Annotated in this window: 66 protein-coding genes and 5 pseudogenes (2 of these 71 only partly in view); 52 read left to right on the top strand and 19 right to left on the bottom strand. The window is 70.7% G+C overall.

All coding sequences use genetic code 11. The features are described 5' to 3' along the window. Together MTP03_RS18450 and MTP03_RS18445 are read right to left on the bottom strand one after the other, a co-directional pair. Positions 1–659, bottom strand: partial view of a ferredoxin--NADP reductase gene (locus MTP03_RS18450; protein ID WP_248489450.1) — the 5' portion only. It extends 364 nt beyond the left edge of the window; only the first 659 of its 1,023 coding nucleotides appear in the window; it begins with the start codon at positions 657–659; the stop codon falls past the left edge of the window. A gap of 128 nt (positions 660–787) precedes the next feature. Further along, on the bottom strand, positions 788–2,023 hold the full coding sequence (locus MTP03_RS18445) for an AarF/ABC1/UbiB kinase family protein (protein WP_248489449.1): 1,236 nt from the start codon (positions 2,021–2,023) through the stop codon (positions 788–790). Positions 2,024–2,078: 55 nt separating this feature from the next. Here MTP03_RS18445 and MTP03_RS18440 point away from each other — a divergent pair, with 55 nt between their 5' ends. Then, positions 2,079–3,566, top strand: a complete 1,488-nt coding sequence (locus tag MTP03_RS18440) for an NAD(P)/FAD-dependent oxidoreductase (RefSeq protein ID WP_248489448.1) — start codon at positions 2,079–2,081, stop codon at positions 3,564–3,566. Here MTP03_RS18440 and MTP03_RS18435 read toward each other — a convergent pair. Next, positions 3,551–4,180 (bottom strand): alpha/beta fold hydrolase, encoded by a 630-nt coding sequence (locus MTP03_RS18435; protein ID WP_248489447.1) that lies wholly within the window; start codon positions 4,178–4,180, stop codon positions 3,551–3,553. The genes MTP03_RS18440 and MTP03_RS18435 overlap by 16 nt on opposite strands. A gap of 33 nt (positions 4,181–4,213) precedes the next feature. Between MTP03_RS18435 and MTP03_RS18430 the strand changes: the two are divergent. Together MTP03_RS18430 and MTP03_RS23165 are read left to right on the top strand one after the other, a co-directional pair. Then, positions 4,214–5,310 (top strand): annotated as a pseudogene (locus MTP03_RS18430) (CaiB/BaiF CoA transferase family protein). Positions 5,311–5,397: 87 nt separating this feature from the next. Next, entirely contained in the window at positions 5,398–6,597 is a 1,200-nt protein-coding gene (locus tag MTP03_RS23165; protein WP_305852769.1) for a serine/threonine protein kinase, read from the top strand. Between the two features lie 1,010 nt (positions 6,598–7,607). Here MTP03_RS23165 and MTP03_RS18420 read toward each other — a convergent pair. Then, the gene (locus MTP03_RS18420) at positions 7,608–8,090 is read right to left on the bottom strand and encodes a hotdog fold domain-containing protein (protein ID WP_248489446.1); all 483 of its coding nucleotides are present in this window, start codon (positions 8,088–8,090) and stop codon (positions 7,608–7,610) included. Positions 8,091–8,180: 90 nt separating this feature from the next. Further along, positions 8,181–8,996 carry a S9 family peptidase gene (locus MTP03_RS18415; RefSeq protein WP_248489445.1) on the bottom strand — a complete coding sequence of 272 codons (816 nt, stop codon included), beginning with the start codon at positions 8,994–8,996 and terminating at the stop codon, positions 8,181–8,183. 503 nt (positions 8,997–9,499) lie between these two features. On the opposite strand from MTP03_RS18415, the gene rpsJ reads away from it, so the two are divergent. Genes rpsJ through rpsQ form a run of 11 tightly spaced genes read left to right on the top strand, consistent with a single transcriptional unit; the run spans position 9,500 to position 14,750 of the window. Then, a complete protein-coding gene (gene rpsJ, locus MTP03_RS18410; RefSeq protein WP_003938093.1) occupies positions 9,500–9,805 on the top strand; it encodes a 30S ribosomal protein S10 in 306 nt (101 codons plus the stop codon). A gap of 19 nt (positions 9,806–9,824) precedes the next feature. Then, positions 9,825–10,490 (top strand): 50S ribosomal protein L3, encoded by a 666-nt coding sequence (gene rplC, locus MTP03_RS18405; protein WP_248489444.1) that lies wholly within the window; start codon positions 9,825–9,827, stop codon positions 10,488–10,490. Then, positions 10,487–11,152 carry a 50S ribosomal protein L4 gene (gene rplD, locus MTP03_RS18400; RefSeq protein ID WP_248489443.1) on the top strand — a complete coding sequence of 222 codons (666 nt, stop codon included), beginning with the start codon at positions 10,487–10,489 and terminating at the stop codon, positions 11,150–11,152. Before rplC ends, rplD begins: the two co-directional genes overlap by 4 nt. Beyond that, positions 11,152–11,463, top strand: a complete 312-nt coding sequence (gene rplW, locus MTP03_RS18395) for a 50S ribosomal protein L23 (protein WP_068522672.1) — start codon at positions 11,152–11,154, stop codon at positions 11,461–11,463. The genes rplD and rplW overlap by 1 nt, the downstream gene beginning before the upstream one ends. After that, positions 11,464–12,300 (top strand): 50S ribosomal protein L2, encoded by an 837-nt coding sequence (gene rplB / locus MTP03_RS18390; protein ID WP_248489442.1) that lies wholly within the window; start codon positions 11,464–11,466, stop codon positions 12,298–12,300. It begins immediately after the preceding gene. Between the two features lie 14 nt (positions 12,301–12,314). Further along, positions 12,315–12,596 carry a 30S ribosomal protein S19 gene (gene rpsS / locus MTP03_RS18385; protein ID WP_019202328.1) on the top strand — a complete coding sequence of 94 codons (282 nt, stop codon included), beginning with the start codon at positions 12,315–12,317 and terminating at the stop codon, positions 12,594–12,596. Then, positions 12,596–13,006: a 50S ribosomal protein L22 gene (gene rplV, locus MTP03_RS18380; RefSeq protein ID WP_248489441.1), complete on the top strand. Its 411-nt coding sequence runs from the start codon at positions 12,596–12,598 to the stop codon at positions 13,004–13,006. The genes rpsS and rplV overlap by 1 nt, the downstream gene beginning before the upstream one ends. A 2-nt stretch (positions 13,007–13,008) precedes the next feature. Beyond that, positions 13,009–13,818, top strand: a complete 810-nt coding sequence (rpsC, locus tag MTP03_RS18375) for a 30S ribosomal protein S3 (RefSeq protein ID WP_248489440.1) — start codon at positions 13,009–13,011, stop codon at positions 13,816–13,818. A 4-nt stretch (positions 13,819–13,822) separates the two neighbouring features. Beyond that, the gene (rplP, locus tag MTP03_RS18370) at positions 13,823–14,239 is read left to right on the top strand and encodes a 50S ribosomal protein L16 (protein WP_248489439.1); all 417 of its coding nucleotides are present in this window, start codon (positions 13,823–13,825) and stop codon (positions 14,237–14,239) included. Further along, positions 14,239–14,469, top strand: a complete 231-nt coding sequence (rpmC, locus tag MTP03_RS18365) for a 50S ribosomal protein L29 (protein WP_013128010.1) — start codon at positions 14,239–14,241, stop codon at positions 14,467–14,469. Before rplP ends, rpmC begins: the two co-directional genes overlap by 1 nt. Next, on the top strand, positions 14,466–14,750 hold the full coding sequence (gene rpsQ, locus MTP03_RS18360; RefSeq protein WP_248489438.1) for a 30S ribosomal protein S17: 285 nt from the start codon (positions 14,466–14,468) through the stop codon (positions 14,748–14,750). The genes rpmC and rpsQ overlap by 4 nt, the downstream gene beginning before the upstream one ends. Positions 14,751–14,824: 74 nt before the next feature. On the opposite strand, the gene MTP03_RS18355 is transcribed toward rpsQ, so the two are convergent. Together MTP03_RS18355 and MTP03_RS18350 are read right to left on the bottom strand one after the other, a co-directional pair. Further along, the gene (locus MTP03_RS18355) at positions 14,825–15,343 is read right to left on the bottom strand and encodes a hypothetical protein (RefSeq protein WP_248489437.1); all 519 of its coding nucleotides are present in this window, start codon (positions 15,341–15,343) and stop codon (positions 14,825–14,827) included. Positions 15,344–15,464: 121 nt separating this feature from the next. Then, positions 15,465–16,013 carry a hypothetical protein gene (locus MTP03_RS18350; RefSeq protein WP_248489436.1) on the bottom strand — a complete coding sequence of 183 codons (549 nt, stop codon included), beginning with the start codon at positions 16,011–16,013 and terminating at the stop codon, positions 15,465–15,467. Positions 16,014–16,307: 294 nt separating this feature from the next. Here MTP03_RS18350 and MTP03_RS18345 point away from each other — a divergent pair, with 294 nt between their 5' ends. After that, positions 16,308–17,834: a DEAD/DEAH box helicase gene (locus tag MTP03_RS18345; protein ID WP_371820801.1), complete on the top strand. Its 1,527-nt coding sequence runs from the start codon at positions 16,308–16,310 to the stop codon at positions 17,832–17,834. Between the two features lie 135 nt (positions 17,835–17,969). Here MTP03_RS18345 and MTP03_RS18340 read toward each other — a convergent pair whose 3' ends face one another. The 5 genes from MTP03_RS18340 to MTP03_RS18320 all read right to left on the bottom strand — a co-directional run bounded on the left by MTP03_RS18340 (position 17,970) and on the right by MTP03_RS18320 (position 22,909). Next, entirely contained in the window at positions 17,970–19,208 is a 1,239-nt protein-coding gene (locus MTP03_RS18340) for an ATP-binding protein (protein WP_248489435.1), read from the bottom strand. Next, positions 19,106–20,344 carry a hypothetical protein gene (locus MTP03_RS18335; protein WP_248489434.1) on the bottom strand — a complete coding sequence of 413 codons (1,239 nt, stop codon included), beginning with the start codon at positions 20,342–20,344 and terminating at the stop codon, positions 19,106–19,108. The genes MTP03_RS18340 and MTP03_RS18335 overlap by 103 nt, the downstream gene beginning before the upstream one ends. Before the next feature lie 378 nt (positions 20,345–20,722). Next, positions 20,723–21,217: an ATP-binding protein gene (locus MTP03_RS18330; protein WP_248489433.1), complete on the bottom strand. Its 495-nt coding sequence runs from the start codon at positions 21,215–21,217 to the stop codon at positions 20,723–20,725. After that, the gene (locus MTP03_RS18325) at positions 21,214–21,885 is read right to left on the bottom strand and encodes a hypothetical protein (RefSeq protein WP_248489432.1); all 672 of its coding nucleotides are present in this window, start codon (positions 21,883–21,885) and stop codon (positions 21,214–21,216) included. The genes MTP03_RS18330 and MTP03_RS18325 overlap by 4 nt, the downstream gene beginning before the upstream one ends. Further along, on the bottom strand, positions 21,878–22,909 hold the full coding sequence (locus tag MTP03_RS18320; protein ID WP_248489431.1) for an endonuclease domain-containing protein: 1,032 nt from the start codon (positions 22,907–22,909) through the stop codon (positions 21,878–21,880). Before MTP03_RS18320 ends, MTP03_RS18325 begins: the two co-directional genes overlap by 8 nt. Positions 22,910–23,041: 132 nt before the next feature. Between MTP03_RS18320 and MTP03_RS18315 the strand changes: the two genes are divergently transcribed. From MTP03_RS18315 to MTP03_RS18285, 7 genes are all read left to right on the top strand, one after another. Next, positions 23,042–23,254, top strand: a complete 213-nt coding sequence (locus MTP03_RS18315; RefSeq protein ID WP_248489430.1) for a type II toxin-antitoxin system VapB family antitoxin — start codon at positions 23,042–23,044, stop codon at positions 23,252–23,254. Positions 23,255–24,201: 947 nt separating this feature from the next. Next, positions 24,202–24,366: a hypothetical protein gene (locus tag MTP03_RS18310; RefSeq protein WP_248489429.1), complete on the top strand. Its 165-nt coding sequence runs from the start codon at positions 24,202–24,204 to the stop codon at positions 24,364–24,366. Between the two features lie 193 nt (positions 24,367–24,559). After that, positions 24,560–24,928 carry a 50S ribosomal protein L14 gene (gene rplN, locus MTP03_RS18305; RefSeq protein ID WP_013128004.1) on the top strand — a complete coding sequence of 123 codons (369 nt, stop codon included), beginning with the start codon at positions 24,560–24,562 and terminating at the stop codon, positions 24,926–24,928. A 1-nt stretch (position 24,929) separates the two neighbouring features. Beyond that, positions 24,930–25,235 (top strand): 50S ribosomal protein L24, encoded by a 306-nt coding sequence (gene rplX, locus MTP03_RS18300; RefSeq protein WP_126196450.1) that lies wholly within the window; start codon positions 24,930–24,932, stop codon positions 25,233–25,235. Between the two features lie 2 nt (positions 25,236–25,237). Further along, a complete protein-coding gene (rplE, locus tag MTP03_RS18295; RefSeq protein WP_248489428.1) occupies positions 25,238–25,801 on the top strand; it encodes a 50S ribosomal protein L5 in 564 nt (187 codons plus the stop codon). Between the two features lie 3 nt (positions 25,802–25,804). Further along, the gene (locus MTP03_RS18290; protein WP_068522657.1) at positions 25,805–25,990 is read left to right on the top strand and encodes a type Z 30S ribosomal protein S14; all 186 of its coding nucleotides are present in this window, start codon (positions 25,805–25,807) and stop codon (positions 25,988–25,990) included. Positions 25,991–26,423: 433 nt separating this feature from the next. Beyond that, positions 26,424–27,518: a phosphatase PAP2 family protein gene (locus MTP03_RS18285; RefSeq protein ID WP_248489427.1), complete on the top strand. Its 1,095-nt coding sequence runs from the start codon at positions 26,424–26,426 to the stop codon at positions 27,516–27,518. Positions 27,519–27,880: 362 nt separating this feature from the next. On the opposite strand, the gene MTP03_RS18280 is transcribed toward MTP03_RS18285, so the two are convergent. After that, positions 27,881–28,102: a hypothetical protein gene (locus MTP03_RS18280; RefSeq protein ID WP_248489426.1), complete on the bottom strand. Its 222-nt coding sequence runs from the start codon at positions 28,100–28,102 to the stop codon at positions 27,881–27,883. A 439-nt stretch (positions 28,103–28,541) separates the two neighbouring features. On the opposite strand from MTP03_RS18280, the gene MTP03_RS18275 reads away from it, so the two are divergent. After that, complete coding sequence (locus MTP03_RS18275) at positions 28,542–29,708, top strand: cellulase family glycosylhydrolase (RefSeq protein WP_371820991.1); 1,167 nt, start codon at positions 28,542–28,544, stop codon at positions 29,706–29,708. Here the strand turns inward: MTP03_RS18275 and MTP03_RS18270 are convergent. Next, complete coding sequence (locus MTP03_RS18270) at positions 29,705–30,913, bottom strand: hypothetical protein (protein ID WP_248489424.1); 1,209 nt, start codon at positions 30,911–30,913, stop codon at positions 29,705–29,707. The genes MTP03_RS18275 and MTP03_RS18270 overlap by 4 nt on opposite strands. A gap of 104 nt (positions 30,914–31,017) precedes the next feature. Here MTP03_RS18270 and MTP03_RS18265 point away from each other — a divergent pair, with 104 nt between their 5' ends. Then, positions 31,018–31,533, top strand: a complete 516-nt coding sequence (locus MTP03_RS18265) for an OsmC family protein (protein ID WP_248489423.1) — start codon at positions 31,018–31,020, stop codon at positions 31,531–31,533. A gap of 21 nt (positions 31,534–31,554) precedes the next feature. On the opposite strand, the pseudogene MTP03_RS18260 reads toward MTP03_RS18265, so the two are convergent. After that, a pseudogene (locus tag MTP03_RS18260) lies at positions 31,555–31,911 on the bottom strand (hypothetical protein); the annotation flags it as partial. Between the two features lie 368 nt (positions 31,912–32,279). Between MTP03_RS18260 and rpsH the strand changes: the two are divergent. From rpsH to MTP03_RS18205, 11 genes and pseudogenes are all read left to right on the top strand, one after another. Further along, positions 32,280–32,678 carry a 30S ribosomal protein S8 gene (gene rpsH, locus MTP03_RS18255; RefSeq protein WP_126196458.1) on the top strand — a complete coding sequence of 133 codons (399 nt, stop codon included), beginning with the start codon at positions 32,280–32,282 and terminating at the stop codon, positions 32,676–32,678. 15 nt (positions 32,679–32,693) lie between these two features. Next, complete coding sequence (gene rplF / locus MTP03_RS18250; protein WP_248489422.1) at positions 32,694–33,233, top strand: 50S ribosomal protein L6; 540 nt, start codon at positions 32,694–32,696, stop codon at positions 33,231–33,233. 3 nt (positions 33,234–33,236) lie between these two features. After that, positions 33,237–33,638, top strand: coding sequence for a 50S ribosomal protein L18 (gene rplR, locus MTP03_RS18245; RefSeq protein ID WP_248489421.1), 402 nt, complete (start codon positions 33,237–33,239; stop codon positions 33,636–33,638). Positions 33,639–33,681: 43 nt separating this feature from the next. Then, a complete protein-coding gene (gene rpsE / locus MTP03_RS18240) occupies positions 33,682–34,338 on the top strand; it encodes a 30S ribosomal protein S5 (RefSeq protein WP_248489420.1) in 657 nt (218 codons plus the stop codon). Between the two features lie 3 nt (positions 34,339–34,341). Further along, a complete protein-coding gene (rpmD, locus tag MTP03_RS18235) occupies positions 34,342–34,521 on the top strand; it encodes a 50S ribosomal protein L30 (protein ID WP_126196462.1) in 180 nt (59 codons plus the stop codon). Between the two features lie 3 nt (positions 34,522–34,524). Further along, entirely contained in the window at positions 34,525–34,983 is a 459-nt protein-coding gene (gene rplO, locus MTP03_RS18230; protein ID WP_248489419.1) for a 50S ribosomal protein L15, read from the top strand. Positions 34,984–35,297: 314 nt separating this feature from the next. Further along, the gene (secY, locus tag MTP03_RS18225; protein WP_248489418.1) at positions 35,298–36,608 is read left to right on the top strand and encodes a preprotein translocase subunit SecY; all 1,311 of its coding nucleotides are present in this window, start codon (positions 35,298–35,300) and stop codon (positions 36,606–36,608) included. Beyond that, positions 36,605–37,150, top strand: a complete 546-nt coding sequence (locus MTP03_RS18220; protein WP_248489417.1) for an adenylate kinase — start codon at positions 36,605–36,607, stop codon at positions 37,148–37,150. The genes secY and MTP03_RS18220 overlap by 4 nt, the downstream gene beginning before the upstream one ends. A 56-nt stretch (positions 37,151–37,206) precedes the next feature. After that, entirely contained in the window at positions 37,207–37,941 is a 735-nt protein-coding gene (gene map, locus MTP03_RS18215; RefSeq protein WP_248492286.1) for a type I methionyl aminopeptidase, read from the top strand. Between the two features lie 59 nt (positions 37,942–38,000). Continuing rightward, positions 38,001–38,774, top strand: a complete 774-nt coding sequence (locus MTP03_RS18210) for a MerR family transcriptional regulator (RefSeq protein ID WP_248489416.1) — start codon at positions 38,001–38,003, stop codon at positions 38,772–38,774. A gap of 37 nt (positions 38,775–38,811) precedes the next feature. Beyond that, a pseudogene (locus MTP03_RS18205) lies at positions 38,812–39,508 on the top strand (hypothetical protein). Positions 39,509–39,639: 131 nt separating this feature from the next. Here the strand turns inward: MTP03_RS18205 and MTP03_RS18200 are convergent. Beyond that, positions 39,640–40,939, bottom strand: a pseudogene (locus MTP03_RS18200) (bifunctional o-acetylhomoserine/o-acetylserine sulfhydrylase). 73 nt (positions 40,940–41,012) lie between these two features. Between MTP03_RS18200 and MTP03_RS18195 the strand changes: the two are divergent. Next, positions 41,013–41,555, top strand: a complete 543-nt coding sequence (locus MTP03_RS18195) for an NUDIX domain-containing protein (protein WP_248489415.1) — start codon at positions 41,013–41,015, stop codon at positions 41,553–41,555. Between the two features lie 90 nt (positions 41,556–41,645). After that, positions 41,646–41,867 (top strand): translation initiation factor IF-1, encoded by a 222-nt coding sequence (infA, locus tag MTP03_RS18190; RefSeq protein ID WP_005140011.1) that lies wholly within the window; start codon positions 41,646–41,648, stop codon positions 41,865–41,867. A gap of 69 nt (positions 41,868–41,936) precedes the next feature. On the opposite strand, the gene MTP03_RS18185 is transcribed toward infA, so the two are convergent. After that, positions 41,937–42,674, bottom strand: coding sequence for a S1 family peptidase (locus tag MTP03_RS18185; RefSeq protein WP_248489414.1), 738 nt, complete (start codon positions 42,672–42,674; stop codon positions 41,937–41,939). Positions 42,675–42,902: 228 nt separating this feature from the next. Here MTP03_RS18185 and rpmJ point away from each other — a divergent pair, with 228 nt between their 5' ends. The 6 genes from rpmJ to rplQ all read left to right on the top strand — a co-directional run bounded on the left by rpmJ (position 42,903) and on the right by rplQ (position 46,486). Then, positions 42,903–43,016 (top strand): 50S ribosomal protein L36, encoded by a 114-nt coding sequence (gene rpmJ, locus MTP03_RS18180; RefSeq protein ID WP_013127970.1) that lies wholly within the window; start codon positions 42,903–42,905, stop codon positions 43,014–43,016. A gap of 184 nt (positions 43,017–43,200) precedes the next feature. Continuing rightward, positions 43,201–43,572, top strand: coding sequence for a 30S ribosomal protein S13 (gene rpsM, locus MTP03_RS18175; RefSeq protein ID WP_248489413.1), 372 nt, complete (start codon positions 43,201–43,203; stop codon positions 43,570–43,572). Then, on the top strand, positions 43,572–43,985 hold the full coding sequence (gene rpsK, locus MTP03_RS18170) for a 30S ribosomal protein S11 (RefSeq protein ID WP_068573267.1): 414 nt from the start codon (positions 43,572–43,574) through the stop codon (positions 43,983–43,985). Before rpsM ends, rpsK begins: the two co-directional genes overlap by 1 nt. 21 nt (positions 43,986–44,006) lie before the next feature. Next, a complete protein-coding gene (gene rpsD / locus MTP03_RS18165; protein ID WP_248489412.1) occupies positions 44,007–44,612 on the top strand; it encodes a 30S ribosomal protein S4 in 606 nt (201 codons plus the stop codon). 80 nt (positions 44,613–44,692) lie between these two features. Beyond that, positions 44,693–45,748 carry a DNA-directed RNA polymerase subunit alpha gene (locus tag MTP03_RS18160; protein WP_248489411.1) on the top strand — a complete coding sequence of 352 codons (1,056 nt, stop codon included), beginning with the start codon at positions 44,693–44,695 and terminating at the stop codon, positions 45,746–45,748. A gap of 30 nt (positions 45,749–45,778) precedes the next feature. Further along, positions 45,779–46,486 carry a 50S ribosomal protein L17 gene (gene rplQ / locus MTP03_RS18155; protein ID WP_248489410.1) on the top strand — a complete coding sequence of 236 codons (708 nt, stop codon included), beginning with the start codon at positions 45,779–45,781 and terminating at the stop codon, positions 46,484–46,486. Positions 46,487–46,625: 139 nt separating this feature from the next. Here the strand turns inward: rplQ and MTP03_RS18150 are convergent, their stop codons facing one another. Then, positions 46,626–47,087: an SRPBCC domain-containing protein gene (locus MTP03_RS18150; protein ID WP_248489409.1), complete on the bottom strand. Its 462-nt coding sequence runs from the start codon at positions 47,085–47,087 to the stop codon at positions 46,626–46,628. Positions 47,088–47,106: 19 nt separating this feature from the next. Further along, on the bottom strand, positions 47,107–48,294 hold the full coding sequence (locus MTP03_RS18145) for an FAD-dependent monooxygenase (RefSeq protein ID WP_248489408.1): 1,188 nt from the start codon (positions 48,292–48,294) through the stop codon (positions 47,107–47,109). An 87-nt stretch (positions 48,295–48,381) separates the two neighbouring features. Between MTP03_RS18145 and MTP03_RS18140 the strand changes: the two genes are divergently transcribed. From MTP03_RS18140 to MTP03_RS18100, 9 genes and pseudogenes are all read left to right on the top strand, one after another. Then, positions 48,382–48,897 (top strand): winged helix-turn-helix domain-containing protein, encoded by a 516-nt coding sequence (locus MTP03_RS18140; protein ID WP_248489407.1) that lies wholly within the window; start codon positions 48,382–48,384, stop codon positions 48,895–48,897. Then, on the top strand, positions 48,858–49,148 hold the full coding sequence (locus MTP03_RS18135; protein ID WP_248489406.1) for a hypothetical protein: 291 nt from the start codon (positions 48,858–48,860) through the stop codon (positions 49,146–49,148). The genes MTP03_RS18140 and MTP03_RS18135 overlap by 40 nt, the downstream gene beginning before the upstream one ends. A gap of 130 nt (positions 49,149–49,278) precedes the next feature. Continuing rightward, positions 49,279–50,105, top strand: a pseudogene (gene truA / locus MTP03_RS18130) (tRNA pseudouridine(38-40) synthase TruA). Positions 50,106–50,173: 68 nt separating this feature from the next. Then, positions 50,174–50,818 (top strand): DedA family protein, encoded by a 645-nt coding sequence (locus MTP03_RS18125; RefSeq protein WP_248489405.1) that lies wholly within the window; start codon positions 50,174–50,176, stop codon positions 50,816–50,818. A gap of 10 nt (positions 50,819–50,828) precedes the next feature. Further along, the gene (locus tag MTP03_RS18120; RefSeq protein WP_248489404.1) at positions 50,829–52,034 is read left to right on the top strand and encodes a type VII secretion-associated protein; all 1,206 of its coding nucleotides are present in this window, start codon (positions 50,829–50,831) and stop codon (positions 52,032–52,034) included. A 26-nt stretch (positions 52,035–52,060) separates the two neighbouring features. Next, positions 52,061–52,354 (top strand): hypothetical protein, encoded by a 294-nt coding sequence (locus tag MTP03_RS18115; RefSeq protein WP_248489403.1) that lies wholly within the window; start codon positions 52,061–52,063, stop codon positions 52,352–52,354. Positions 52,355–52,359: 5 nt separating this feature from the next. Next, entirely contained in the window at positions 52,360–52,662 is a 303-nt protein-coding gene (locus tag MTP03_RS18110) for a YbaB/EbfC family nucleoid-associated protein (RefSeq protein ID WP_248489402.1), read from the top strand. 98 nt (positions 52,663–52,760) lie between these two features. Next, on the top strand, positions 52,761–53,060 hold the full coding sequence (locus MTP03_RS18105) for a hypothetical protein (RefSeq protein WP_248489401.1): 300 nt from the start codon (positions 52,761–52,763) through the stop codon (positions 53,058–53,060). Positions 53,061–53,064: 4 nt separating this feature from the next. Next, on the top strand, positions 53,065–53,972 hold the 5' portion of the coding sequence (locus MTP03_RS18100; protein WP_248489400.1) for a hypothetical protein. It continues 472 nt past the right edge of the window; only the first 908 of its 1,380 coding nucleotides appear in the window; the start codon lies at positions 53,065–53,067; the stop codon falls past the right edge of the window.

The raw sequence follows: 53,972 nt of genomic DNA, 5'->3' as shown, positions 1-53,972 counted from the left end.
GTGCCGATCACCTTCGCGGCCTCCTTGCACGCGGCCATGAACTCGTCGCGGCCGCACAGGTACGTCGGGCGTGAGTGGTACGGGGTGAGCAGGGCGGCCAGCATGTCGGCGTCGGGGATGCCGCGCTCGGACTCCATCCACCAGATCACCGTGAGCCGCTCGTGTTCCACCTCGAGCCGCGCGATCCGTTCCCGGAAGATCGTGGCGGCCGGGTCCGCGTTCGCGTACAGCAGCGTGATCGGCTGCGTGCCGGTCCGCAGCGCGGCCGCGAGGATCGACATGACCGGGGTGATGCCGCTCCCGGCGGCCAGCAGGAGCAGGGGGACGTCCAGGCTCTCCGGTACGAAGACGCCCGACGGGGGCAGGACCTCCAGCTCGGAGCCCGCGGTGATGTTGTCGCACAGCCAGTTCGAGGCGTATCCGTCGACGGTGCGCTTGACGGTCACGCCGGGCTTGGTGCCGTCGAAGGGCGAGGTGTACAGCGAGTACGACCGCGCGACGGACCCCGTCCGCTCCGACGGGACACGCACGGTGACGAACTGGCCCGGCCGGTAGTCCCATTCCGCGTCGAACACGAACGACTTCGCCAGGTCCGTCTCGTCGATCACCTCGGTGACGGTGACGATCTGGCTGCGGCTCGAATGGGGGGTGAGGCTCATGCCTCCAGGTTATCGGGGCGCGAACCGAGCCAAGCGGCGTGCTCGCGGCCGAGCGCGGTGGAGGGACTCCCCGTAGATCCACTCGCGGCAGATCGCGTGCCAGTCGGCGGACGCCTCGAGTCGGCCGATCATGCCGAACGTGAGCAGCTCCGCGCGGCGGGAGAAGGTGTGCGCCGCGGGCATGCGGAGCGGGGGATCGGCGGGCGGCGGCGACGTGGCGACGGCCACGGCGCGCTTGACCTCGGCCGTCGTGATCGTGGCGGCGCCGGGCCGCAGGTGCCAGGGGCGGACAACCGGAAGTAGCGCAGCAGCGCGTCGGCGTCGGGGCCGGGCCCGCGCACCGCCCCGGCGGAGCGCAGGAGCGTGGCCAGATCGTCGCCGCGGCCGTCCACCGCCGCCCGGAAGCAGGCGCGCTCGAACTCCGCCGATACCGGCCCGAGTGTCTTGTACAGGCCGTAGTCGAGGAACGCGATCCGCCCGTCGTCGCAGACCAGCACGTTGCCGGGGTGCGGATCGCCGCAGAACTCGCCGTCCCCGAACACGCCGCCCACGAAGAAGCGGTGCAGGATCTCGCCGGCCCGGTCCCGCACGTCCCGGCCCGCGGTCTCGAGCGCGGCGAACCGCGCACCGTCGACGTACTCGGTGACGAGCACCCGCCTGCCGGACAGGTCCGGCAGCGCCGCGGGCACCCGGATGAACGGGTGGCCGGCGTACCGTCGGGCCACCCGGGCCTGCGCCGCGCACTCGCCGGGGTAATCGAGTTCGGTCATGATCGTCCGGCTGATCTCGGCGAGGACCTCGTCGGAACGGATCGCGGTGGTGCGGCGGCCGCGCCACACGGTGAGCAGCAGGGCGAGATTCTTCAGGTCGGCGCGGATCGCCCGCTCGATGCCGGGGTACTGGACCTTGATCGCCACGTCCCGGCCGTCGGCGGTGGTGCCGCGGTGGACCTGGCCGATCGAGGCGGCGGCCATCGGCTCCGGGTCGATCGCGGCGAACGCCCCGGCCGGGCAGTCCGCCTCGATCACCGGCAGCAGCTCGGTGAACTCGGCCGCGGGCGCGCGGTCGGTGAGCGCGGTCAGCTTGTCCTGGAAGGCGGGCTGGGCGTGCTCGGGCACGAGTCCCAGGTCGACGGTGGCCAGCGCCTGTCCGACTTTCATCGCCGCGCCCCGCATGGATCCCAGGGCCGCGACCAGACGGTCCGCCGCCCGCAACGCCGCGCGTTCCTCGGCGGCCCGGCGCTGCTCGGCGGACCCGGGCCGCACGGTCGCCCGGGCGACCGTGCCGTCGACCGCGTTCCGCGCGACGGCCCGGCCGAGCCTCGCGCCGCGCCGTAACCGGGTGGCCGGCTCGTCCTCGTTCATGTGCTCAGCGTAACCGCATCCGACACCGGCGTAGAATTTCAGATACCATCGGTATATGTCTCATGACGTGATCATCGTGGGCGCCGGCTTCGGAGGCATGGGCGCCGCGATCGAACTGCTGGGCCGCGGCCGCTCCGACATCGTGATCCTGGAGCGCGAGGACGACCTGGGCGGCACCTGGCACGTGAACCGCTACCCGGGCCTGGCCGTCGACATCGCGTCGGTCACCTACTCGTACTCGTTCGAGCCGAACCCGAACTGGTCGCGCCTGTACGCGCCCGGTCCGGAGCTCAAGAAGTACGCGAGCCACGTGGCCGACAAGTACGGGCTGCGCGGGCTCATGCGCTTCGGGGTGGACGTGACCGGAGCGCGGTGGGACGCGGCCGCCGCCGAGTGGGAGGTCACGGTGGTCCGCGACGGCGGCCTCGAGCAGAAGCTGCGCACCCGCTTCCTGATCACGGCGACCGGGTTCCTCAGCCAGCCCAAGCTGCCCGATGTCGAGGGCATCGACGATTTCGCCGGCACCGTCATCCATTCCGCGAAGTGGGACGACGACGCCGACCTCACCGGTGAGCGCATCGGCGTGATCGGCACCGGCGCCACCGGCGTGCAACTGATCCCCGAGCTGGCGAAGATCGCGGGGCACCTCACGGTGTTCCAGCGCACCCCGATCTGGGTGGTGCCCAAGGTCGACTTCGCGGTGCCCGGCCCCGTCCGGTCCCTGTTCGCGCGGCTCCCGATCACGCAACGCGCTGCGCGCCTGGCCAATTCGACGGCGCTCGAAGTCCTCAACACCGTCGGCGTGCTCAACTTCAAATACGGCCACCGGTTCAACGACGTCGCGGCACTGCTCGCGAAGGCGCACATGTTCGCGCAGGTCCGCGACCCGCGGACGCGGGCCGCGCTGACCCCGTCGTACTCGTTCGGCTGCAAGCGGCCCACCTTCTCCAACACCTACTTCCCGGCGTTCTCGAAGCCGAACGTGACGTTGGAGGCCGCGTCGATCCGGCGCGTGCTGCCGCACGGCATCGAGATGGCCGACGGCACCGTCCACGAGCTCGACGCGCTGGTGCTGGCCACCGGATTCTCGCTGTGGGAGAAGAACTTCCCCGCGATCGACGTGACCGGCCGGGACGGCCGCAATCTCGGCGAGTTCTGGCGCTCGACGCGATTCCAGGCGTACGAGGGCATGGCGATCCCCAAGTTCCCCAACTTCTTCGCGCTGCACAGCCCGTACAGCTACACGGGCCTGAGCTACTTCTGGACCATCGAGGCGCAGATGACGCACCTGCGCCGGGTCTTCGACGAGCTCGACCGCACCGGGTCGCGCACCGTCGAGGTGACGGAGCAGGCGAACGCGCGGTTCCTCGACACCATGAGCGCGCGCCTGGGCCGGTCCGTGTTCCAACTCGGCTCGTGCGAGGGCAGCCGCAGCTACTACTTCGACCCGCACGGCGAGGCGACGCTGCTGCGGCCCAGCTCCGTCATCGGCGCCCGGCGCGACGCCCGCACCTTCCCGATCGAGGACTACGCGTTCGGCTGATCGAGCAGGGCGATCACCGCGTCGGCCGCCTTGGCCGGGGCGCCGGACTTCGACGGGGCCAGATCGTGCGCGGCGGCGACCTCGACGACCGTGGTAGGTCCCGCGATGAGCGCAGCGGCGTCCGCCAGCTCCTCCGGGGTGGCGAACGGGTCGCGCCTGCCGTGCACCAGCACCGTCGGGATCGTGATGTCCGGCAGGTGCGCCGTGCGCGCCTTCTCCGGCCGGCCGGGCGGGTGCAGCGGATAGGAGAGCAGGAGAAGCCCGTCGGGACCCTGCGCGTCCGGGCCGGGGCCCTCCGCGACGGCCATCGACGCCATCCGCCCGCCGTAGCTGTGCCCGCCCCACAGAACTGGCCCGTCGTTCGAGAGTTCCAGCGCGTGGGCGGTTTCCGCGAAGGCGGCCCGGTCGGCGGCCTGGCCCGACGGTGACGGTGGTCCCTTCGGGCGGTTCCGCCGGAACGGCAGGTCGATGCGGACAGTGCGCACGCCGCGCTGCGCGAGCTCCTCGCCGAGCAGCCGCAGCATCGCCTGGTCGCGGTTGCCGCCGGCGCCGTGCGCCAGGATCAGAGTCGCGCGAACGGCATCGTCGGGATCGTGAATCGAGAGCCAGGTCACCCGTCCAGCCTACGGGCAAGTTAACGTGCATTCATGACTGATTCGAAGCAGGGTCCGCTCGTCGGACTGAAGGTGGTCGAGTTCGCCGGTCTCGGCCCCGCCCCGCACGCCGCGATGCTCCTCGCCGACCAGGGCGCCGACGTCGTCTCGGTGCAGCGGCCGGGTGTCGGCGTCGCCGGGCTCACGGGTAGGCCGCAGGGCGTCAAGCGCGGCCGCACGATCGTCGAGGCGGATCTGAAGGACCCGGACGACATCGCGACGATCCTCGACCTGATCGACCGCGCCGATGTCATCGTCGAGGGCTTCCGTCCGGGCGTCATGGAACGCCTGGGCCTCGGCCCCGACGTGGTGCTCGAGCGCAACCCGCGCATCGTCTTCGCCCGGATGACCGGCTGGGGCCAGGACGGACCGTTCGCGCAGCGTGCCGGCCATGACATGAACTACATCTCCCTCACCGGCCTGCTGCACGCGATCGGCCGCACGGGGAGCGGCCGGTGCCGCCGCTGAACCTGGTGGGTGACTTCGCCGGCGGCTCGATGTTCCTCGTGTTCGGCGTGCTCGCCGCACTGTACGAGCGCAACGTCTCGGGCAAGGGACAGGTCATCGACGTCGCCATGGTCGACGGTGCTTCCCTCATCGGGCAGATGCAGTGGGACTTCCGCGGTCAGGGCATCTGGAGCGACGAACGCGGCGTGAACACGCTCGACGGTGGCGCGCCGTTCTACGACACCTACGAGACCTCGGACGGCAAGTACGTCTCCGTCGGCGCGATCGAGCCACAGTTCTTCGCCGAGTTGCTCGACAAGCTGGGCCTGAAGCAGGAGGACCTGCCCTACCAGCTCGATCAGGCCCGCTGGCCCGAGCTGCGCGCCGCGCTGGAGGCCGCGCTGAAGACGAAGACCCGCGACGAGTGGGCCGAGATCTTCTTCGACTCCGACGCCTGCGTCGCACCGATCCTCACCTTCGAGGAGGCGTCGAAGCACCCGCACATGGCGGCCCGGCGGAACCTGCAGGAGGTCGGGGGAGCGATGGCCCCGATGCCCGCGCCGCGCTTCTCCCGCACGCCCGCCGCGACGCCGGTGGCGCCGTCGGCGGAGACCGCCGATCCCGCCACGCTCTGGCGCGACTGACGCAGCTGTCCGGTATCGACCGGTCGGCCGCGGCAGGAGGCGCTGAAGATCCTGCCGCCGGACCTGTCGGCCGACGAGTCGTACCGGGTGCGGTTCAACCGCGAGGCGGACCTCGCCGCCACGCTGTTCCACCCGAACATCGTCGGCGTGCACGACCGGGGCGAGTCGGGCGGCAAGCTCTGGCTGTCGATGGACTACGTCGCCGGCACAGACCTCGACGCCCTGGTCCGCGACCGCTACCCGCGCGGCCTGCCGGTGGCCGACGTGGTCTCGGCGATCACGCAGGTCGCCGGGGCCCTCGATCACGCGCACGGCAAGGGGCTGATCCACCGCGACGTCAAGCCCGCGAACATCCTGCTGGCCGAGTCGGGGGCGGACGCCGGCGGGCGGGTGCTGCTCGCCGACTTCGGTATCGCGCGCCGGATGGACGACGACGCCGGGCTCACCGCCACCAACATGGCGGTGGGCACGGTGACCTACGCCGCGCCGGAGCAGCTGGCGGACGAGGCCGTGGACGGGCGCGCCGACCAGTACGCCCTCGCCGCCACCGCGCTCACCCTGCTCACCGGGCGGAACCCGTTCACCGGCACCACCCCGGGCGCGGTGATCAGCCGGAAGATGCGGGGCGACGTACCGCGCGCCGCTGAGACCGATCCGCGCCTCGCGCCGCTCGACCGGGCCCTGTCCGCAGGGATGGCCGCGGACCCCGCCCGACGGTTCCGTACCTGCGCCGACTTCGCACGCGCGCTCGAGGACGCGGCGCGCACGCTCGGCGCGTCGGGTCCCGTCTCCCGCCCGACGGTGCCGCCCCCGGTCCCGCAGGTCTCCCGGCAGGCGCCGGGACGGACCCCGCCGCCAACCGTGCCGCCGCAGTACGGGCAGACCTCGCTCCGTCCCGCCGCGGCACCTCTGCCCGCCTACGGTTCGCATCCGTCGATGCCGGTGATCGCGCCGTACGCCGGCGTGACGAAGCGGCCTTGGCAGGTGACCGCGGCGGGGGTGCTGTGTTTCATGTTCGCCCCGTTAGCAATTCTCGGGACGCTCGGCGGTACGGACGGGCACATCGACGGTGGCGACATCTCGTTGATGATGGGCTTCATCGCCAGTGCGGTCGGGGCCGTGGCGGCTGGTGTTCTGCTGATGACGAAACGTTCGCGGTCCGCGCTCGTCGTCGCGTCGGTAGCTGCCGCGCTGATGACCGCGAGTTGCGTCGGCGTCGTGGTCACTGTTCCGGTCCTGCTGCTGCTCTGGGCACCGCAGAAGTCGAGGCTCTGGTTCGGTCGGTAGCGGCCGGGCCGCACTCGGATTCCGTCCGCCGCGGACAGCGAGCCCGGAGTGGACAGGATCCGAGTGTCGGCGAGAAGGCGAGGTGGCGACCCCGCCGGTGCGCCCGCTGCCGGTCCGCCCGCTGCCGGTCCGCCGGTGCGGGGCGCTACCCGGACGACCGCTACCCGACGACGAGGGTGGTGCCGGTGGCGCGCAGGACGGCGCTGACGTCGTAGAACAGGGAGCCGGTGCGACGCAGCGGACCGTCGAAGGTGGCGGCGCGCGAGGCGATGCCGAGCGCGGCGTTGTCGGAGGTGCGGATCAGGGCCGCCGCTGTCGCCGACCTGGACCGGGATCGTGGTGGCGATGTAGCCGCCCTCCACGTTCACCACGGACCCGCAGCGCCAGCCGGACGAGACGCCCTGGCTGCACACCTGGTCGCCGGGCCGGGCGGTGCCGACGCCGCTGGGGCGCACACGACCGCCGGGCGCGGCCTTCGCGACCTGCGGATCCAGGGAGAACACGCCCCAGTCCGGCGCGTCGGGCACGACGAACATGTCGGCCTTCGTCAGCGCCGGCGCAGACGATCCGGTGTTCACGCCGACGATACGACCGTCTGCCACGACCTGCTGGCCCTGCGCGCCACAGTGGCCGGCGTACAGGCCCACGCGGGAACCGTCGGGCTTCTGCCCGATGAACCCGACGGTGCAGCCGCGCCCGTCGGCGGTGTTGCCGACCATCTTCGACACCGTGAGCACGGAGCTGCCGGGCACGATCGTCGCAACCGGGGCGGCCTGCGCGACCGCCGGGACGAGTGCGGCGACACCGCCGATGACGGCAGCGGTCGCCGCGGTCGTTCGGGCGGCGGCGGCCACGGTCGTGCGGTGCGTGCTCGCAGTGGTGCGGCGCATGGTCCTCCTCGGGTCGGCACAAGACTGTGCGACGGTAGCGTGTCACACACCACACCGCCTGTAAACAGAGTGACTAATGATGCGCAGGAGGATCAAGGCGACGCAAGTTGTGGAGATTATCTACTTCGCGGGCTTGGGTGTGACCCACGTCGTGATCGCCGCATGCACGACCTCGGTCCCCTTCTTGTCGCGGACGGCGATGTCGACGACCACGTCGCGCCCGGTCGTGATCGCGGCCCAGTCGATCTCCTCGGCCAGTGTGGCCGTCGCGACGAGCGAGGACTCCGCCTTGGCCAGGTAGTCGACCTTCATCGACTTCGGGAGCCAGCGGTGCGTGCCCGGCGTGGACGCCTCCATCACCATGCCCATCCCCACCTCGGCCAGGTTGCAGGCCGCGATCGCGTGGAACGTGCCGATGTGGTTCTGCACGAACCACCACTTCGGGCCGTGCACCACGGCGCGGCCGTACTCGATCTCGGAGATGTACGGCGTCACGGATGCGAAGTAGGGCGCCTTGAGAGACGCGGCGGCGGAGAACGCGAGCTTGCCGAGCGGCTTGTCGCTCAGCGTGCGCCACATCTTGAACGTGCTGGTGTCGGTCATGGCGTTATCTTACCGCGCGGTAAGTTCGGTGGCCTCAGCCCGGCGGGTTCGCCGCCAGCGGGTCGAAGCCCTCGCGCGCCAGTCGCACGATCACCTCCTGGACGACGGGCCACCACTGCGACCGCGTCGACACCGGGGCGCCGTGGTTCGCCCCTCCAGTCGTACGAGCAACGACGGTGCGCCGACCGCGTGCGCCGCGGCCACGAAGGCTTCCGACTCGGCGGCGGGCACGATCGTGTCCCGGGTGCCGTGGATCGCCACCGACGGCATCGCCGGATCGATACGCCCGAGCGGGTCGGCCAGGGCGTACCGGTCCGGGACCTGGTCGGGCATCCCGCCGAGCGCATTGCGGACGTGGCTGTTCATCCGCGACGAGGTCCGCATGTCGAGCACCCCGGCCAGCGCGACGAACGCGCGCGGGGTCACCGTCGGACCGCCTCCCGCCGGCCAGGAAACCCCGGGCGCCCCCGCGGGGAGCGAGCGCCGGGTGGCCGCCCACGCCGCGAGCTGGCCGCCGGCGCTGTGCCCGACCAGGATCACATTGCCCGGGTCGAGCGCGGGGACGGACGCGGCGAGCGCCGGCACGTGGTCGACGGCGTGGCCCACGTCGGTGAATGTGGTGGGCCAGCCGCCGCCTGCCCCGACCCGGCGGTACTCGACGTTCCACACCGCGAGGCCCGCGGCCTGCAGGGTGCGCGCGACGGCGCCCATGTAGTTGAGACTCGACTTGTTGCGCCAGCCCCCGCCGTGGATCAGTACGACCACCGGCAGGCTGTGCGGCGCGTGCACCCCGCGGGGTACGTAGAGGCGGCCGAAGTTCTGGGCGGGATCGGCGTCCGGCGCGGGGTAGGCGTATCGGACCGCGTCGTCGCGCATCGTCGACGACGAGACGGCGCGCGCGGACACCGTCGAACTCGGGGCGGGGAGGCGATGCCGGTTCCGTGTACGGACCCGACGGTGCAGCCGGACAGTCCGGCGGTCAGCGATCCCACGAGGACCAGCGCGCCGAGCTTCGGCGCGACGCGCTGCTTGGTCATGCCCGATATTCTTCCAGAGTTCCGGGCGCCCGCCGTGTGACATGGGCCGCAGCCGCGGAGGAGACCATCGCCGATTTGAACTGCGGGCCCGAGCAGTGCATACTGGTCAGGTTGCCTTGTCCGGGCGGCGCGGTCCCCTATGACATGGGGAGGCCGACCGTCGGGACGATGTATCGCCCCGGCTTCCCTCGAGGGAGCCACCGGTGCACACGGCGGAGCATGAGCGCCAACGCGACACGCCCGACCGCGTGGACCGGAGCAATTTGACACATGAACAGCGTCGATCGACTTTTTCGCGGGAGGATTCCCGCAGGTGATGAGGCTGTCCGTGCGTCAGGTAATACGTGAACACTTGACGGAAGAGGACACAGCGTGGCGGGACAGAAGATCCGCATCAGGCTCAAGGCCTATGACCATGAGGCGATCGACGCGTCTGCTCGGAAGATCGTCGAGACCGTGACCCGCACCGGCGCCCGCGTCGTCGGTCCCGTGCCGCTGCCGACGGAGAAGAACGTGTACTGCGTCATCCGCTCGCCGCACAAGTACAAGGACTCGCGCGAGCACTTCGAGATGCGTACGCACAAGCGGCTGATCGACATCCTGGACCCGACGCCGAAGACGGTCGACGCGCTCATGCGCATCGACCTGCCGGCCAGCGTCGACGTGAACATCCAGTAAGCGGCTGCGGAGAAACGATATGACTGAGAACAAGATCAAGGGAATCCTGGGCACCAAGCTCGGCATGACCCAGGTCTTCGACGAGAACAACCGGGTCGTGCCGGTCACCGTCGTCAAGGCCGGGCCGAACGTCGTCACCCAGATCCGTACCCAGGCCGCTGACGGCTACGACGCCGTGCAGCTCGCCTTCGGCGCCATCGACCCGCGCAAGGTGAACAAGCCCGTCTCGGGCCAGTTCTCCAAGGCCGGCGTCACCCCGCGTCGCCACATCGCCGAGCTGCGGCTCGCCGACGCCGACGCCGCCGCCGACTACGAGGTGGGCGAGGAGCTGGGCGCCGACGTGTTCGAGGACGGCAACTTCGTCGACGTCACCGGCATCAGCAAGGGCAAGGGCTACGCCGGCGTCATGAAGCGCCACGGCTTCGCCGGTCTCGGCGCCAGCCACGGCGCGCAGGCCGTGCACCGCGCCCCCGGTTCCATCGGTGGCTGCGCCACCCCGGGCCGCGTCTTCAAGGGCGTCCGCATGGCCGGTCGCATGGGCTCCGACAAGGTGACCACGCAGAACCTCACCGTGTTCAAGGTGGACGCCGAGGCCGGCGTCCTGCTGATCAAGGGCGCCATCCCCGGTCGCAAGGGCGGCCTCGTGATGGTCCGTACCGCAGTGAAGGGTGGTGCTCGCGCATGAGCAAGCTGACTCTCGATGTGAAGACCGCCGAGGGCAAGGTCGACGGCACCGTCGATCTCCCCGCCGAGATCTTCGACGTGGAGCCGAACATCTCGCTGATGCACCAGGTGGTCGTCGCGCAGCTCGCCGCTGCGCGCGCCGGCACGCACGCCACCAAGACCCGCGGCGAGGTCCGCGGCGGTGGCCGCAAGCCGTACCGCCAGAAGGGCACCGGCCGCGCGCGTCAGGGCTCGACCCGTGCGCCGCAGTTCACCGGCGGTGGCACCGTCCACGGCCCGCAGCCGCGCGACTACAGCCAGCGCACCCCGAAGAAGATGAAGGCCGCCGCCCTGCGCGGTGCCCTCACCGATCGGGTCCGCGATGACCGCATCCACGTCGTCACCGAGCTGGTGGCCGGCCAGGAGGCGTCGACCAAGGCGGCCCGCCTGTTCCTGGCCGCGCTGTCGGAGCGCAAGAAGTTCCTCGTGGTCGTGGGCCGCGAGGACCTGACCGCGCAGCGCAGCGTCCAGAACCTGCCGAACGCGAAGTGGATCTACCCGGACCAGCTCAACACCTACGACGTCCTCGACAGCGACGACGTGGTGTTCAGCCGCGAGGCCCTGGGTTCGTTCATCGCGAGCGCCACGAAGGCTGCTGACACCATTGAGGAGGCGAACGCCTGATGGCCACCGCAACCATCCCCGCCGACCCGCGGGACATCCTGCTCGCGCCGGTGATCTCCGAGAAGGCCTACGGCCTCATCGAGGAGAACACGTACACCTTCGTGGTGCACCCGGACGCGAACAAGACGCAGATCAAGATCGCCGTGGAAAAGGTCTTCGGCGTCAAGGTCGACAGCGTCAACACCTTGAACCGCCAGGGCAAGCGCAAGCGCACCCGTGCCGGTTACGGTCAGCGCAAGAGCACCAAGCGCGCGATCGTGACCCTGAGCGCCGATAGCAAGCCCATCGACATCTTCGGAGGCGCGAGCTAAATGGCTATCCGTAAGCACAAGCCGACCACTCCGGGTCGCCGCGGCTCGTCGGGCTCGACGTTCGACGAGATCACGCGCTCGACCCCGGAGAAGTCGCTGGTCCGTCCGCTGCACGGCCGCGGTGGCCGCAACGCGCACGGTCGAATCACCACCCGGCACAAGGGTGGCGGCCACAAGCGCGCGTACCGCGTCATCGACTTCCGTCGCCATGACAAGGACGGCGTCAACGCCAAGGTCGCGCACATCGAGTACGACCCGAACCGCACCTCGCGGATCGCGCTGCTGCACTACCTCGACGGCGAGAAGCGCTACATCCTGGCGCCGAAGGGCCTGGGACAGGGCGACATCGTCGAGTCGGGTCCGAACGCCGACATCAAGCCGGGCAACGCCCTGCCGCTGCGCAACATCCCCGCCGGCACCGTGATCCACGCCGTCGAGCTGCGCCCCGGTGGCGGTGCCAAGATGGCTCGCTCGGCCGGTGCCAGCATCCAGCTGCTGGGCAAGGAGGGCGCGTACGCGACCCTGCGTATGCCCTCCGGCGAGATCCGTCGCGTGGACGTGCGCTGCCGCGCCACCGTCGGCGAGGTGGGCAACGCCGAGCAGAGCAACATCAACTGGGGCAAGGCCGGCCGCATGCGGTGGAAGGGCAAGCGCCCGACCGTCCGTGGTGTCGTCATGAACCCGGTCGACCACCCGCACGGCGGTGGTGAGGGTAAGACCTCCGGTGGCCGCCACCCGGTGAGCCCGTGGGGCAAGCCCGAGGGCCGCACCCGCAAGAACAAGGCGAGCGACAAGCTGATCGTGCGTCGCCGCAAGTCCGGTAAGAACAAGCGCTAGGAGGGAGTTAGAGAATGCCACGCAGCCTCAAGAAGGGCCCGTTCGTCGACGACCACCTCCTCGCGAAGGTCGACGTCCAGAACGAGAAGGGCACCAAGCAGGTCATCAAGACCTGGTCGCGTCGCTCCACCATCATCCCCGACTTCATCGGTCACACCTTCGCCGTCCACGACGGTCGCAAGCACGTGCCGGTGTTCGTCTCGGAGAACATGGTGGGCCACAAGCTGGGCGAGTTCGCCCCGACGCGGACGTTCAAGGGCCACATCAAGGACGACCGGAAGGGTAAGCGCCGCTAATGAGCAACGACACTGTCGACACCAACGCCGCACCCGCCTCGGCGTCGGCGACCGCGCGTTTCGTGCGCGTCACGCCCATGAAGGCCCGTCGCGTGATCGACCTGGTCCGCGGCAAGGACGCCGAGCAGGCGCTCGCGATCCTGCGGTTCGCGCCGCAGGCCGCCAGCGAGCCGGTCGCCAAGGTGCTCGCCTCGGCGATCGCCAACGCGCAGAACAACCTGGGTCTCGACCCGCGCACCCTGGTCGTCTCGGAGGCTTACGCCAACGAGGGCCCGACCATGAAGCGCATCCAGCCGCGTGCCCAGGGCCGTGCGTACCGGATCCGCAAGCGCACCAGCCACATCACCGTCGTGGTGGAGTCGGTCGCGTCGAAGAAGCCCGTCGCCAGCCGGAACCGGAAGGGAGCGTAAGCATGGGTCAGAAGATCAACCCCCACGGCTTCCGCCTCGGCATCACCACGGACTGGAAGTCCCGCTGGTACGCCGACAAGCAGTACGCCGAGTACGTCAAGGAAGACGTCGCGATCCGCAAGAAGCTGACCGACGGCCTCGAGCGCGCCGGCATCAGCAAGATCGAGATCGAGCGCACCCGGGACCGCGTGCGGGTGGACATCCACACCGCGCGTCCGGGCATCGTGATCGGCCGCCGCGGCGCGGAGGCCGACCGCATCCGCTCCGAGCTGGAGAAGCTGACCGGCAAGCAGGTGCAGCTGAACATCCTCGAGGTGAAGAACCCCGAGGCCGACGCCCAGCTCGTCGCGCAGGGCATCGCGGAGCAGCTGAGCAACCGCGTGGCGTTCCGCCGCGCGATGCGCAAGGCGATCCAGTCGGCGATGCGTCAGCCGAACGTCAAGGGCATCCGGGTCCAGTGCTCGGGTCGCCTGGGCGGCGCGGAGATGAGCCGCAGCGAGTTCTACCGCGAGGGCCGCGTGCCCCTGCACACGCTGCGCGCCGACATCGACTACGGCCTGCACGAGGCGAAGACCACCTTCGGGCGGATCGGCGTCAAGGTGTGGATCTACAAGGGCGACGTCGTGGGCGGCCGGCGCGAGCTGGCGGCACCGTCGAACGACGACCGCCGCGGCCCGCGTCGCGAGCGCCCCCAGCGCCCGCGTCGCAGCGGCGCGTCGGGCACGACCGCCACCAGCACCGAGGCCGGCCGGGCCGCAACGGAGGAGACTCCGGTGGCGGCGGCGCCTGCCGCAACGAACCAGGAGGGCTGACGCCATGTTGATCCCCCGTCGCGTCAAGCACCGCAAGCAGCACCACCCCAAGCGCTCCGGCGCTGCGAAGGGCGGCACCGCTGTGACCTTCGGTGACTACGGCATCCAGGCTCTCGAGCCCGCCTACATCACCAACCGCCAGATCGAGTCCGCTCGTATCGCCATCAACCGCCACATCAAGCGTGGCGGCAAGGTCTGGATCAACATCTTCCCGGACCGTCCGCTGACCAAGAAGCCGGCCGAGACCCGCATGGGTTCCGGTAAGGGTTCCGTCGAGTGGTGGGTGGCGAACGTCAAGCCCGGTCGCGTGCTGTTCGAGATGACCTACCCCAACGAGCAGATCGCTCGCGAGGCCCTGCGCCGCGCGCAGCACAAGCTCCCCTGCAAGACCCGCATCGTGACCCGAGAGGAGCAGTTCTGATGTCGAACACCGTCGCCGCTGATCTCCGCGGTCTGACCGCGGACGAGCTGGTGGAGAAGCTGCGCGAGGCCAAGGAGGAGCTGTTCAACCTGCGCTTCCAGATGGCCACCGGACAGATGAGCAACAACCGTCGCCTGCGCACCGTGCGTACCGACATCGCCCGGATCTACACGATCCTGCGCGAGCGGGAGCTCGGCCTGGCCTCGGGCCCGGAGGGTGACGCCGCATGACCGAGAATGGAAGCAACGTGACCACTGAGGCTCGCAACAGCCGCAAGGTGCGTATCGGGTACGTCGTGTCCGACAAGATGGAGAAGACCATCGTCGTCGAGCTCGAGGACCGAGTGAAGCACTCGCTGTACGGCAAGATCATCCGCACCACCTCCAAGGTGAAGGCGCATGACGAGGACGGCGTCGCCGGTGTCGGCGACCGCGTCCGGATCATGGAGACCCGTCCGCTGAGCGCCAGCAAGCACTGGCGCCTGGTGGAGGTGCTGGAGAAGGCCAAGTAGGCCCTCCCGCCCCACGGACTCGAAACCCCCGGTACCTCCGCACGGAGGCCGGGGGTTTCGTCGTCCGACGGTGCCTACTTCACCGCGCGCGCCGCGTCGTAGACCGCGCGGCCCGCGTCGCTCAGGCGCTTACCGGCCGCGTTGGCCGTCGGCCAGGTGTTGTCGCCGCTGCCGCGGGCGTTGCGGTCGTTGTTCAGGGCGCGGCCGTACTCGGCGAGGCGGGCCTGGTAGGCGCGCAACGCGTTCGCAAGGGTGGGGACCGGCGCGGCGCGATTGATCGTGCCCGGCAGGGTGGCCTGCTCGGTGCGGATCGCGGCGAGCTCGGCGTTGATCTTGGGCTGGATGTCGTTCCACTGCCACTTCGGGTTCTTCGTCACCTGGGTCGTGGCCTTGCTCGCGGCCAGGCGCGGCGTCCGGTTCGCGACCCACTGGTCGTACACGGCGCGCGCGGTCCGGGCGTTCGGGCTCGCCGCGGGCTTCGACGGTGCCGCCCCGGCACCGGGGACGGGGCGGGATCTGCGGCCGCCACGCCGGCGACGGGGACGGTGACGGCGGCGGCGAGGATGCCCGCGGCGGCGGTGCGGGTGGCCCACTGACGGATGGTCATGATGTACCTCTGATTCGATATCAAGAAACAGGACACCATGAAACTATCGCGAATTTATGAACAAGTATAGTTAGTTCACTGTGATGTGCCGCATGGGCGCATCAGGTTCACCGGCAGGCGTTGCGCACCGCGGTCGCCGCGGTGTTCAGCGTGGTGTACGCGGGGTTACCCTTCGTCCACGTCGCGTCGCCGCTGCCGCGAGCACTCTGGTCGGCACGCAGCGCCTCGGCGTACGCGTCCAGCTTGGCCTTGTAGTCGGTCATCGTGGTCTTGACCGTGGGCGCCAGGTTCTCGGTCGCGATGATGGCCGGCAGCTTGCCCGTCTCGGTCGCGATCGCGGCGAGCTCGGCGTTGAGGGTGTTCTGGATGCCGTCCCAGGTCCACTTCGGATCCTTGGTGTAGGCGACGGTGGCCCGGCTCGCGACCACCCGCACGTCGTAGCCCGACTGCCACGACGAGCACGCGGATCGGCCTGCCGCGGCGGCGGCCGCCGCGCGGGACTGGGCGATGGTGGACTGGTAAGCCGCCACGTCCTGCGGGTCCGCGGAACCGGTGCCGGGCACCGTCGCGCACCCGGCCAGCACGAACAGCGAGGCCCCCACGGCCACTGCCGCGCCGGCCCGGCCGCGGAACGAGTCGATCAATCGTGCGGTCATTTCGTGCCTCCCCTGGGGTGCGTCGGCGTACACACCTTCCTACGTGCATTGTCTCCCATAATCGTGCCAGCGTTTCACAGGGGGTGGTAGGCCTGCGGCGCGAATCGGGGGTCGGGGCGTTCGTTTGTTATACTTGAGACATGCGGGGCGCGTGCGCCCCGCGCCGTCGTAGGGCTCCCGGGCCCCAAACCGTCTCGCCGTGACCGGCTCGAGACGCTCCCGGTTCTTTTCTTGCGGCGAACGGACGCGGCCACCGCCGCCTTCGCCACCACCACCGTTAGGTATCTCTTCATCGTGTCCACGACCGTGTCCCCGTCGTTCGCCGAGCTCGGCGTCCCCACCAACCTCGTCGCCGCCCTGAACGACATGGGCCGCCCCACCCCGTTCCCCATCCAGGCCGATACGCTGCCCGACACTCTCGCCGGCCGCGACGTGCTGGGCCGCGGCAAGACCGGCTCCGGCAAGACTCTCGCCTTCGCGATCCCGCTGGTGGCCCGGCTCGCCGGGCACCGCGCACCGTCGGGCCGCCCGTCCGGCCTGGTGCTCGCCCCGACGCGCGAGCTCGCCACGCAGATCACCGCCACCGTCGAGCCGCTGGCCCGCGCCGCCGGCCTGCGCGTGACCACGATCTTCGGCGGAGTCAAGCAGACCCGTCAGGAGCAGGCGCTCGGCCAGGGTGTCGACATCGTCGTGGCGTGCCCCGGCCGGCTCGAGGACCTGATGCGGCAGCGCATCGTCGACCTGTCCCGCGTCGAGGTCACCGTGCTCGACGAGGCCGACCACATGGCCGACCTGGGGTTCCTTCCCGTCGTGACCCGGATCCTGGCGGCCACCCCGGCGGGCGGGCAGCGCATGCTGTTCTCCGCCACGCTCGACAACGGCGTCGACAAGCTGGTCCGCAAGTTCCTCACCGACCCGGTCTCGCACTCGGTCGACCCGGAGAACTCGCCGGTGGTGGCCATGACCCACCACGTCTTCGAGGTGGGCGGCAAGGACGAGAAGTCCGAGCTGGTGCGCACCCTCGCGTCCGGCACGGGCCGCCGGATACTGTTCACCCGCACCAAGCATCAGGCCAAGAAGCTGGCGAAGCAGCTGACCGCGCAGGGCATCCCCGCGCGCGACCTGCACGGCAACCTCAGCCAGCCGCAGCGCGACCGCAACCTCGAGGCGTTCAGCACCGGCACCGCGCGGGTGCTCGTCGCCACCGACATCGCGGCCCGCGGCGTCCACGTGGACGACGTGGAGCTCGTGGTGCACGTGGACCCGCCCGCCGAGCACAAGGCCTACCTGCACCGCAGCGGCCGGACCGCCCGCGCCGGCAGCGAGGGCACCGTCGTCACCGTGATGACGCCCGAGCAGCGCAAGGACACCCAGACGCTGCTGAAGAAGGCCGCCATCTCCGCGCGGCCCGTCGCCGTGACCGCCACGTCGCAGGTCGTGGTCGACCTGGTCGGCGAGGTCGCGCCGTACGTCACGCCCGAGCCCGTCGCGCCGCCGCAGCAGCAGCGTCGCGCCGGCGGCGGGCACGCCCCGGCCGGGGTCGCGCGGGGCGCGGCAAGGGCACGGGCGCACGGCCCGACGGTGCCGGACGCGGCAAGGGCGCTCAGCGCTCGGGCCAGCAGCAGCGCTCGGGTGCGCGCCAGGCACCGTCCGCCGGGCGGGCGCAGGGCCAGGGACGTCCGCAGGGGCAGGGCCGCGCCCAGCAGCCGCGTCGCCGCGCGACCCGCCCCGCGGGCTGACGGACCGCGGCTGACGGACCGCGTCGAGTCCGAGGGCGCAGGGACGTCGGGTATCGACTTCCGCGCGGCACTCGGATTCTGACCGCTGTGGACAACGTACGCCGGCGGGCAGAAGGGGTGTTTGGACTGCTGGAGACGGGCGGATCAGGTGTCTGGACCGCCGGAGCCGGGCGGATCGGGTGTCTTGGCGGCCGGAGCCGGGCGGATCGGGTGGCGCTCAGCCGCGCCGGGCGATCCGCAGCACCTCGTCCTCCGTGGGCGGGCTGGCGGCGTGGTGGCTCAGGCACATCGGGGAGTGCAGGCGCACCGTCGAGTCCCCGGCCCCGAGGTAGAAGTCGCCCGGGCCCAGGCCGCCGATCGCGTCGATCCGCCCGCCCCGCGCGGCCGCCAGGTCCTTCGCGGCCTGGATCTGCACCGGGGCGTTGAGCTTTCCGTAGAAGTGCGTGGCGGCGTTGCCGACGACCTTGTCGTGCAGGCCCTTCGGCGCCTGCGTCGCGAACACGAGTCCCAGCCCGTACTTGCGGGCCTGTGAGGCCAGGAGCAGCGTCGATTCGGTGGACGGCTTCACCGCTCCCGACGGCGCTATCTGCTGCGCCTCGTCCACCACGAGGAGAGCACCCAGCGGACGGTCGCCGGCCGGGTGCCGCTTGATCCAGGTGAACAACGCCAGCTGCAACTGCGCCACGAACGTCTGTCGCTGCGTTTCGTCCGGCAGCCCGATGAGGCTGATCACCGACACCCGCGCCCGCTTGCCCGCAGCCGGGGTGAGCAGCGTCGCCGGGTCCACCGCCTCGCCGTGCCCGCCGAGGAGCGGGTTGTTGATCAGGGCCGCCTGCAGGTTCGCGGCGAGCTCGGGCGCCAGCTTGTCGGCGCTGCCGAGCGAGCTGCGGCTCGAGTCCCACTCACGCAGGAACTCCGCGAAACCGCGCACGTCGGCGCGGCCCACCTGCCGGCCGTACGCGTCCAACGCCTCCCGCAGGATCGCCCGCTGCTGCTCGCGGCGCGAACCGCTCACGCCCACATGCTGTTCCAGCGCGCTCGCGCAGGCCTCGACCGCCATCGCGAAGCCCTCGCGGGCCTCCTGCGCGTCGAGGCCCTCACCGTCCATCCCGGTGCGCAACGCGGCGAAGTCGGGGATCGGCTGCAGCACCAGCGGCCGTGCCGACGGCCGGTTCGGCGTCCACACCACGACGTCCGTGCCGGCGAGGTAGGTGCGCGCCCGCTCGGCGTCGCCCTCCCACCAACCCGCGGGTTCGGCGGGCCACGCCTCGCCGAGCCGGGACAGATCGTTGTTCGGGTCGAGCACGATCGCCGACACCCCGCGCAGCACGCACTCCTCGATCAGCCGGCGGATCAACACCGTCTTGCCCGATCCCGAGCCCGCGAAGATCGCGGTGTGCCTGCGCAGCTCGGCCGGGTCCACCGTGACCGGCCGCTGGTCCGCCCCGAGCCCCACCGCGATCTCCGGACCCGACGGTGCCGCAACCGGTTCCGCCGCCGCCTCCGCGGCGGGGTGGGCGTCCCGGGCTCCGGGCGCGGGGCCGGCGGGCCGCCGAACATGACGTCGGCGACCGAGCTCGACAGCCCGCCCACGCGGCCGACCGCGTCGCCGGGGATGAGGCTGCGCGCCTTCCGCGCGGCGCCGGCCGGCGCCGCGGCCGGCTTCTGCTCCAGGCCCGCGAACATCCGCAGCCCGTGCGCGGGACGCCGCGCGGTGAGCCACTCATCGAGCCCGTCGGGGCTGCTCGCGATGATCCGGGCGAGCGCGTCGAGGGTCGCGAGGTCGGCCTCGTCGAGCGGGAGCAGCTCGGCGCCGGATTCGACGGCGTCCGCGAGCGCCGCCGACGTCTTCGGGCTGGTGGGCCATGGTGTGGAGCGCAACAGGAAGAGCTTGCGACGGTCGAGCCCGGCCGTCAGCCCCGCGCCCGTCGCGGCGTTCTGGATGCGGTTGAGCACCGCCAGCGGGCTCGCCGAGGGGATCGCCCGGAACGACCAGTGCTGTTCGTCCTCCACGCGTCCGGGCAGCCGGCGGCGCAGCCGCGCGTCGAGTTGCTTGCCGCCGCGCTCGATGGAGAAGCCGTCGCCGCCGTCCTCGCGGGTCCACGCGCGCAGGCCCGCCTCGATCAGTGGCGCCATGCGCTTGTCCGCCTCGGCCTGATCGGTGGCGACCGCGCCCACGCGGGCCCGGATCCGCAGCGCGTCGAACTGCGCGTCGAGCGCCGCGAGCGCGTCGGCCGGGGCCGGCTCGGGCACCGTCGGCGCCGGTACCGGGCGCGCCGGCCCGTCGTCGAAGGACGCGAGCTCGAAGTCCGTGCGGGTGCTCACGCACGCCCGGATGTGCGCGTCGACCTTGGTGAGCAGGTCGCGCGGGGTGTGGTGGACCGCGGAGGCGAACGCCTCGGGCGCGACGGGCCACGTGGGGTGCGGCGGCGCGAAGTCCTTCGACCGGTACGCCGCGGCGAGGCGCCGCTCGACGATGGCGCGGGCGAGGGCACCGTCGGGCAGCGACTTGAGCGGGCCCACCACGCGGAACCGCGCGGCGACCGACGCGGTGGCCCGGCCGGCGAGCGTCTCCCACGCCGTGGGCAGCATGCACGCGACCGTCACGGTGCGGTAGAGGCCCGCGCAGCGCCATCAGGCCGTGACCCACCTGCTCGATCACGTCGCTCTCGGCCGCCTCCGGGTTGGCGAGGGTGGCGGCGGACTGGGCGAGCAGGGTGTCGATCTGGTCGACGGCGAACACCGTGGCCGCGGTCTCGGCCATGAACGCGGAGATCGCGCGGACCGTCTCGACGGCGGAGAAGCCGCTCGCGGGAAGGCCCCAGTGCAGGCGATCGGCGGCGGTCTCCTCCACCTCGATGTCGTCGAGGAAGGCCGAGCCGAGGTCCGCGAGCCGGGTGTCGGGGGAGGCCAGCAGCACCAGCGCGCGGAGCACGCCGTGGTACTGCCGCACCTGCGGGCGCCGCTTGCTCATGGCCGCGACCAGCGCGTCGAGCCCGGCGGGGTGGGCACCGCATCGCCCGAGAACTCCCGGCGGTGCGCCCGCGAGAGCCCCGCCTCGTCGGACAGCAGCCAGATCAGCTGCGCGAGCTGCGTGTCGTGGTCCCGCGCCGGGCGCAGCAGGGAGCTGCGCAACGAGGTGAGCGCCGCGCGCCAGAAGTCCGAGGAGTCCAGCAGCTCCAGCAGCACGAAGTAGTGGCCCGCGGCCTGCACCTCGGCCCGGAACCGGGTCAGCAGGTGCGTCTTGCCGGTGCCGGCGTTGCCGGTGATCACCAAGCCGGTAGGGGACGAGCCGGTGCTCGCGACGGCGTCGCCGAGGGCGTCCTCGAGGTCCTCCCAGACGTCGGTGTGCAGGCCGTCCACGTGCACGCCGTCCGACGCCGAGTCCCACACCTCCTCGTACGTCGGAGCCCAACTCAGGCGAACGGAACGCAGCGCCGCGCGCTGGGTGTCGGAGAGCGTCATCGGGTGATCCGTATCGCGTGGAGGGGGCGCCCGCCGAGGTGCAGGGCGGCCGCGCGGTCCTCGGAGGTGAGGGCCTTCAGATTGTCCTCCGCGACGATGTGCACGCCGGGCTCGGGGTACAGCTCACGCAGGGCGTCGTCGACGGTGTCGCGCGGCACGCCGGGCAGCGCGGCGCGCAGCCGCGCCAGGGCGACCCACGCCCCCGGGGCCGCGATCCGCAGGTATGCCGCGCGAACCAGGTCGACGGTGCTCGCGGCCCCGGTCGCCGGGGTTGTCGGCGCCGGGGCGCTCGGCGTGGAGGCGGGTACCGGTGCCGCGGGCGTCATCACCTCGCCGAGGGCGAGGGACTCGCGCCGCAGGTAGCGGCCCACGCTCGCCCCGAAGGTGAGCAGCGCGCGCAGTTGCGGGGTGGCGCGCGGCGGGGGCGGGGATTCGAGCAGTTCCGCCGCCGCCGCCCACCCCTTGTCGGTCAGCGAGAGCACGAGCGCGCGCCGGGCGCCGGGCTCCACGTCCACGAGGCCGTTGCGCTGCAGCTTGCGCCGCGACGGCGCTTCCAGCGCGGGGCCGAGCAGCTTCAGGTCGGGATTGCGCACGGGGTCCACGGCGGCGGCCAGCACCAACAGCACCGTCACCTCCGTGCCGGTGAGCCCGGACGTCAGATCATTCACCACGCGCCCCTCGCGAATCGGATGCCACCAGCCTACGAATGATCGACAGCGATTCCGACAGGTCGGTGAGGATCCGCGTGTTCGTCAGCCGCAGCACCCGGAAGCCCGCGAGCATGAGGTCGGCGTCGCGGCGGCGGTCGGCCTCGTACTTGTCGGGCGTCCGGTGGTCGGCGCCGTCGACCTCCACCACCAGGCGGGGCCGCTCGAACAGCAGGTCCACGCGCACGGGCGGGTGCAGCGCGCCCAGGTCGACGCTGCGGTTCCAGTGCCGGTCTGCCGCCCACGCCGCGGCCGCGAGCCCGCGTTCGAGGTGTTCCTCGGCCGCGCTCGCCGGGTGCGGGCGCCCCGAGATCGGCGGGAACGACGGTGCCGGGCGCAGCCGCGCCAGCGCCTCGGACGGCGCGTCGGGCAGCTCGACGGTGCGCGGCGGACCGTCGAGCTGCGGGAACCGGTCGAGGGGCGCCGCGCCGGGCCCGAGGAGCCAGACCGCGCAGTCCCCGCGGGCGAGCCACTGCGCGGCGGTGGCGAGCGCGTCGACGGCGTGCGGCGCCGGTGGCTCGCGGAGCTCGAGGGCCAGGACCAGCCGGCGCGTGCCGTAGCCGCGGGTGAGCGCGTACTCGACGGCGCCGCGACGGTCGGCGGCGGGGAGCTCGGTGAAGCTCACGAGGGACGGTGGGCGCAGCGCCGCGGTGGCGAGCGCGCCGAGCGCGACGCCCGTGCCGGGGCCGCCGTCGTGTCGGTGGCTCAGCGCCCGGGCGGTGAACCGGTCGAGGACGCCGCCCGATTCGGGGGCGTTCGCACCGTCCGGCAGCCACGCGGGGAACAGCTCGATCGCGACCGCCGCCGCGCGGACCAGCACGTCGTCGATGATCGCGCTGGGCGCCGACGGCAGGGGAGTGGTGACGCCCGGAAACACCACGACCGGGTCTTCGGGAGTCCGACGGTCCGCCGCTGCCGCGAGCGCGGGCGCCGACGTACCGCGCAGGCGGGTGACCCCGCTCTGCGGGAGGTCGGACAGCACCACGGACTTACCGTACGCGCAACGACCCACCGGCGGTCGGAGTGTTCCGGGAGGGTGGAGGCCCCTTGAACCCAGGAGCGCGCAGATCGCACCGTCTATATGCTCTGATATGTAGCGATCGAGAGGTGGGTTCCCATGGCTGTCACCAGCGTTGACCTCGACCCCCGACTGATCGAGCGGGCTCGTGAACTCACCGGGGAGCGCTCGAACCGCTCCGTGATCGACCTCGCGCTGCGCCGACTCATCGCGTCGAAGCAGAAGGGCGCGATGATCGACGGGATCGCCGAGCTCGCCGGACTTCCCGATGGCCTCGGCGCGCCCGTCGTCGACCCGAACGCGAAGCCGTGACGGACTACCTGGTTGACAACTCGGTCTGGGCGCGGCTTGCGACCGGCGATGCAGGGGTGGTCGCACGGTTGCGGCAGATCGAGCGCGCGCTCTCGGACTTGTTCGTGACCTGCCCGCCCCAGGTGCTCGAGTTCTGCCACAGCGCGAGAACGCCCGACGAGCACGAGCTCTATCGGGACCGGATCACGATGGGCTTCCCCCTCGAGCGCGCCCCGGACGAAGATCTCGTCCTCGATATGCAGGCCGCCCGGTGGTCGTCCGGGTTCGTCCGCGCCGCGGGCCCCGCGCACATCCTCATCGCCGCGTACGCCATCGTTAACGATGACCGTGCTCGCCGCCGACCACGACTTCGAGCACATCGCCCGCGTGAGCGAGCTGCGGCACCAGTACATCGCCCCGACGACGTGACGGCTCGTCGTAGGGCGGAGAGAAGGAGACGCTGTGCGCGACGCGTTCCATGTCCTGACGAGTTCGAGGATGGCGAGCGGAGAGGCGGTCGAGGTCGCAACAGCCGCCTCTGCTCGTCTTTCCGACCGCGCGGTGTTACTCGTCGTCGACGACAGGCGTAATTACTCGCCCTCGTGGTCGCCCGACGTGGCCAGGGCGATGTTGGCGGTGCTGCGGAGTGTTCGAAGTGGGGTGCCGATCAACGACGGGGATCGGGGCATGATCGACGCCGAGATCGATCGCCTCGCCCGGTGGATCCGGGGCAGGGAAGGCCTCGACGACGGGCCTCTTGTCTTCTGGGATGGGCAGGTCATAGATCTCGATGAAGGCCGTAGTCATGAAGGCTCGGAGCGAGATGAGTGCTGGGTCCTGACGAGTTCGAGGATGGCGATCGATGATGCTGTGGCAGCTGCGAAACTTGCCAGCGCGCATCTCCTCCCCGCGCATCGCTGTCCGTCGTCGACGACAGAAAGATCTATGCTCCACGGTTTCCCCTCGAGTTGGCGCACAGAACGCTCGAGATCTTCCGGCGGATTCGGGCTGGCGTTCCGATTCCCGACGGGGAGCGGTTCATCGTCGAGATCAAGATCGACGATCTCGAGTGCCATCTCGAGGAGTTCGAGGCGGGCGGCGAGGGCGATGTCGTGGTCTGGTCCTCCGACTGAGCGGTTCGTGGCGGACCGTCGGGCATGAGGACCGCAGGCGGGGCGTCCCGACCGGGCACGATTCGACAGCGACCTGCGGGTTCCCCTATCATGGACGGGTTGCCTGCGGCCCTGCGCCGTGGGTGACGGACCGCGCGTGTCCGGGTCGGTAATCCGGCGCGCATGAAAATCCAGGTCTGAGGAGACTGCAACAGTGATTCAGCAGGAATCGCGGGTGCGGGTCGCCGACAACACGGGTGCTAAGGAAATCCTCTGCATCCGCGTGCTCGGTGGCAGCTCGCGCCGCTACGCCGGCATCGGCGACATCATCGTCGCCACCGTCAAGGACGCCATCCCCGGCGGCAACGTCAAGCGCGGTGAGGTCGTCAAGGCCGTCATCGTGCGGACCGCCAAGGAGCGCCGCCGTCCGGACGGTTCGTACATCAAGTTCGACGAGAACGCCGCTGTCATCATCAAGAACGACAACGACCCTCGTGGCACCCGCATCTTCGGCCCGGTCGGCCGCGAGCTGCGCGACAAGAAGTTCATGAAGATCGTTTCGCTGGCTCCGGAGGTGCTCTGACATGAAGGTGCACAAGGGCGACACCGTCATCGTGATCTCGGGCCCCGACAAGGGCGCGAAGGGCAAGGTCGTCGAGGCCTTCCCCAAGGCTGAGAAGGTCCTCGTCGAGGGCGTCAACCGGATCAAGAAGCACACCAGCACCTCCGCCACCGCGCAGGGCGGGATCGAGGTCAAGGAGGCCCCGATCCACGTCTCGAACGTGATGGTCGTCGACTCGGACGGCAACCCCACCCGCGTGGGCTACCGGACCGACGAGGAGACCGGCAAGCGCGTGCGGATTTCCCGCAAGAACGGGAAGGACATCTGATTATGAGCACCGCTGAGAAGACCCAGCCCCGGCTGAAGGCGCGCTACCGCGCCGAGATCAAGGACGCGCTGAACAGCGAGTTCAACTACGACAACGTCATGCAGATCCCCGGCGTCGTCAAGGTGGTCGTGAACATGGGCGTCGGCGACGCCGCTCGCGACGCCAAGCTCATCAACGGCGCCGTCAAGGACCTCGAGCTGATCACCGGCCAGAAGCCGGAGATCCGCAAGGCCCGCAAGTCCATCGCGCAGTTCAAGCTGCGTGAGGGCATGCCGATCGGCGCGCGCGTCACCCTCCGTGGCGACCGCATGTGGGAGTTCCTCGATCGCCTCACCTCGATCGCGCTGCCCCGTATCCGCGACTTCCGCGGCCTCAACGGCAACCAGTTCGACGGCAACGGCAACTACACGTTCGGCCTGAACGAGCAGTCGATGTTCCACGAGATCGACGTGGACTCCATCGACCGCCCGCGCGGTATGGACATCACCGTCGTCACCACTGCCACCAACAATGAGGAAGGCCGCGCGCTGCTCAAGCACCTCGGCTTCCCCTTCAAGGAGAACTGAGCCATGGCAAAGAAGGCGCTGGTCAACAAGGCCAACAAGAAGCCCAAGTTCGCCGTCCGCGCGTACACCCGTTGCAACAAGTGCGGCCGCCCGCACTCGGTGTTCCGCAAGTTCGGCCTCTGCCGTGTGTGCCTGCGCGAGATGGCGCACGCCGGCGAGCTCCCCGGTGTGCACAAGAGCAGCTGGTGAGTGAACCCCGGGCCTGACCCGGGAGCAGATCCGCGCGAGGGGCGCGCATCCACGACACGTGGGTGCGCGCCCTTCTGCATCGTCGGACGCGATTCGCATCACGAAACGCGTGCGGAATTCACGTAGTTACTCTCCTGTTAACTATGCTGTCATCTCATGTTGGTGCGTGCAGACTTCGCGCTCCCGCGGGGACCGCGCGGAGGGCGCCCCCGCGCCCGGTGGGGACGACGGCAGTGGACCTGGGCGGTCCTCGCCGTCGTGGCGTTCGTCCTGGTGATCCAGGCCGCCGCGATGTACTGCGGGCTTCGCGGCCCCGTCGAGCGCCTGGTCGCCGATTTCGTGGGCCGGCCCGTCACCGGCGAGGTCAAGGTGGCCGCGCTCGCCCGCCCTCATCTGCCTGCCCCGCGCGCTGCGGCTGCCGTTCGTCGCGACGGTGCTCGGCGCCGAGGTGCTGTTCAACGCCGAACGCCTGATCGCGGGCGTGCCGCTGCACTTCGGCAACGGCGTGATGTGGGCGCTCGCGGGCTTCGCCGCGTACGCGGGCGTGCGGCTGAGCGGCCGCGAGCGGGCGGTCGTGCTCAAGGCCGTCGGCGTGGCGGCGATCCTCATCGTCGCGAACGCCGTCTCTGCGGTCTGGCTGGGCCTGACGATGCAGGCCCTGCCCGAGGTGGCCGACCATTTCGTCGAGGTCGCCGACCGGGCGCTCGGCAGCCCGTCGTGGGTGATGGGCCGGTTCGTGCAGGACCACGAGGCCTACCTGTGGCTCATCACCAAGGTCTACACCTACCTCCCGGTGGGCGCGGCGGTCGTCGCGTACTTCCAGCTGCGGCGCAGCTCCACCGACGGCTTCCCGCGCCATCACATCGTCAAGTCGTTCATCGTGATCGGCGCCATCGGCCCGATCGTGTACTTCCTGTTCCCCGTGGTCGGCCCCGCGTACGCGTTCGGGAACCAGGTGCCCGGCGCCGGCTGGATGGACGTGTGGCCGCACGTCGTGCCCACCTCGCTCGAGCCGTTCTCCGCGGTCTACAGCCCACTGGCGCCGCGCAACTGCATGCCGAGCCTGCACACCGCCTGGGCCACCGCGATCCTGGTGCACGCGCTGCGCGGTCCGCGGCTGCTGAAGCTGTTCGGGATCGCGTGGTGGGTGTGCACCCTCTCGGCCACTCTCGGCCTCGGTGCCCACTACGGCGTCGACCTCGTCGCCGGGTTCGTCTTCGTCCTCACCCTCGAGGCCGCGATGGCCCGTCCCGAGGACGGCTGGCACGCGCGCCGCATCGTCACCGTCGCCGGCGGAGCGGTTGCGTTCGCCGTGATCCTCCTCGCCTCCCGGTACCTCAGCGTCCCGATGGCGCAGAGCGGCCACCTCGCCGCCGTCGCCCTGCTCGGGACGGCAGCGATCATGGCGGTCGCGTACGCGCGCATCGCCCGGCCCGCCCAGCCCGACGGTGCCGCGCCCCGTCGGCCGGGGGACGCGGGGGCGGCCGGCGGGACCGGGGCGACGGGGGATCCGGCGCTCGCGGCCTGACCGCTAGGCTGACCGCGTGGGTGATTCCGATGCGTAGCGTGGCAGCGGGGGCGATCGGACTGGTCATCGTGGGTCTGTTCGCGATGCGGTTCGTCGGGCCGCTGGGCCTGGTGTTCATCGGCGGCGCCCTGATGGTGGGCCTGATCGTGCTGTTCGGCGGCGGTGGCGACAAGCCGCGGCCACGGCCCGTCGCCGCGGCCGCGCCGCAGCCGAAGGTCGCGCCGAAACCGGCCCCGGCACCGTCGGGCAGGGCGCTGTGGGAGCGCGCCGTGGGCCGCCACGACGAGGTGCTCTCCGAGTACGCCGCGTACGAGCTGGATCCCGAGATGCTGCTGCGGTTCCCCGCGATGTGGGACCTGAGCTCACCGAAGGTGATCGCGTTCCACGACGCGCTCGAGCACGCCGGGGCGCTGCGCACCGACGAGTACCCCGGCGAGCCCGCCGGCGCCGAGTACGCCGACGCCGTCACCGACCTGCGCACCGGCTGGTACGCCGCCGACCGGCACGCCCGCAGCACCGGCACCGTCGGGCTGCCCGACGAGGACGTCCGTGACCTCGACCGCGGGCTCAAGCTGTACCGGCACGCGAACTCGTCGACCGCCGCCGAGCGGGCCGCGTACCTGAACCAGGTGGTCGGCACCGTCGACAAGCTGGTCGACCGCGGCGTGCTGCCCGCGCCCCGCGCTTTCGCGCCGAACTCGAGTCCGAGGCCCGCAAGGCCATCGAGGGCTGACCGCTCCCTGTGGGGAACTGGTGTCCCCGAGTTCGCCGTGTATCCGCTCCCTGTGGGGAACTGGTGTCCCCGAGTGCAGTTGGAGTCCCAGGGACTGCAGTTGGGGAGTCCGGATTCAGCGGGGAGTCCGGCTCCCTATAGGAGCCGGCGCCGGCGCCGGCACCCGCACCCGCATCGGCACCCGCACCCGCATCGGCGACTGTCAGAGCGGCAGCATCGCGCGACACACGCACCGCGCATGCAACGTCCGAATCGGGGCGAGTGTTGCGTATGGTGTTCATGTGACTGTTGTGACTCGAAGGGTGGCGCTGGGCGTCGCGGCCGCGGTTCCCGCTGCGATGATCGCCGCGCGGGCGGGCGCCGATCCGGGCTCCGGGGCGGGAGCGGGCGGCACCGTCGGGCCGACGACGCCGGCGGCCGGACAGCCGGCGCAAGCCAGGTGGACCCCGGAGCGCGCACAGCAGTGGCGGGCGCAGAATCCCTGGTCGGTGGGCTGCAACTACATCAACGCCAACGCCGGGAACCAGTTCGAGATGTTCCAGGCGCAGACCTTCGACCCCAACCGGATGAGCCTCGAGCTCGGCTGGGCGAAGGGCGTGGGCATGCGGGTGATCCGGGTGTTCCTGCAGGACCAGCTGTACACCGCCGACCCGGCGGGGTTCATCGCGCGGCTGAACACCTTCCTCGCGACGGCCACCGCGCAGGGGATCAAGACCATGTTCGTGCTGTTCGACTCGTGCTGGGACCCGAACCCCAAGCCCGGCGTGCAGCGCGAGCCCACGCCCGGCGTGCACAACTCGACGTGGGTGCAGAGCCCGGGCGCCGCAGCGCTCACCAGCCAGGACACCGCGAAGCTGCAGGCCTACGCCACGGGCGTCGTCACGGCCTTCGCGAACGACCCCCGCGTGATCGCGTGGGACGTGTGGAACGAGCCGGAGAACCTGGCCGACTCCTACCCGCTCGCCCCGCCCGACAAGGTGGCCCGCGTCGCGCAGCTGCTGCCGCAGGCGTTCGCGTGGGCCCGCGCCGGCAACCCGACGCAGCCGCTGACCTCCGGCGTCTGGGCCGACACCCGCCCCGAGATCCGCGCCGTCCAGCTGGCCCAGTCCGACGTGATCAGCTTCCACAGCTACGACCCGCCGGAGAAGTTCCGCGCCATGGCCGCCGACCTCGCGAAGCAGGGACGACCGCTGCTGCTCACCGAGTACATGGCGCGCCCGCAGGGCAGCACCATCGAGGCGATCCTGCCGATCTGCAAGGAACTCGGCATCGACGCCTATCAGTGGGGCTTCGTCGCCGGCCGCAGCCAGACGTACTACCCGTGGGACTCGTGGAAACAGCCCTACACGGGTGCGCGGCAGCCGCAGCAGTGGTTCCACGACCTCCTCTGGCCGGACGGCCGCCCCTACAGGGACGCCGAGGTCGCCACGGTCCGCAGGCTCACCGCGGCCGTCTAATCGTCGGCGCGCAGGAAGCTGCCGTCGATCGAGTAGTAGGCCTCGTCGTCCGGGCCGAGCCCCACCTCCATGATCACCGGCGGCGCGGCGCGTGAGCTGCGCCGCGTGTCGCGGTCGACCCGCAGCCCCAGGGCGTGCGCGTCGATCGGGATGATCGACCGCCGCTGCACCAGGTCGGCGCGCGCCCGCTCGATCGCGGCCGCGCTCACCGTGCGGAGCGCGAACGAGTCGTCGCTCGACGATGTGCTCGGCCGCAGGTCGACCTCCGGGAACTTCCCGACAGTCTCCCTCAGGGTGCCGCGCTTGCCGGCACCGTCGATGCTCAGCTCGACGGTGCCCTTACCCGACCCGACCGAGCTCACGTTGGGGGCGAACACGCGGTAGTCCATCCGGTCGAGGACGGGCTGCGCGGGGTCGAACCCGTTGGCCCGCAGCAGCCGCTCGGCGAGGGGGAGCAGCCCGTCGACCTTCGCGAGCGCGAGGTTGTCGGGGACGTTCCCCGCCGCGTCCGTCTCGATGTCGGTGCCGGACATGCCGAAGGTCGCGACCAGCTTCTTGTCCGGGCTGCGGCGTTCGATCTCGACGCCGTCGGAGGCGTGGGGCGAGCTCCGGTCGACGCCGATGGTGTCGGCGGCGGCGGTGGCCTTCTTCGTGGCCGCGGTGAGGTCGAGTCCGGCGAGGTCGGTGGCGCGGAACGTGGCATCGGCGCGGTCGGTGGTCGAGTGCCGGTTCGGTTCGTACCACTGGTCGCTGGACTGCGAGTAGTTCGCGGAGACGCGCTGGCCCTTCGTCAGGTCGAGGACGTACACCTGGGTGGAGTTCTCGTCGATGTCGATCGACAGGATCGCGTCGGCGCCGCCCGGCAGCAGCTCGCCGGCCTTGGTGAGCGCGCGGCGCAGCTCGGCCGATGGGTCGATCGCGCCGTCGTCCTCGGACGCGAAGACCGACGGTCCGCGCCCGCCGGCGGTCTCGGTCAGCACGATCGCCGCCGGCACCCCGGCGGAGACGACGAGGATCGCGGTCGCGAACGCCGCGGTGTAGGGCGACCACGCGGGCGCGGACCGCAGTCGCCACGCCAGGGCGCCGACGGCCACGACCGTCCCGACCGCCCAGGCGAGGGAGGCGGCACCGTCGGACACCGCGGCCCCGACCAGGCCGACGGTGCTGAGCACTGCGATCAACGCGACCGTGAGAGACGTGGGCACGGTCAAAGCGTATCGGCGGCGATCACGGTGAGTGCAACCGATGTGCTCCGGGCGAATCGGGCATAGGTTCCGCGATGGATCCGAACCCCGACCAAGGAGTCTCCATGACCGCGTCCACCACCGGAACGCTCACCGCCATCATCGACGCCACCGACGAGGCGGTCGCCCGCAACACCGCCAACGCCCACGTCGTGTTCTCGGCGACGGCCGTGCCGCAGGGCACCGTCGGCAGCGTGACCACCGCGCGCCGGCACACCCTCGCCGTCGACGAGCCGCCGACCCTCGGCGGCGACGACACCGCGATCAACCCCGTCGAGGCGTACCTCGGCGCGCTGCTGTCCTGCCAGGTCGTGACGTACCGCTTCTACGCCGACAAGCTCGGCGTCACGATCGACGAGCTGAGGCTCAGCGCGGAGGGCGACCTCGACGTGCGCGGCTTCTTCGGCCTCGACGAGACGGTGCGCCCCGGCTTCACGGCCGTGCGGGTCGTCGTCGAGATCTCCGGGCCGGACCCCGAGGAGCGCTACCGCGAGCTGACCGCCACCGTCGACGCGCACTGCCCGGTCCTGGACCTGACGCAGAACCCGACCCCGGTCACCACCGAGCTGCGCGTCGGCTAGGGCCTCGACGGTGCGCGGCGGCCCCGTCACGGCGAGTGCGCCGTAGAACACCAGCAGCGACGTGGCCGCAGCGAAGTTCAGCCGCAGGTCGCGGGCGCGGATGTGCAGCCCGACGGCGACCGCGAAGTAGAGGGTGAGCATGATCGCGGTCAGTCGCGCGAGGCCCGGCCATCGCGGCGCAGCGGCGAGGCCGACGGCCGACGCCGCCTTCACCACGGGGAAGAACCAGCGGCTGTTGCCCTCGGGCCAGCCCACGTCGTCGAGGCATTTCGCGACGTAGGGGATGGGCTGGATGCAGATCGCGGCGTCCGTCGCCTGCCCGGCGGCGACGAGTTCGTAGAAGCGCGGATCCCGGATGACTTCGCCTGGTGAGACCATGTCCATACGCTAGCGTATGGAAACCGGGTCGACAAGGCTTGTGAGGTGGCGTCCGGATGCCCGACGGTCCGCGGCACCGTCGGGCCCGGAAGGCGGGGTGGGTCGGACCGATTCGACTCTGACCGGCGCTTTCTCTACACTAGTGAGGTTGCCTGTCGTGCTCCGAGCACGGCCGGTGTACAACCCCGAACCGGTACGGCGGCGCTTCGGCGCGGTCGGTCCGGTCCGGAACCCTGCAGTGCAACGGTATTGCAGGACGCTTGCTTCGTAGTAGGCCCACCGCCGGACACCCCAGGCCCCGACTCGTCGGGGGACCGGAGTGCCGTCGATGTATGGGAACCGCTGCGAGAAAGGTAGACGAATCTGTCATGACCATGACTGATCCGATCGCAGACTTCTTGACCCGTCTGCGCAACGCCAACTCGGCGTACCACGACGAGGTGACGCTGCCGCACTCGAAGATCAAGGCGAACATCGCCGAGATCCTCAAGGCGGAGGGCTACATCACCGACTTCCGTACCGAGGACGCCGAGGTGGGCAAGAACCTCGTCGTTTCGCTGAAGTACGGCCCCAGCCGTGAGCGTTCGATCGCCGGCCTGCGCCGCGTGTCGAAGCCCGGTCTGCGCGTGTACGCGAAGTCCACCAACCTGCCGAAGGTCCTGGGCGGCCTGGGCGTGGCGATCATCTCCACGTCCTCGGGCCTCCTCACGGATCGCCAGGCAGCCAAGCAGGGCGTGGGCGGCGAAGTCCTCGCTTACGTCTGGTAAGGGGACAGAAGAACTATGTCGCGTATTGGTAAGCACCCCGTGGTCGTTCCCGCGGGCGTCGACGTGCAGATCGCCGGCCAGGACGTCACCGTCAAGGGCCCCAAGGGCCAGCTGGCGCTGACCGTCTCGGAGCCGATCTCGGTGTCGAAGAACGAAGAGGGCGCCATCGTGGTGGCCCGTCCCGACGACGAGCGGCGCAACAAGGCGCTGCACGGCCTGTCGCGGACCCTGGTCGCCAACATGGTGACGGGTGTGACCGAGGGTTACACCAAGAAGATGGAGATCTACGGCGTGGGTTACCGCGTGGCGCTCAAGGGCAAGGACCTCGAGTTCTCGCTGGGCTACAGCCACCCGGTGCCGATCGAGGCGCCCGAGGGCATCACCTTCGCGGTGGAGAGCCCCACCAAGTTCTCCGTGTCCGGCATCGACAAGCAGCAGGTCGGCCAGATCTCGGCGGTCATCCGCAAGCTCCGTCGCCCCGACCCCTACAAGGGCAAGGGTGTGCGCTACGAGGGTGAGCAGATCCGTCGCAAGGTCGGAAAGACGGGTAAGTAACTCATGGCAACTCAGACTGAGAACAAGCGCACCCCGGTGGGCAAGGACGTTTCGACTCGTCGTCGCGCGTCGAAGGCCCGTCGCCACTTCCGCCTGCGCAAGAAGATCGAGGGCACCGCGGTCCGTCCGCGGCTCGCGGTCAAGCGTTCGAGCCGGCACATCCACGTCCAGCTGATCGACGACCTCAAGGGCCACACGCTGGCCGCGGCGTCGACCCTGGAGGCGGACGTCAAGGCCGCGGGCGGCGACAAGTCGGCCCAGGCCAAGAAGGTCGGTGAGCTCATCGCCGCCCGTGCCAAGGCAGCCGGTGTGGACGCCGTCGTGTTCGACCGTGGTGGCAACAAGTACCACGGCCGGATCGCCGCGCTCGCGGACGCCGCTCGCGAAGGCGGGTTGACGTTCTAATGACTCACACCAGCATGTTTTCCATCGAAGGAGAGGCAGCCTGATGCCCGGACGTCAGCGTCGTGACGGCGGCAGCAACAACGGCCCCGCCGGAAACAACGAGAACTCGAACGATCGCAACGACCGCCGCGGCGGCCGGGGCGGCCGCGACCGCGATCAGCGCGGTGGCCGGAACGAGGCCGAGAAGAGTAACCACATCGAGCGCGTTGTCACCATCAACCGCGTGTCGAAGGTCGTGAAGGGTGGTCGTCGCTTCAGCTTCACCGCACTCGTGATCGTCGGCGACGGCCAGGGCATGGTCGGTGTCGGCTACGGCAAGGCCAAGGAAGTTCCCGCGGCCATCCAGAAGGGTGTCGAGGAGGCCCGGAAGAACTTCTTCCGCGTGCCGCTGATCGGCAACACCATCGTGCACCCGGTGCAGGGTGAGGCCGCGGCCGGCGTCGTGCTGCTGCGTCCCGCCAGCCCCGGTACCGGTGTCATCGCCGGTGGCGCCGTGCGTCCGGTGCTCGAGGCGGCCGGCGTCCACGACGTCATCGCCAAGAGCCTCGGCTCGGACAACGCCATCAACGTGGTGCACGCCACCGTGGCCGCTCTCAAGGAGCTGCAGCGTCCGGAGGAGGTCGCGGCTCGTCGCGGCCTGCCCATCGAGGACGTGGCCCCGGCCGGCATGCTCCGCGCCCGTGCAGGTCAGGGAGCGTAAGTCATGGCAGAGCTCAAGATCACCCAGGTGCGTGGCACCATCGGGACCAAGAAGAACCAGCGCGACAGCCTGCGCACCCTTGGCCTGAAGGGCATTCGCAAGAGTGTCGTTCGCGAGGACACCGCGCAGAACCGCGGCCTGATCCAGGTCGTGTCGCATCTCGTGGAAGTGGAGGAGGTGTAAGCAATGGCTATCAAGCTGCACGATCTCCGTCCGGCCAAGGGCGCGAAGACGGCCAAGACCCGTGTGGGTCGCGGTGAGGGTTCGAAGGGTAAGACCGCCGGTCGCGGCACCAAGGGCACCAAGGCCCGCAAGAACGTCCCCGTGGCGTTCGAGGGCGGCCAGATGCCGCTGCACATGCGGCTGCCGAAGCTCAAGGGCTTCAAGAACCGCAACCGGGTCGAGTACCAGGTGGTGAACGTGGGCGACATCGCGCGCCTGTTCCCGCAGGGCGGCACCATCGGCATCGACGACCTCGTCGCCGCCGGTGCGGTTCGCAAGAACCGCGTCGTCAAGGTGCTGGGCGACGGCGAGATCAACGTCAAGGTGGACGTGACGGCGACCAAGGTCACCGGCGCCGCCAAGGCGAAGATCGAGGCCGCCGGTGGCTCCGCCACCGAGCTGGCCGCCAAGGCCGAGGCCTAATTCCTCGCGCTGCGCAACGTGGACGCCGCGGTAGGCGCCGGTCTCCGGTGCCTACCGCGGCTCTCGTTTCGCGGGTCCGACGGTCCGCCTGCCTCCTGCCGGGCGGTGCCTTCGATCCCGCGGGCCACGGTCGCACACGGGACGGTTGTCGCGGATCCCGCCCGGCAACCTCCCTGAACAGCCTTGATGACGACGGCTGTTAGAGTTCATACGTTTGCAGGATTACCCATGAGGACGTCGCGCCCCGCCCCGGGCGGCGCGCGCGTCCACGAGCGTGGCGGCCCGTCCGGGCCGCCCGGCTGCCAGGAGGATGTGTGCTTTCGGCCCTAGTCCCGATCTTCCGGACCCCGGATCTGCGGCGGAAGATCCTGATCGTCCTGGGCATCCTCGTGCTCTACCGGCTCGGCGCCACGCTGCCGTCGCCCGGTGTGGACTACAAGAACGTCGGTGAGTGCCTCGACGAGATCAGCAAGGGCGGCAACGCCGACATCTACTCGCTGATCAACATGTTCTCCGGCGGCGCGCTGCTGCAGCTGTCGGTGTTCGCGATCGGCATCATGCCGTACATCACCGCGTCGATCATCATCCAGCTGCTGATGGTGGTCATCCCGCGGTTCGAGACCCTCCGCAAGGAGGGCCAGGCCGGCCAGGCGAAGATCACCCAGTACACCCGCTACCTCACGGTGGCGCTGGCACTGCTGCAGGCCACGGCGATCGTCGCCATGGCCTCGCGCGGCCAGCTGCTGCAGGGCTGCACCAAGCCGATCCTCGCCAAGAACGATCTGTTCACCCTCGTCACCATCGTGATCGTGATGACCGCCGGCGCGGTCCTGGTCATGTGGTTCGGCGAGCTCATCACCGAGCGCGGCATCGGCAACGGCATGTCGCTGCTGATCTTCGCGGGCATCGCCGCCCGCCTCCCCGCCGACGGCAAGCAGATCCTCGACAAGGACGTGCTGACGTTCGTCCTGGTGTGCGTCGCGGTGCTGCTGATCATCGTGGCCGTGGTGTTCGTCGAGCAGGGGCAGCGCCGGATCCCGGTGCAGTACGCCAAGCGCATGGTGGGCCGCAAGATGTACGGCGGCTCGTCCACCTACCTGCCGCTCAAGGTGAACACCGCCGGCGTCATCCCGGTGATCTTCGCGTCGTCGCTGCTGTACCTGCCGCAGCTGGTGATCCAGCTCGTCGCGAACGGCTCGACCGCCGGCTGGGTGCAGTGGATCCAGACCAACCTGGTCAACCCCGCCAGTGCCTGGCACATCGTCGTCTACTTCGCGCTGATCGTGTTCTTCACGTACTTCTACGTGGCGATCACCTTCAACCCGGAGGAGCGCGCCGACGAGATGAAGAAGTTCGGTGGCTTCATCCCGGGCATCCGTCCCGGCAAACCCACCGCCGACTACTTGAACTACGTGTTGCAGCGGATCACGTTGCCGGGCTCGCTGTACCTCGGCATCATCGCAATTCTCCCGAACCTCTTCCTGGAGATCGGTGGAGGCAGCAGCATGTCCAACATGCCGTTCGGCGGCACCGCCGTGCTGATCATGGTGGTCGTGGCGCTCGACACCACGAAGCAGATCGAGAGTCAATTGATGCAACGCAACTACGAAGGATTCCTCAAGTGAGACTGGTTATTCTCGGCCCTCCCGGGGCAGGCAAGGGCACGCAGGCGGAGCGGCTGTCGGAGAAGTACGGAATCCCCCACATCTCCACCGGTGACCTGTTCCGCGCGAACATCAGCGAGGGCACGGAGCTCGGCGTCGAGGCGAAGAAGTACATGGACGCCGGCGAGCTGGTGCCGTCCTCGGTGACCGTGAACATGGTGCGCTCGCGCCTGACGGAGCCCGACGCGAAGAACGGCTTCATCCTCGACGGCTTCCCGCGGTCGACCGATCAGGCCGATTCGCTGGGCGAGATCCTGTCCGAGCGCGGCGAGAAGCTCGACGCCGTGGTCTCCTTCGACGTCCCCGAGGACACCGTCGTCGAGCGCATGCTCGCGCGCGGCCGCGCGGACGACACCGAGGACGTCATCCGCAACCGCATGCAGGTGTACGCGAACCAGACCGCGCCGCTACTCGACTACTACGGCGACGCCGTCACGCACGTCGACGCCGTCGGCACCGTCGACGAGGTGCTGAGCCGCGTGACCACGCAGCTCGACAAGTGAGTCGTTTCCGCCGCAAGAAGACCGTGCCCTTCCGCTCTGCGGGAGAGCTCGACGCGATGGCCGCCGCGGGCGCCGTCGTGGGCCGCGCGCTCGTCGCGGTCCGCGACGCCGCCCGCGTCGGCGTTTCCACGCTCGAACTCGACGAGGTCGCCGAGACGGTGATCCGCGAGGCCGGCGCGGTCCCGTCGTTCAAGGGCTACCACGGCTTCCCGGGCTCGATCTGCTCCTCGGTCAACGAGGTCGTGGTCCACGGCATCCCGGACCGGTCGACGGTGCTGGCGCAAGGCGACCTGGTCTCCATCGACTGCGGCGCCATCCTGGACGGCTGGCACGGCGACTCCGCGTGGACCTTCGGCGTGGGTGAGCTGTCTGCGGAGGATGCGGATCTCTCCGAGGCCACCCGCCTCGCGATGGAGGCCGGTATCGCCGCCATGCTGGACGGCAACCGCCTCACCGATGTCTCCCACGCCATCGAGACCGCCACCTACGCGCAGGCCGCGCGCCTGGGTCGCGACCTCGCGATCGTCGACGGCTACGGCGGCCACGGCATCGGCCGCGAGATGCACATGGAGCCCTTCCTCGCCAACGAGGGCGACCCGGGCAAGGGCCCGCACCTGGTCGTCGGCTCTACACTCGCGATCGAGCCGATGCTCACTCTGGGCACCCCGGACACCTCCGTCCTCGATGACGACTGGACCGTCGTCACGGACGACGGTGCGCGCTCCGCCCACTGGGAGCACACGGTCGCCGTCACCGCCGGCGGACCCCGGATCCTCACCCCGCGTCCCTGACCTGCGGCGATGAAAACGCGCTTGACCCTCACGCCGCGTGAGGCACGAGTGTGGTCGGCGTGAACGAAGGAAGGCCCGCAGAGCGCACCGTCGGCGCGATCGCGCGACTGACCGGCGTCAGCGTGCGCACCCTGCATCACTACGACGAGATCTCGCTCGTGGTGCCGTCGGGGCGTACGCGCGCCGGGTACCGCGTGTACTCCGACGGTGACGTGGAGCGCCTGCATCAGGTGCTCATGTACCGCGAGCTGGGCTTCCCCCTCGAGCAGATAGCGACCCTGCTCGACGATCCGGCCGCCGACGCCATGGCGCACCTGGAGCAGCAGCGCAAGCTGCTCTCCGAGCGGATCGACCGTTTGCACCGGATGGTCGCGGCTGTGGAGGACATGATGAACAGCAAGAAGCAGGGCGTCCAGCTCACCGCCGAGGAGCAGACCGAGATCTTCGGCGACAACTGGCTCGGCGAGGAGTACGCCGAGGAGGCGGAGCAGCGCTGGGGCGACACGGAGGCGTGGAAGCAGAGCCGGAATCGGACCGCGCAGTTCACCAAGGACGACTGGAAGCGGATCAAGGCGGAGGGCGACGCCCTCGAGGCCGCTCTCGCCGACGGCCTCGCGCGCGGGGTCGCGCCGGGGTCGAGCGAGGCGAACGCGCTGGCCGAACGGCACCGCGCCGGTATCGAGACGTACTACGACTGCGACTACGCGATGCAGGTGAACCTCGTTCAGATGTATCTCGCCGATCCCCGGTTCACGCAGCACTACGAGGACATCGCGCCGGGGCTGACGCAGTACGTGCACGACATCGTCGTCGCCAACGCGGAGCAGCAGTAGTCCCGCGGTCCTTCGAGGCGGTCAGTACGCTGGTCGTGTGGACCAGGTGCTCGAGTTCGCGAGGGACTTCTGGTGGTTGGTGTTCCCGCTGGGCGGCTCTCGCGGGAGGCGCGCGGGCGGTCGCGGCGTGGAACGAGCGCCGCGCCGCCCGCCGCCTCGAGCGGTACCGCATCAAACAGGAGACGAAGGTCGCGCTGGCACAGGCCAAGGGCATGGGCCGGATCGACGCGGCGCAGGTCGAACGCGAGCTCACGCGCGCCCGCGCCGAGCACGACGAGGTCGACACGCGCTGGTTCGGCTACGAGACCGACCTCGCGACCATCCTGGACTTCCCCATGATGATCGACATGCGGGAGCCGCTCACCGTCGAATTCCATAAGGCCAAGCGTCGCGCGGACCTGCTCCGCCCGGAGGGCCCGACGGTGCTGCCGCGACCGGCCCGACGGCCGCCGACGTCGAGCAGTACCGGGACGCGGTGCATGCGTACGCGGCGGCGTTCGCCGTGGCGGAGCAGGAGGCGCAGCGCCGGCGCCGGGGCGACTTCTCGCCGCTCGAGCAGGAGCGTCTCGCCAGGGCGCAGCGCCTCGGCCGTCGCCCTCGACGGCGGGGCCACCGGCCCCGAGCGGCAGCAGGCCTACCAACGCGCCCGGTCCGAGCTCGAGGGCCTCATCGACCTGCCGAAACCCGCCACCGTCGCCCTGGAACGCCAGGTCCGCGCCGCCCTGGAGCGGTAGCGGGCCTACGACCCGTTCAGTACGTGGTGTCACGTGCAGCCGCGCTGCACGGCGGAGGTCCAGGCACCGTCGGACCGGAGGACCGAGCGGACGGCCGAACGCCACCACCGCACAGCGCGCATCGGTTCCGCCTAGGACGCGTCCGCAGCGGCCTTGAGGCCCAACTGCAGGTCGGCGAGGATGTCGTCGATGTGCTCGATGCCCACCGCGAGGCGCACCAGGCCGGGCGTGACGCCGGCCTCGAGCTGCTCCTGCTCGGAGAGCTGGCTGTGCGTCGTGGACGCGGGGTGGATCACCAGCGAGCGCACGTCGCCGATGTTCGCGACGTGGCTGTGCAGCGTGAGCGCGTCGACGAAGGCCTTGCCGGCGGGCACGCCACCGGCCAGCTCGAACGCGACCACCGCGCCGGCCCCCTTGGGGAGCAACTGCTGCGCGCGGTCGTACCACTTCGACGAGGGCAGCCCGGCGAAGATCACCTCGGTCACGACCTCCTGGCCGTCGAGGAACTCCGCCACCTTCTGGGCGTTCGCGACGTGCCGCTCGACCCGCAGGCTCAGCGTCTCGATGCCCTGCGAGAGCAGGAACGCGTTGAACGGCGAGATCGCGGGACCCAGGTCGCGCAGTAACTGCACGCGGGCCTTGAGCGCGAAGGCGGGCGCGCCGAGGTCGGCGAACACCACGCCGTGGTACGAGGGATCGGGGGTGGTGAACCCCGGGTGCCGGCCCTGCGTCCAGTCGAACTTCCCGCCGTCGACGATCACGCCGCCGATCGCGGACCCGTGGCCGCCGAGGTACTTGGTGGCGGAGTGCACCACGATGTCGGCGCCGTGCTCGAGCGGGCGCAGCAGGTACGGGGTCGCCACGGTGTTGTCGACGATGAGCGGCAGCCCGTTCTCGTGCGCGACGCCGGCGACGCCGGACACGTCGAGCACGTGGCCGCGCGGGTTGGAGATGGTCTCGGCGAAGAAGGCGCGCGTGTTCGGGCGGACTGCGGCGCGCCACTGCTCGAGGTCGTCCGGGTCCTCGACGAAGGTGACCTCGATGCCCAGCTTGGCGAGCGTGTAGTGCAGCAGGTTGTAGGTGCCGCCGTACAGGTACGGCGAGCTCACGATGTGGTCGCCCGACTCGGCGAGGTTGAGGATGGCCAGCGACTCCGCGGCCTGACCGGACGCCACCAGCAGCGCCGCGACGCCGCCCTCGAGCGCGGCGATCCGCTGCTCGACCACGTCCTGCGTGGGGTTCATGATGCGGGTGTAGATGTTGCCCGGCTCGGCCAGTCCGAACAGCGCCGCCGCGTGATCGGTGTTGTTGAACGAACGACGTGGTCTGGTAGATCGGGAGCGCGCGCGCGTTGGTGTCGCCGTCGGGCGTCTGTCCGGCGTGGATCTGCGTGGTCTCGAAGTGCCAGGTGGGGCTGTCCGGATTGGTCATGGCCCCGATACAAGTGCACCCGCTCCGCGATGTCCAGGGTTTGACTCATACTGGTGTTGAAGTGAGGGGTGAGATGGACGAGATCGTCGCGCTGTACGACGACGCCGGCCGTCCGAGTGGCGCGGCGCTCCGCTCGCGGGTCCGCGCCGAGAACCTGCGCCACGCCGCCACCGCGATCCTCGTCTTCGACCCCGAGGGGCGGATCTACGTGCACCGCCGCACCGTCACCAAGGACCTGTACCCGGGCCTGCGCGACTTCTGCGCGGGCGGGGTGCTGCTGGCGGGGGAGTCGCCGGACGACGGTGCCGCGCGCGAGGCCTTCGAGGAGCTCGGGGTCCGCGGGGTCGCGCTGCGGCCCGTCGGTACCCGCCCCTACGCCGACGGTGCCACCCGGTTCCTGTGCTTCCAGTACGTCTGCGTGTTCGACGGTGTCGTCGTCCACCAACCGGAGGAGGTCGCGAGCGGCGACTGGATGGAGCCGGACGCTCTGCTGGCGGCCGTCGCCGCGGACCCGGCGGACTTCGTACCCGACTCGGTGGAGCTGGCGTTGCACCTGGTGACCGGTCGCGTCACACCCGGGACCGGAATCGACCACGATTCGTCCGAGGAGTCCTGAGCGCGTAGAATGGGCAGGTAGTGCAGCGAACATTCGCTGCGGTCTCGGGCGCAACCGGCGCCCGTGCAGACACACAGGATCGTGGAGGGTATGGCGAAGAAGGACGGAGCCATCGAGGTGGAGGGCCGCGTCGTCGAGCCGCTCCCCAACGCAATGTTCCGCATCGAGCTGGAGAACGGGCACAAGGTGCTCGCGCACATCAGCGGCAAGATGCGGCAGCACTACATTCGTATCCTGCCCGAGGATCGCGTCGTCGTGGAGCTGTCTCCCTACGACCTGACGCGCGGGCGCATCGTCTACCGGTACAAGTGACCGCGTAGCGCGCAGCCGGATACGAGAAAGACCCACCCCGCGGGGTGGGTCTTCTTCGTGGTCCGGCGGCTACACCGCGAGGCGCAGGCCACCCGCCTGGGCGAGGACGAAGCCGAGGTCCCAGTAGTCCGAGACCTCCGAACCGTCGTTGCCGGGCTCGCCCGAGCCGGTGGCGTGGATGCCGAGCGCGGCACCGTCGGACAGGCGGATGAGCGACGCGCCGCTGTCGCCCGAGCGCAGCTTGAGGTCGGTGCGGAAGCGGTTGTCGGTGACATCGGTGACCGAGCCGCACACCCAGCCGCTGGTGCGGCCCTGGCTGCAGACCTTGTCGCCGATCTTCGCCTTGCCGAGCGACTTCGGGGCCGCCTTGCCCAGGCGGTTCACGAGCGGCACGCCCTGCTTGAAGGCGACGGTGCCCCAGTCGGGGTGCGAGACGTTCGTGGTGAACTCCCGGCCGTCGATCACCTTGGTGGGCGGGTTCGACGACTTCTCGAACTTCCCGACGGAGATGAGCGCGCGGGCCTGGCCCGGGGCGGGGACGGTGACCTCCTCGCCGACCTTCCCGCAGTGCCCGGCCGTGACGCCCACGCGGCGCCCGTCCGGGGTGGTCGCCAGGACGCCCAGCGTGCAGGCGGACACCTCGATGCCCTCGGCGGTCTCCTTCTGCACGATGTCGATCTCGGAGCCTGGACCGATCACCACGCGGGGCGCGGCGGTGGCCGGCGCGGTGGCGACGAGGACGGAGACGGCGGCGCCCGCCGCTGCGGTGGCGGCGACGGCGAGGCGGCGGGGCGTTGTCAGACGCATGACTGAGGGTCCTTACGGATCAGCGGGAATCAGCAGTAGCGGATAGTGCATGTCGCGCGATGTTCCTGAGGCTAGCATGAGAGCGCGGAGAGGGTGGATTTGGGCGCTCGACGCGCGCAGCGTACACTGGATCATCGCGTGCGTGCGCGGCTTCGTCGTGCGCGCCGTGGCGCTGCGCCGGAGTCCCGGTGCGGCGTGGAAAAACACTGAACAAGGGATAGGACTGACGTGAAGGTCAACCCCAGCGTCAAGCCGATCTGCGAGAAGTGCAAGGTGATCCGCCGCAACGGCCGGGTCATGGTGATCTGCGACAACCTGCGCCACAAGCAGCGTCAGGGCTGATCACTGCGCTTCGAGCGGTTCGCCGCTTGAACAGCAATTGATGACCTCTCCGCACCAGCGGGGCATACGAGCCCCCGTGGGACCCCCGGCTCGGAGGCCGGGGCCTCGGCCGGCGTGAAAGCGCCGGAACCAGCGAGGACGGGCGGGGAGCAGACCTCCGAACGAGAAGAAGGAACCGCCAAGAATGGCACGTCTCATGGGTGTCGACCTCCCGCGCGAGAAGCGCATGGAGATCGCACTGACCTACATCTACGGCATCGGCCGTACCCGCGCGACTGAGATTCTGGACGCCACAGGCGTGAGCCCGGATCTGCGCAGCAAGGACCTCAGCGACGAGGACCTGACCAAGCTCCGCGACTTCATCGAGTCGAACGACTACAAGGTCGAGGGCGACCTGCGCCGCGAGGTGCAGGCCGACATCCGTCGCAAGATCGAGATCCAGTGCTACCAGGGCATCCGCCACCGTCGTGGCCTGCCCGTGCGTGGCCAGCGCACCAAGACCAACGCTCGCACCCGTAAGGGTCCGAAGAAGACCATCGCCGGAAAGAAGAAGTAATGCCTCCGAAGTCCCGCGCCGCCACCGGTGCGAAGAAGGGCGCTTCGCGTCGTCGCGAGAAGAAGAACGTCCCGCACGGCCACGCCCACATCAAGAGCACGTTCAACAACACCATCGTGTCGATCACGGACCCCAACGGCAACGTGATCAGCTGGGCCTCCTCGGGCCACGTCGGCTTCAAGGGCTCGCGTAAGAGCACCCCGTTCGCCGCGCAGCTCGCCGCCGAGAACGCCGCCCGCAAGGCGCAGGAGAACGGCGTCAAGAAGGTCGACGTCTTCGTCAAGGGCCCGGGTTCGGGTCGCGAGACCGCCATCCGCTCGCTGCAGGCCGCCGGCCTCGAGGTGGGCACCATTTCCGATGTCACGCCGCAGCCGCACAACGGTTGCCGTCCGCCCAAGCGGCGTCGGGTCTAGGGAAGGTAGGAGAGAGAAACCATGGCTCGTTATACCGGCCCTGTCACCCGTAAGTCCCGTCGTCTGGGCGTCGACCTCGTCGGCGGCTCCGAGGCGTTCGAGCGTCGTCCTTACCCGCCCGGCCAGCACGGCCGCGCGCGGATCAAGGAGTCCGAGTACCTGCTGCAGCTCAAGGAGAAGCAGAAGGCGCGCTTCCTGTACGGCGTGATGGAGAAGCAGTTCTCCCGCTACTACCAGGAGGCCAAGTCGGCTTCCGGTAAGACCGGCGACGCGCTGCTGCAGATCCTCGAGACCCGTCTCGACAACGTCGTGTACCGCGCCGGCCTGGCCCGTACCCGTCGTCAGGCCCGCCAGCTGGTGACCCACGGTCACTTCACGGTGAACGGCGTCCGCGTGGATGTTCCCTCGTACCGCGTCTCGCAGTACGACATCATCGACGTCCGCCCGAAGTCGCTCGGCACCACGCCGTTCCAGATCGCGCGTGAGACCGTCGGCGAGCGCACCGCTCCGGGTTGGCTCCAGGTGGTCCCGTCGAACCTGCGCATCCTCGTGCACCGCGTGCCCGAGCGTGAGCAGATCGTCGTGCCCTTCCAGGAGCAGCTCATCGTCGAGTACTACTCGAAGTAAGTAGTAACGGGGTCGCCGGCACACCGCCGGCGACCTTCTACGGGCGTCAAATAGCGGACGCCCAGAGAGAAGGACACTCAATGCTCATCTCGCAGCGACCCACCCTCAGCGAAGAGGTCATCTCCGAGGCTCGGTCGAAGTTCGTCATCGAGCCGCTGGAGCCGGGCTTCGGCTACACGCTGGGCAACTCGCTCCGCCGCACGCTGCTGTCGTCCATCCCGGGCGCGGCCGTGACCAGCATCCGCATCGACGGCGTGCTGCACGAGTTCACCACGGTCCCCGGCGTGAAGGAGGATGTCACCGACATCATCCTGAACCTCAAGGGCCTGGTCGTCTCGTCGGAGGACGACGAGCCGGTCACCATGTACGTGCGCAAGCAGGGCCCGGGCGCCGTCACCGCGGGCGACATCGTCCCGCCGGCGTCGGTCACCGTCCACAACCCCGATCTGCACATCGCGACCCTGAACGACAAGGGCAAGCTCGAGATCGAGCTCGTCGTCGAGCGGGGTCGCGGCTACGTGCCGGCCGTGCAGAACAAGGCGTCGGGCGCCGAGATCGGCCGCATCCCGGTCGACTCGATCTACTCGCCCGTCCTGAAGGTGACCTACAAGGTGGAGGCCACCCGTGTCGAGCAGCGCACCGACTTCGACCGTCTGATCCTGGACGTCGAGACGAAGAACTCCATGACCGCGCGGGACGCGCTGGCTTCGGCCGGCAAGACCCTGGTCGAGCTCTTCGGCCTGGCGCGTGAGCTCAACGTCGAGGCCGAGGGCATCGAGATCGGCCCGTCGCCGGCCGAGGCCGACCACATCGCGGCGTTCTCGCTGCCGATCGAGGACCTCGACCTGACGGTGCGCTCGTACAACTGCCTCAAGCGCGAGGGTGTGCACACCGTGGGCGAGCTCGTGGCCCGCACCGAGTCCGACCTTCTCGACATCCGCAACTTCGGTCAGAAGTCGATCGACGAGGTCAAGGTCAAGCTGCACGCGCTGGGTCTGGCCCTCAAGGACAGCCCCGCGTCGTTCGATCCGTCGCAGGTCGACGGCTACGATCCCGCCACCGGTACCTGGAGCGACGAGCCGTCGTTCTCGTCCGACGGCGACGATCAGGACTACGCCGAGACCGAGCAGCTCTGACCAGAGCTCTACACACCCACAGGAGAAACAATGCCTAGGCCCACTAAGGGCGCCCGGATGGGCGGCTCGGCCTCGCACCAGAAGCACATTCTGGCGAACCTCGCGACCGCGCTCTTCGAGCACGGCCGTATCGAGACCACCGAGTCCCGCGCCAAGCGCCTGCGTCCCTACGCGGAGAAGCTGATCAGCCATGCCAAGCACGGCAAGCTGGCCAACCGCCGCGAGGTCATGAAGGAGATCCGCAACAAGGACGTCGTGCACGTGCTGTTCGCGGAGATCGCTCCGGCCGTCGCCGACCGTCAGGGCGGCTACACCCGGATCATCAAGACCGAGAACCGTAAGGGCGACAACGCCCCCATGGCGGTCATCGAGATCGTGACCGAGCAGCTCGCCGCCACCGAGGCCTCGCGCGCCACCCGCGTCGCCGCCTCGCAGGCCGCTGCCAAGTCCGCCGCCGTCGAGGCTGCGGAGATCGTCGAGACCGAGGCTCCGGCCGAGGATTCGACCGAGGGCTCGGACCTCCCCGCCGGCGCGCACGCGCCGCTCGAGGACGTGAACGAGGCCCCCGAGGGCTTCCCGATCAAGGGCAACGCCGACTCGAAGCTGTACCACCGTCCCGGTACTCGCTTCTTCGATTCGACTGTCGCCGAGATCTGGTTCGCGGACGAGGCTTCGGCCGAGGCCGCGGGCTACTCGCTGCCCAAGTCGCAGCAGGAGGACTCCTCCGACTCGGAGTAGTCACCCCGCTTCACCGGAACCCGCCGCACCGTCAGGTACGGCGGGTTCCGTGCATCCCGCGCCGTCTCTCGGAACTTAACAGCGTTAGCCCAGTTCGCTTCCTGGGATTCCGATGCATCCGGTGCTACCTACTCGCGGGTCAGTTCTGCGTCGTCGCGATCACCGCGTCGACGGTGCGCCGCACCTTCTCCGCCGACACCCGCGGCAGGGTGAACCGTGCGAGGTAGGCCTCGTCCGTTACCCGCGACCAGTCGCAGGTGACGGCGATCAGCGTCCCCTCGCGCTCAGGGGTGAACGCCCAGGACCACTCGACGCCGACCGGCGGTTTGTCGCGCCCGGCGGGCAGCCAGGCGATCCGCCGGCCCGGTTCGAAGGCCGTGACGTGGTTGTCCACCGAGTACTCCCGCCCGTCCTCGGCGGTCATCTCCATGCCGAACACGTCCCCGACGCCGGTGATCACCTTGGGGCTGCCGGCGGACACGCCGCGCAGCATGCCCGACCCGTCGGCCGCCGCGTGCACGGCGGGCCGGGCCAGGGCCGCGAACAGCACGGCCGGCGGGACATCGGCGAACACGGTGACGGTCTGCGCGGTCTCGGTCATGGGCCAGACGGTACGCCGCTCAGGCGTACGCGGGCAGGTCGATCCCGTCGGCCTTCTCGAACTGCGCCGCCCACACCAGCCGCATCGGCCATTTCGTCGCGGTCCGATACGTGAGGTCGCCGAGCGCGACGCCGAGGCGCCCCATCGGCGCGAACCCGGCGGGGCTGCCGGGAGGCAGCTCCTGGGCGGGGCCGATGAACGGCCGCATCACCGCGTCGTACCGCGCGAGCGCGCGGGGGACGTCACCGTCGGCCCTGCTCAGCTCGCCGGCCAGCACGTACGCGCCCACCAGCGCGAGCGTGGTGCCGAGCCCGGTGAGCGGGGTGGGGCAGTAGCCGGCGTCGCCGATGAGCGCGACGCGACCGCGGGTCCACGAGTCCAGTTTCACCTGGGCGAGGTCCTGGTACGCCCAGTCGCCCGCGGTGCGCATGGCGGTCAACAGCTGCGGAGTGACCCAGCCGATGTCGGCGAACTCGCGCTCGAACAGCGCGAACTGCTCCTCCCTGCCCAGGCGGTGGGTGTCGCTGCCCCGGATCGCGAGCCCGGCCTTGACGGTGCCGTCGGTCCGCGACGGCCGCACCGAGACCACGCGGCCGCGCCCCGCGGTGTGCATCAGGTACCAGCCGCGGGTGTCCTCATCGATCGTCGCGGTGAACCACGCGTAGCGCAGCCCGATGGGCTCGAGCGCGCCGGCGTCCGGCCCGAAGGCCGCGCGGCGCGCAGCCGAGCCCAGGCCGTCGGCGCCGATCACGAGGTCGAATTCCCGGGGCGGGGCCGTCTCGAAGGTCACCCGCGCGACGGTGCCGTCCTGGTCGATCGCGGTGACGGTGTCGTCCCACAGGTACTCGACGTCGTCGGGCACCGCACCCACGAGCACTTCGGCGAGGTCGCCGCGCAGGATCTCGTGGGTGGAGACCACGCCGTTGCCGCCGAACGCCTCGACGGGCATGTTCGCGCCGCGCCGCCCGTGGCCGTCGACCTTGACGATGCCGCGCTGGTCGAGCAACCGCTCGGTGCTGGCCGGGCCCAGGCCCAGGCGGTCGATCACGGTGCGGCCGGCGCCGCGCAGGTCCACGGTCTGCCCGCCTTCCCGCAGCGACGGTGCGCGTTCGACGATCGTGACGCGGTGGCCGGCTCGCGCGAGGAGGACGGCGGCGGCGGGCCCGGCGATCGACGCGCCGCTGATGAGGATGTTGAGCTGAGTCATAGGGCGACCGTACGCCGTACTGAGTGCATCGCGCTACAGTGTTGACGTGGTTACTCGCATAAAGTGCACTAGTGCACCGGTGGCCCCGTGACTCGCGCCGAGGAGGTCGCGGCGGTGCTCCGTGAGCGGATCGCGTCGGGGCGGCTGCGGCCGGGGGACCGCGCACCGTCGACCCGGGCGATCATGCGCGATCACGGCGTGGCCATGGCCACGGCGTCGAAGGTGCTGGCGCTGCTGCAGGCCGAGGGCCTGATCGATTCGGCGCCCGGGCGCGGCAGTGTGGTGCTGAGCCCCGACCGCCCCCGCGCCCCGGAGCTGACCGCCGCCGACGTGATCGCCGCGGCCGTCGCCATCGCCGATGCGGAGTCGCTGCAGGCGGTGTCGATGCGCCGGCTGGCGGCCGCGTTGGAGATCCCCACGATGGCGGTCTACCGTTACGTCCCCAGCAGCGACGAGTTGCAGACGGCGATGCTCGACCGCGTGCTGGACGGAATGGAACTGCCTGCGCGCACGGGGATTGGCGCGCCGACGTCGAGGGTGTGCTGCGCGCGCTGTGGGCCGCGATGCTCGCGCACCCGTGGCTGGCCGCGGCGATGTCCATGACCCGCCCGGCGGTGCTGCCCGGCGCGATGCCGATGTCGGAGCACCTGCTCGCCGCGCTCCGCGCCGCCGGGCTCGAGCCGCGTGAGGCCTTCACCGAGTACCTGTGCCTGCTCAACCTGGTGCGCGGTCTGGGCGCCACGATCGAGCCCGAGCTGGCCGACCGCGCCGCCACCGGCATCACCGAGGACGAGTGGATCGACACCCGGCTCGACGAGCTGCGCGCCGCGGCGCCCCCGACCGGTTCCCGGTGATGGCGCAGATGCTGCACACGAGCTACCCGTACGACGCCGACGTGCTGCTCGACACCGCCCTCACGCGCTACCTGGACGGCCTGGCGGTGGGCCTCGCGCGGGCCTCGCACCGGTAGAGTCTGACGGCGACATGACTCGCTACCGCCTCGACATCGCCTACGACGGCACCGACTTCAGCGGCTGGGCCCGCCAGCCCGAGCGCCGCACGGTGTGCGGCGTGCTGGAGGAGGCGATCGGCACGATCCTGCGCACCGAGGTGCAGCTCACGGTCGCCGGCCGCACCGACGCGGGGGTGCACGCGACGGGCCAGGTCGCGCACGTCGACCTGCCGGACCCCGTCGTGCTGCCCGACGGCCTGGTGCGCCGGCTCGCGCGCATGCTCCCGCAGGACGTCCGGGTGACCGCGATCCGCATCGCCCCGCCGGAGTTCGACGCCCGCTTCTCCGCGCTGCGCCGTCACTACGAGTACCGCCTCACTGACGCCCCGTTCGGCGCGAACCCGTTGCGCGCCCGCGACACCGCGCCGTGGCGGCGGCCCGTCGACCTGGAGCGCATGCAGGAGGCGAGTGATCGCCTGCTGGGCCTGCACGACTTCGCGGCGTTCTGCCGCCGCCGCGACGGCGCCACCACGGTCCGCGAGCTGCAACGCTTCGCCTGGCGCCGCGACGCCGACGGGGTGTTCACCGCCGAGGTCTCCGCCGACGCCTTCTGCTGGTCGATGGTGCGCTCCTCGTCGGGGCGGTCGCCGCGGTCGGGGAGGGCCGACGGTCCGCCGACTGGGTCGCCGGCCTCCTCGCCGAGCGCGAGCGCTCCAGCGCCATCAACGTGGCCGCAGCGTGCGGCCTGACCCTGGTGCGCGTGGACTACCCCGCCGACGACGAGCTCGCCGAGCGCAACCTGATCACCCGCGAGAAGCGCGAGGTCGACGGCCCCTCCGGCGGCTGTTGCGGCGACTGACGGAGCTTGGGGCGCCGTTCGCCCGGCGTTCATGATCGCGATGCCCGCCGCGTGGATACTCGGCTGATGTGAACCCCTTCGACGTCACCGGTTTCCTCGGCTCCGCCGGCCTGATCGGCCTGGTGCTGCTGATCTTCATCGAGACCGGCCTGCTGGTGGGCTTCATCTTCCCCGGCGACTCGATCCTGTTCACCGCGGGCATCTTCGCGGCGCAACCCACGCCGTTCGCCCAGCTGTGGCAGCTGCTGCTGTTCCTGCCGATCGCGGCGATCATCGGCGATCAGTGCGGCTACGCCCTCGGCCGCTACGGCGGGCCGAAGGTGATGCGCGGGCGGGTGATGCGCTGGATCGGCCAGGGGCCCGTCGACAAGACGTACGCCTTTTTCGACAAGTACGGCCCGTTCACGGTGCTGTTCGCCCGGTTCATCGGCATCGTCCGCACGCTGGTTCCGGTGCTGGCGGGCTTCTCGAAGATGGATCACCGCACGTTCACGCTGTTCTCCGTGCTGGGCTCGATCCTGTGGTGCGATGGCATCGTGCTGCTGGGCTACTTCCTCGGCGGGATCCCGCTGCTGCGTGACCATCTCGAGGTCCTGTTCATCGGCTCCGCGCTCACGATCGTCATCCCGATCGCGATCACGGTGATCACCCGCCGCCGGGCCCGCCGTCGCGAAAACGTCGAAGCCACCACGGCGGGGGCGGCCACGCGTTAATCTCCCCGGCATGATCGGGTTGGGGGACCCGGAGCGCATCATCATCGATTGCGCGGGGGATCAGTGGACCGTCCGCGGGCCGGACGGTGCCGTGTGCACGCTGCCGGCGCCGCCGGACGCGGGCGAGTTCGTCGCGCCCGCCGAGGCCACCCGCCGCTGGGCGCAGTGGCTGGCCGACTCCGCGTCCGGCTGCGCCCCGTCGAAGCGGTGGACGGTGCTCGCGCCCAGCGTCTTCGGCGCCCCACGGCGCAGCCTCATCGCCGCCGGGGCGGCGTCGCACGGCGTCGCCGCCGAGGTGCTGCCGCGGGCCGAGGCCCTGGTCCGCGCGGCGGGCCTGTTGTACTGCCGCCGTGCGCTCGTCGTCGAGTGCCGGGACGCCGTCGCGCAGGCCCACGTGCTCGACTTCGCCAACGGTGCCTGGCGCCCGGTCGCCGCTGCGGCGCACCCGGATCCGGTGCTGGCGGGCCGGGAGATCCTCGACGACCGGGTGGATCAGGCCCTGGTCGACGGTCCGCCCGACGTCTACGAGGCGGTGCGCGCCGCGCTGGCCGCCGAGAAGCTGTGGCGGGTGGTACGAACGGAACCCGGCGACGTGCTCGACGCGCTTGCGGACCCGGACCCCGAGCGGGAAACGGAAGCCGAACCCGAAGCCCTGCGGGAGGGCGGCACGACCGCACGGTCCCGCCGCCCGCGGTGGCTGCTCGCCGGCGCGGCCGCGACGACCGTTGCCGGCGTCGCCTCCGGCGTCGTCTCGTGCCTGCCGGGCACGTCGCCGCCGGCGCCGGAGCGTCCCGTACAGGCCGCGGAGACCTACGTGAGCGTCGAGTTCGACGGTGCCGTCGTCGATCTGCCGCGCGGCTGGGCCGTCACCGAACCCGCGCCGGGCCGCCGCCTCGCGCAGGCGGACGACGGCCGCCGCGTCACGGTTGTCCGCACCGCACTGCGCGCACCGTCCGACGTGGTGGCGGTGGCCGCGGAACTGGAGGCCGCGCTGGCCGAGCGGGGAGACGGCCGCGTCAGCGGGCTCAACCGGTCGCAGGTCGGCGGCCGCGAGGTGATCGGGTACCGCGAGCAGCTCGACGCGGAGCGGGTCGTGGATTGGTACGTCGTGGTCGCCGGCGCCGCGCAGCTCAGCGTGGGCTGCGAGGCGGGGCGTACCGCGGCGCCGCTGGCCACCGCCTGCGAGCGCGCGGTGAGCACGGTTCGGGAGCAATGAGATCCACACATGAGGGGGAGATTTCGATGACCATCGCCACGTCCACTAACGGCGGGCTGCGAGTCCGCGCCAACGAGCAGGGCACGCCGCTGCACATCGCCATCGAGCGCACGGAGTTGCGCCGCGAGCCGCAGGACCTCGCCGACGCCGTCGTCCGTCTCTGCCGTGCCGCCGCGACCGCCGCGGGCCTGCAGCGCCGCGCAGAGCTGGAACGCGCGGGCGTCACCGAGGACGTGCTGCGCGCCCTGCGTCTGCCCGATCCGGCGCCGCCGCACGTCCCGCACGACGATGCCGTCGACACGTGGCTGCGCAGGGTGTGAGACGCATGAGCGAGGAGATGGACCGCATCGAGGCCCGCGCCCACGATCAGCTGCGGGTGCTGCGCCGCACCAGGATCGAGCTCGACGGCGTCCGGGTCGCGGTGTCCAGCCCGGACGGCGCGATCCGGGTGGAGCTCGACGGGGTGTGCGCACTGGTCGGCCTCACGCTGACCCCCGCGGCTCTGCGGACCGACGGTGCCGTGCTGGGTCGGCGCATCGTCGCCGTCTGCGCGGTCGCTGCGCGCGAGGTTCAAGCCCGCCGTGGAGCCGTGATGGAGCGCTTCCACGCCGACTACGCGGCGGGGTGATCGGCGGCGATCGGGATCCGAACGCCGCGCTGGTGCGTCCAATTCATGAGGGCCCTCGCACCCGGCCCGCTCGTCACAGATGGGGGAGAAGTATGTTCATGGCGGTCAACTCGGCCATCGCGGCGTTCGGCGCCACGTCAGCCGGCATCGGCGTCTCGGTGGCCACGGTGGGAAGTGTCGACGCGGCGGCCAACGTCGCGGCGCTCAACCCCGCGCTCGGCCTCATCGGCCAGGATTTCCTGGCCGCGTTCACCGCGGCGCAGGCCGTGCACGTGGAGTCCGTCGCCGAACTGGCGGTGCTGTACGGCGGGATCGCGGCGTCGTCCGCGGCCACGGTCGCGTCGTACGGCGCCACCGAGGCCGCCAACGCGGCGGGGCTACTGACCGCGGCGGTGTAGCGCCATGGCCGATCCAGTGGCTCCCGACGCCTCCGCCGCGGACGCCTCGGGCCTCGACCCCGCAATCCGAGCGCTGCTCGACCGCCCGGTGAACGAGGTCCTCGCCGCGCTCGGCCTGCCGCCGGTGCCCACCGCCCCGTCGACGCCGCCGCAGCAGGAGTTGCCGGCGGCGCCGAAGGGCGTCCCGGAGGCGCCGCAAGTCCCGGGCTTCGACGTGGCGGGCCTGGTCAAGCCGATGACGGACCTGCTGTCCACCTTCGGGTCCGGCAGCTTCGGCGGCCTCGATCCGTCGGCCGCGCTGTCCAGCGCTTCGAAGGCCCTCGAACAGGGCGTCTCCACCGGGATGCAGGCGATCGGCCAGCTCGCGTCGGTGTGGCAGGGGCCGGCCGCGACCGCGGCGACCGGCAAGGGTCTGCAGGCCGCCACCGGGACCGGGCTCGCCGCCGAACAGGGGGCGGAGCTCTCGACCGCGGTCGGTGAGGCGGCCACGGTCGTGGGTACCGGCGAGGCCGAACTGCAGGCGATCATCGACTCGTTCATGTCGGTGATCGCGGCGCTCGGTCCGTCGCTGTGGCTGCCGCCCGGTCAGGCAGCGGCGGTCGCCGCCGCCGAGGAGCACCTCGCCCACGCCACGGAGGTGGTCGCCCGGACCAAGAGCGAACTCTCGGCGCTGAGCGCGCAGGTCGGGGCGGCCGGACGGAAGGTCCCGGTCGCCTCGCCGCCGATGACGGCCGCGACCACTGCCGCGCAGGCCGCGGCGTCCGTCGTCCCGGCCGTCGTCTCGGCGGCCACGGGCGCCGTGACAGCGATCGGTGGGCTCGCGACCCAATCGGTGACCGGCGCGGTGAAAGCGGCGGCGGGAGTGGCGAGCTCGGCCGGGGAGGCGCTGAGCGGACTCGCGGAGCAGGCCTC

The organism is Tsukamurella sp. PLM1, from assembly GCF_023168325.1.
Lineage (GTDB): Bacteria > Actinomycetota > Actinomycetes > Mycobacteriales > Mycobacteriaceae > Tsukamurella.
Note: the sequence above shows the minus strand (reverse complement) of the source record. Positions and strands in the feature narration are given on the sequence as shown.

Coding starts and splice junctions, on each gene's coding strand:
- MTP03_RS18445 (WP_248489449.1), bottom strand. CDS start 2,023: ATGAACGAGGACGAGCCGGCCACCCGGTTACGGCGCGGCGCGAGGCTC.
- MTP03_RS18440 (WP_248489448.1), top strand. CDS start 2,079: ATGTCTCATGACGTGATCATCGTGGGCGCCGGCTTCGGAGGCATGGGC.
- MTP03_RS18420 (WP_248489446.1), bottom strand. CDS start 8,090: ATGACCGACACCAGCACGTTCAAGATGTGGCGCACGCTGAGCGACAAG.
- rplC (WP_248489444.1), top strand. CDS start 9,825: ATGACTGAGAACAAGATCAAGGGAATCCTGGGCACCAAGCTCGGCATG.
- rplD (WP_248489443.1), top strand. CDS start 10,487: ATGAGCAAGCTGACTCTCGATGTGAAGACCGCCGAGGGCAAGGTCGAC.
- rplW (WP_068522672.1), top strand. CDS start 11,152: ATGGCCACCGCAACCATCCCCGCCGACCCGCGGGACATCCTGCTCGCG.
- rplB (WP_248489442.1), top strand. CDS start 11,464: ATGGCTATCCGTAAGCACAAGCCGACCACTCCGGGTCGCCGCGGCTCG.
- rpsS (WP_019202328.1), top strand. CDS start 12,315: ATGCCACGCAGCCTCAAGAAGGGCCCGTTCGTCGACGACCACCTCCTC.
- rplV (WP_248489441.1), top strand. CDS start 12,596: ATGAGCAACGACACTGTCGACACCAACGCCGCACCCGCCTCGGCGTCG.
- rpsC (WP_248489440.1), top strand. CDS start 13,009: ATGGGTCAGAAGATCAACCCCCACGGCTTCCGCCTCGGCATCACCACG.
- rplP (WP_248489439.1), top strand. CDS start 13,823: ATGTTGATCCCCCGTCGCGTCAAGCACCGCAAGCAGCACCACCCCAAG.
- rpmC (WP_013128010.1), top strand. CDS start 14,239: ATGTCGAACACCGTCGCCGCTGATCTCCGCGGTCTGACCGCGGACGAG.
- rpsQ (WP_248489438.1), top strand. CDS start 14,466: ATGACCGAGAATGGAAGCAACGTGACCACTGAGGCTCGCAACAGCCGC.
- MTP03_RS18350 (WP_248489436.1), bottom strand. CDS start 16,013: ATGACCGCACGATTGATCGACTCGTTCCGCGGCCGGGCCGGCGCGGCA.
- MTP03_RS18335 (WP_248489434.1), bottom strand. CDS start 20,344: ATGCTGCCCACGGCGTGGGAGACGCTCGCCGGCCGGGCCACCGCGTCG.
- MTP03_RS18330 (WP_248489433.1), bottom strand. CDS start 21,217: ATGACGCTCTCCGACACCCAGCGCGCGGCGCTGCGTTCCGTTCGCCTG.
- MTP03_RS18315 (WP_248489430.1), top strand. CDS start 23,042: ATGGCTGTCACCAGCGTTGACCTCGACCCCCGACTGATCGAGCGGGCT.
- rplX (WP_126196450.1), top strand. CDS start 24,930: ATGAAGGTGCACAAGGGCGACACCGTCATCGTGATCTCGGGCCCCGAC.
- rplE (WP_248489428.1), top strand. CDS start 25,238: ATGAGCACCGCTGAGAAGACCCAGCCCCGGCTGAAGGCGCGCTACCGC.
- MTP03_RS18290 (WP_068522657.1), top strand. CDS start 25,805: ATGGCAAAGAAGGCGCTGGTCAACAAGGCCAACAAGAAGCCCAAGTTC.
- MTP03_RS18265 (WP_248489423.1), top strand. CDS start 31,018: ATGACCGCGTCCACCACCGGAACGCTCACCGCCATCATCGACGCCACC.
- rpsH (WP_126196458.1), top strand. CDS start 32,280: ATGACCATGACTGATCCGATCGCAGACTTCTTGACCCGTCTGCGCAAC.
- rplF (WP_248489422.1), top strand. CDS start 32,694: ATGTCGCGTATTGGTAAGCACCCCGTGGTCGTTCCCGCGGGCGTCGAC.
- rplR (WP_248489421.1), top strand. CDS start 33,237: ATGGCAACTCAGACTGAGAACAAGCGCACCCCGGTGGGCAAGGACGTT.
- rpsE (WP_248489420.1), top strand. CDS start 33,682: ATGCCCGGACGTCAGCGTCGTGACGGCGGCAGCAACAACGGCCCCGCC.
- rpmD (WP_126196462.1), top strand. CDS start 34,342: ATGGCAGAGCTCAAGATCACCCAGGTGCGTGGCACCATCGGGACCAAG.
- rplO (WP_248489419.1), top strand. CDS start 34,525: ATGGCTATCAAGCTGCACGATCTCCGTCCGGCCAAGGGCGCGAAGACG.
- map (WP_248492286.1), top strand. CDS start 37,207: ATGGCCGCCGCGGGCGCCGTCGTGGGCCGCGCGCTCGTCGCGGTCCGC.
- MTP03_RS18195 (WP_248489415.1), top strand. CDS start 41,013: ATGGACGAGATCGTCGCGCTGTACGACGACGCCGGCCGTCCGAGTGGC.
- infA (WP_005140011.1), top strand. CDS start 41,646: ATGGCGAAGAAGGACGGAGCCATCGAGGTGGAGGGCCGCGTCGTCGAG.
- MTP03_RS18185 (WP_248489414.1), bottom strand. CDS start 42,674: ATGCGTCTGACAACGCCCCGCCGCCTCGCCGTCGCCGCCACCGCAGCG.
- rpsM (WP_248489413.1), top strand. CDS start 43,201: ATGGCACGTCTCATGGGTGTCGACCTCCCGCGCGAGAAGCGCATGGAG.
- rpsK (WP_068573267.1), top strand. CDS start 43,572: ATGCCTCCGAAGTCCCGCGCCGCCACCGGTGCGAAGAAGGGCGCTTCG.
- rpsD (WP_248489412.1), top strand. CDS start 44,007: ATGGCTCGTTATACCGGCCCTGTCACCCGTAAGTCCCGTCGTCTGGGC.
- MTP03_RS18160 (WP_248489411.1), top strand. CDS start 44,693: ATGCTCATCTCGCAGCGACCCACCCTCAGCGAAGAGGTCATCTCCGAG.
- rplQ (WP_248489410.1), top strand. CDS start 45,779: ATGCCTAGGCCCACTAAGGGCGCCCGGATGGGCGGCTCGGCCTCGCAC.
- MTP03_RS18150 (WP_248489409.1), bottom strand. CDS start 47,087: ATGACCGAGACCGCGCAGACCGTCACCGTGTTCGCCGATGTCCCGCCG.
- MTP03_RS18145 (WP_248489408.1), bottom strand. CDS start 48,294: ATGACTCAGCTCAACATCCTCATCAGCGGCGCGTCGATCGCCGGGCCC.
- MTP03_RS18135 (WP_248489406.1), top strand. CDS start 48,858: ATGCTCGCGCACCCGTGGCTGGCCGCGGCGATGTCCATGACCCGCCCG.
- MTP03_RS18120 (WP_248489404.1), top strand. CDS start 50,829: ATGATCGGGTTGGGGGACCCGGAGCGCATCATCATCGATTGCGCGGGG.
- MTP03_RS18115 (WP_248489403.1), top strand. CDS start 52,061: ATGACCATCGCCACGTCCACTAACGGCGGGCTGCGAGTCCGCGCCAAC.
- MTP03_RS18110 (WP_248489402.1), top strand. CDS start 52,360: ATGAGCGAGGAGATGGACCGCATCGAGGCCCGCGCCCACGATCAGCTG.
- MTP03_RS18105 (WP_248489401.1), top strand. CDS start 52,761: ATGGCGGTCAACTCGGCCATCGCGGCGTTCGGCGCCACGTCAGCCGGC.